The 57671-nt window shown below is 53.2% G+C and carries 52 protein-coding genes, 2 pseudogenes and 1 riboswitch (1 of these 55 cut by a window edge); of the genes and pseudogenes, 19 read left to right on the forward strand and 35 right to left on the reverse strand.

From position 1 onward, the window contains the following. Positions 1-280 precede the first annotated feature (280 nt). Positions 281-425, reverse strand: a riboswitch (SAM riboswitch). An 81-nt stretch (positions 426-506) separates the two neighbouring features. The 11 genes from PUR_RS21275 to PUR_RS21325 form a co-directional block, all read right to left on the reverse strand. Then, positions 507-1226: a Cthe_2314 family HEPN domain-containing protein gene (locus tag PUR_RS21275; protein WP_179036971.1), complete on the reverse strand. Its 720-nt coding sequence runs from the start codon at positions 1224-1226 to the stop codon at positions 507-509. Positions 1227-1309: 83 nt separating this feature from the next. Continuing rightward, on the reverse strand, positions 1310-3082 hold the full coding sequence (locus tag PUR_RS21280; protein ID WP_179036972.1) for a UbiD family decarboxylase: 1773 nt from the start codon (positions 3080-3082) through the stop codon (positions 1310-1312). 25 nt (positions 3083-3107) lie between these two features. After that, positions 3108-4061 carry a COX15/CtaA family protein gene (locus PUR_RS21285; RefSeq protein WP_179036973.1) on the reverse strand — a complete coding sequence of 318 codons (954 nt, stop codon included), beginning with the start codon at positions 4059-4061 and terminating at the stop codon, positions 3108-3110. A gap of 395 nt (positions 4062-4456) precedes the next feature. Beyond that, on the reverse strand, positions 4457-4801 hold the full coding sequence (locus PUR_RS21290; RefSeq protein WP_179036974.1) for a thioredoxin family protein: 345 nt from the start codon (positions 4799-4801) through the stop codon (positions 4457-4459). 77 nt (positions 4802-4878) lie between these two features. Next, positions 4879-6504, reverse strand: coding sequence for a putative polysaccharide biosynthesis protein (locus PUR_RS21295; RefSeq protein ID WP_179036975.1), 1626 nt, complete (start codon positions 6502-6504; stop codon positions 4879-4881). A gap of 26 nt (positions 6505-6530) precedes the next feature. Further along, complete coding sequence (locus PUR_RS21300) at positions 6531-7016, reverse strand: DUF456 domain-containing protein (RefSeq protein ID WP_179036976.1); 486 nt, start codon at positions 7014-7016, stop codon at positions 6531-6533. 60 nt (positions 7017-7076) lie between these two features. Next, complete coding sequence (locus PUR_RS21305; protein WP_179036977.1) at positions 7077-7847, reverse strand: Cof-type HAD-IIB family hydrolase; 771 nt, start codon at positions 7845-7847, stop codon at positions 7077-7079. A 22-nt stretch (positions 7848-7869) separates the two neighbouring features. Next, a complete protein-coding gene (locus PUR_RS21310; protein WP_179036978.1) occupies positions 7870-9960 on the reverse strand; it encodes a peptidoglycan D,D-transpeptidase FtsI family protein in 2091 nt (696 codons plus the stop codon). Between the two features lie 243 nt (positions 9961-10203). Beyond that, entirely contained in the window at positions 10204-12300 is a 2097-nt protein-coding gene (locus PUR_RS21315; RefSeq protein ID WP_179036979.1) for a peptidoglycan D,D-transpeptidase FtsI family protein, read from the reverse strand. 37 nt (positions 12301-12337) lie between these two features. Then, positions 12338-13480, reverse strand: coding sequence for a transglutaminase domain-containing protein (locus tag PUR_RS21320; protein WP_179036980.1), 1143 nt, complete (start codon positions 13478-13480; stop codon positions 12338-12340). A 58-nt stretch (positions 13481-13538) separates the two neighbouring features. Continuing rightward, positions 13539-13976, reverse strand: a complete 438-nt coding sequence (locus PUR_RS21325) for a hypothetical protein (RefSeq protein WP_179036981.1) — start codon at positions 13974-13976, stop codon at positions 13539-13541. A 308-nt stretch (positions 13977-14284) separates the two neighbouring features. On the opposite strand from PUR_RS21325, the gene PUR_RS21330 reads away from it, so the two are divergent. From PUR_RS21330 to PUR_RS21335, 3 genes and pseudogenes are all read left to right on the forward strand, one after another. Continuing rightward, the gene (locus PUR_RS21330; protein WP_179036982.1) at positions 14285-15481 is read left to right on the forward strand and encodes an MFS transporter; all 1197 of its coding nucleotides are present in this window, start codon (positions 14285-14287) and stop codon (positions 15479-15481) included. Positions 15482-15677: 196 nt separating this feature from the next. Continuing rightward, positions 15678-15753 (forward strand): annotated as a pseudogene (locus PUR_RS26675) (YjcZ family sporulation protein). Positions 15754-16024: 271 nt separating this feature from the next. Next, positions 16025-16372, forward strand: coding sequence for a toprim domain-containing protein (locus PUR_RS21335; RefSeq protein WP_179036983.1), 348 nt, complete (start codon positions 16025-16027; stop codon positions 16370-16372). Between the two features lie 118 nt (positions 16373-16490). Here PUR_RS21335 and PUR_RS21340 read toward each other — a convergent pair whose 3' ends face one another. Together PUR_RS21340 and cyoE are read right to left on the reverse strand one after the other, a co-directional pair. Beyond that, complete coding sequence (locus tag PUR_RS21340; protein WP_179036984.1) at positions 16491-17108, reverse strand: SCO family protein; 618 nt, start codon at positions 17106-17108, stop codon at positions 16491-16493. A 15-nt stretch (positions 17109-17123) separates the two neighbouring features. Next, a complete protein-coding gene (gene cyoE / locus PUR_RS21345; RefSeq protein WP_179036985.1) occupies positions 17124-18062 on the reverse strand; it encodes a heme o synthase in 939 nt (312 codons plus the stop codon). A gap of 260 nt (positions 18063-18322) precedes the next feature. Here cyoE and PUR_RS21350 point away from each other — a divergent pair, with 260 nt between their 5' ends. Further along, positions 18323-19327, forward strand: coding sequence for a metal-dependent hydrolase (locus PUR_RS21350; protein WP_179036986.1), 1005 nt, complete (start codon positions 18323-18325; stop codon positions 19325-19327). Between the two features lie 236 nt (positions 19328-19563). Here PUR_RS21350 and PUR_RS21355 read toward each other — a convergent pair whose 3' ends face one another. Then, complete coding sequence (locus PUR_RS21355) at positions 19564-20784, reverse strand: IS110 family RNA-guided transposase (RefSeq protein WP_179036987.1); 1221 nt, start codon at positions 20782-20784, stop codon at positions 19564-19566. 392 nt (positions 20785-21176) lie between these two features. Here PUR_RS21355 and PUR_RS21360 point away from each other — a divergent pair, with 392 nt between their 5' ends. Next, a complete protein-coding gene (locus tag PUR_RS21360) occupies positions 21177-21344 on the forward strand; it encodes a hypothetical protein (protein WP_179036988.1) in 168 nt (55 codons plus the stop codon). A gap of 10 nt (positions 21345-21354) precedes the next feature. Here PUR_RS21360 and trpS read toward each other — a convergent pair whose 3' ends face one another. After that, entirely contained in the window at positions 21355-22341 is a 987-nt protein-coding gene (trpS, locus tag PUR_RS21365; RefSeq protein ID WP_179036989.1) for a tryptophan--tRNA ligase, read from the reverse strand. Positions 22342-22837: 496 nt separating this feature from the next. On the opposite strand from trpS, the gene PUR_RS21370 reads away from it, so the two are divergent. Then, positions 22838-23815, forward strand: a complete 978-nt coding sequence (locus PUR_RS21370) for an aldose 1-epimerase (RefSeq protein ID WP_179036990.1) — start codon at positions 22838-22840, stop codon at positions 23813-23815. 261 nt (positions 23816-24076) lie between these two features. Then, entirely contained in the window at positions 24077-24313 is a 237-nt protein-coding gene (locus PUR_RS21375; RefSeq protein WP_179036991.1) for an alpha/beta-type small acid-soluble spore protein, read from the forward strand. Positions 24314-24430: 117 nt separating this feature from the next. On the opposite strand, the gene PUR_RS21380 is transcribed toward PUR_RS21375, so the two are convergent. Both PUR_RS21380 and PUR_RS21385 read right to left on the reverse strand, forming a co-directional pair. Further along, entirely contained in the window at positions 24431-24838 is a 408-nt protein-coding gene (locus PUR_RS21380) for an O-methyltransferase (protein WP_179036992.1), read from the reverse strand. A gap of 300 nt (positions 24839-25138) precedes the next feature. Then, positions 25139-26938 carry a M3 family oligoendopeptidase gene (locus PUR_RS21385; protein ID WP_179036993.1) on the reverse strand — a complete coding sequence of 600 codons (1800 nt, stop codon included), beginning with the start codon at positions 26936-26938 and terminating at the stop codon, positions 25139-25141. Positions 26939-27201: 263 nt separating this feature from the next. Here PUR_RS21385 and PUR_RS21390 point away from each other — a divergent pair, with 263 nt between their 5' ends. Then, the gene (locus tag PUR_RS21390) at positions 27202-27384 is read left to right on the forward strand and encodes a YycC family protein (RefSeq protein ID WP_179036994.1); all 183 of its coding nucleotides are present in this window, start codon (positions 27202-27204) and stop codon (positions 27382-27384) included. Next, a complete protein-coding gene (locus tag PUR_RS21395) occupies positions 27381-27611 on the forward strand; it encodes a hypothetical protein (protein WP_179036995.1) in 231 nt (76 codons plus the stop codon). Before PUR_RS21390 ends, PUR_RS21395 begins: the two co-directional genes overlap by 4 nt. 41 nt (positions 27612-27652) lie before the next feature. Here PUR_RS21395 and PUR_RS21400 read toward each other — a convergent pair whose 3' ends face one another. Both PUR_RS21400 and PUR_RS21405 read right to left on the reverse strand, forming a co-directional pair. Beyond that, the gene (locus PUR_RS21400) at positions 27653-28363 is read right to left on the reverse strand and encodes a DUF2225 domain-containing protein (RefSeq protein ID WP_179036996.1); all 711 of its coding nucleotides are present in this window, start codon (positions 28361-28363) and stop codon (positions 27653-27655) included. 33 nt (positions 28364-28396) lie between these two features. After that, positions 28397-28786 (reverse strand): globin domain-containing protein, encoded by a 390-nt coding sequence (locus PUR_RS21405; protein WP_179036997.1) that lies wholly within the window; start codon positions 28784-28786, stop codon positions 28397-28399. A gap of 495 nt (positions 28787-29281) precedes the next feature. Here PUR_RS21405 and ylbJ point away from each other — a divergent pair, with 495 nt between their 5' ends. The 4 genes from ylbJ to PUR_RS21425 all read left to right on the forward strand — a co-directional run bounded on the left by ylbJ (position 29282) and on the right by PUR_RS21425 (position 34295). Beyond that, the gene (gene ylbJ, locus PUR_RS21410; protein ID WP_179036998.1) at positions 29282-30532 is read left to right on the forward strand and encodes a sporulation integral membrane protein YlbJ; all 1251 of its coding nucleotides are present in this window, start codon (positions 29282-29284) and stop codon (positions 30530-30532) included. Positions 30533-30640: 108 nt separating this feature from the next. After that, the gene (locus PUR_RS21415; protein WP_179036999.1) at positions 30641-31444 is read left to right on the forward strand and encodes an NAD kinase; all 804 of its coding nucleotides are present in this window, start codon (positions 30641-30643) and stop codon (positions 31442-31444) included. Between the two features lie 195 nt (positions 31445-31639). After that, the gene (locus PUR_RS21420) at positions 31640-32830 is read left to right on the forward strand and encodes a copper amine oxidase N-terminal domain-containing protein (RefSeq protein ID WP_179037000.1); all 1191 of its coding nucleotides are present in this window, start codon (positions 31640-31642) and stop codon (positions 32828-32830) included. A gap of 13 nt (positions 32831-32843) precedes the next feature. Further along, positions 32844-34295, forward strand: coding sequence for a S41 family peptidase (locus PUR_RS21425; protein WP_179037001.1), 1452 nt, complete (start codon positions 32844-32846; stop codon positions 34293-34295). A gap of 134 nt (positions 34296-34429) precedes the next feature. Here the strand turns inward: PUR_RS21425 and PUR_RS21430 are convergent, their stop codons facing one another. Then, complete coding sequence (locus tag PUR_RS21430; protein ID WP_179037002.1) at positions 34430-35101, reverse strand: YutD family protein; 672 nt, start codon at positions 35099-35101, stop codon at positions 34430-34432. A 43-nt stretch (positions 35102-35144) separates the two neighbouring features. Beyond that, positions 35145-36047 (reverse strand): lipoyl synthase, encoded by a 903-nt coding sequence (gene lipA, locus PUR_RS21435; RefSeq protein WP_179037003.1) that lies wholly within the window; start codon positions 36045-36047, stop codon positions 35145-35147. A 239-nt stretch (positions 36048-36286) separates the two neighbouring features. On the opposite strand from lipA, the gene PUR_RS21440 reads away from it, so the two are divergent. Next, positions 36287-37387, forward strand: coding sequence for a M23 family metallopeptidase (locus PUR_RS21440; RefSeq protein ID WP_232101595.1), 1101 nt, complete (start codon positions 36287-36289; stop codon positions 37385-37387). Positions 37388-37415: 28 nt separating this feature from the next. Here the strand turns inward: PUR_RS21440 and PUR_RS21445 are convergent, their stop codons facing one another. The 7 genes from PUR_RS21445 to PUR_RS21475 all read right to left on the reverse strand — a co-directional run bounded on the left by PUR_RS21445 (position 37416) and on the right by PUR_RS21475 (position 46189). Beyond that, positions 37416-39380 carry a sigma-54-dependent Fis family transcriptional regulator gene (locus PUR_RS21445; RefSeq protein WP_179037005.1) on the reverse strand — a complete coding sequence of 655 codons (1965 nt, stop codon included), beginning with the start codon at positions 39378-39380 and terminating at the stop codon, positions 37416-37418. Between the two features lie 228 nt (positions 39381-39608). Next, a complete protein-coding gene (gene lpdA / locus PUR_RS21450) occupies positions 39609-40997 on the reverse strand; it encodes a dihydrolipoyl dehydrogenase (RefSeq protein ID WP_179037006.1) in 1389 nt (462 codons plus the stop codon). A gap of 14 nt (positions 40998-41011) precedes the next feature. After that, a complete protein-coding gene (locus PUR_RS21455; protein WP_179037007.1) occupies positions 41012-42424 on the reverse strand; it encodes a dihydrolipoamide acetyltransferase family protein in 1413 nt (470 codons plus the stop codon). Between the two features lie 81 nt (positions 42425-42505). After that, positions 42506-43477: an alpha-ketoacid dehydrogenase subunit beta gene (locus PUR_RS21460; protein WP_179037008.1), complete on the reverse strand. Its 972-nt coding sequence runs from the start codon at positions 43475-43477 to the stop codon at positions 42506-42508. Continuing rightward, positions 43474-44430: a thiamine pyrophosphate-dependent dehydrogenase E1 component subunit alpha gene (locus tag PUR_RS21465; protein WP_442953851.1), complete on the reverse strand. Its 957-nt coding sequence runs from the start codon at positions 44428-44430 to the stop codon at positions 43474-43476. Before PUR_RS21465 ends, PUR_RS21460 begins: the two co-directional genes overlap by 4 nt. A 283-nt stretch (positions 44431-44713) precedes the next feature. After that, positions 44714-45370: a hypothetical protein gene (locus tag PUR_RS21470; protein ID WP_232101596.1), complete on the reverse strand. Its 657-nt coding sequence runs from the start codon at positions 45368-45370 to the stop codon at positions 44714-44716. Between the two features lie 150 nt (positions 45371-45520). Next, positions 45521-46189 (reverse strand): alpha/beta hydrolase, encoded by a 669-nt coding sequence (locus tag PUR_RS21475; RefSeq protein ID WP_179037011.1) that lies wholly within the window; start codon positions 46187-46189, stop codon positions 45521-45523. Between the two features lie 250 nt (positions 46190-46439). Here PUR_RS21475 and PUR_RS21480 point away from each other — a divergent pair, with 250 nt between their 5' ends. Then, positions 46440-46691, forward strand: a complete 252-nt coding sequence (locus PUR_RS21480) for a hypothetical protein (RefSeq protein ID WP_179037012.1) — start codon at positions 46440-46442, stop codon at positions 46689-46691. 116 nt (positions 46692-46807) lie between these two features. Continuing rightward, a complete protein-coding gene (locus tag PUR_RS21485; protein ID WP_179037013.1) occupies positions 46808-47479 on the forward strand; it encodes a DUF559 domain-containing protein in 672 nt (223 codons plus the stop codon). 249 nt (positions 47480-47728) lie between these two features. On the opposite strand, the gene yunB is transcribed toward PUR_RS21485, so the two are convergent. Both yunB and PUR_RS21495 read right to left on the reverse strand, forming a co-directional pair. Further along, complete coding sequence (gene yunB / locus PUR_RS26415; protein ID WP_332107915.1) at positions 47729-48994, reverse strand: sporulation protein YunB; 1266 nt, start codon at positions 48992-48994, stop codon at positions 47729-47731. 154 nt (positions 48995-49148) lie between these two features. After that, positions 49149-49760, reverse strand: a complete 612-nt coding sequence (locus PUR_RS21495; protein WP_179037014.1) for a TVP38/TMEM64 family protein — start codon at positions 49758-49760, stop codon at positions 49149-49151. 324 nt (positions 49761-50084) lie between these two features. Here PUR_RS21495 and PUR_RS21500 point away from each other — a divergent pair, with 324 nt between their 5' ends. Next, on the forward strand, positions 50085-50417 hold the full coding sequence (locus tag PUR_RS21500) for an RNA polymerase sigma factor (RefSeq protein WP_179037015.1): 333 nt from the start codon (positions 50085-50087) through the stop codon (positions 50415-50417). 21 nt (positions 50418-50438) lie between these two features. Then, complete coding sequence (locus PUR_RS21505) at positions 50439-51923, forward strand: DUF4179 domain-containing protein (protein ID WP_179037016.1); 1485 nt, start codon at positions 50439-50441, stop codon at positions 51921-51923. Between the two features lie 297 nt (positions 51924-52220). On the opposite strand, the pseudogene PUR_RS21510 reads toward PUR_RS21505, so the two are convergent. Further along, positions 52221-53122: pseudogene (locus PUR_RS21510) on the reverse strand (AraC family transcriptional regulator N-terminal domain-containing protein). Between the two features lie 219 nt (positions 53123-53341). On the opposite strand from PUR_RS21510, the gene PUR_RS21515 reads away from it, so the two are divergent. Continuing rightward, the gene (locus tag PUR_RS21515; RefSeq protein WP_179037017.1) at positions 53342-54139 is read left to right on the forward strand and encodes an SDR family NAD(P)-dependent oxidoreductase; all 798 of its coding nucleotides are present in this window, start codon (positions 53342-53344) and stop codon (positions 54137-54139) included. Positions 54140-54208: 69 nt separating this feature from the next. Here the strand turns inward: PUR_RS21515 and PUR_RS21520 are convergent, their stop codons facing one another. The 4 genes from PUR_RS21520 to PUR_RS21540 form a co-directional block, all read right to left on the reverse strand. Then, positions 54209-54925: an MFS transporter gene (locus PUR_RS21520; protein WP_269474681.1), complete on the reverse strand. Its 717-nt coding sequence runs from the start codon at positions 54923-54925 to the stop codon at positions 54209-54211. Between the two features lie 685 nt (positions 54926-55610). Beyond that, a complete protein-coding gene (locus PUR_RS21530; protein WP_179037020.1) occupies positions 55611-56099 on the reverse strand; it encodes a DoxX family protein in 489 nt (162 codons plus the stop codon). Positions 56100-56169: 70 nt separating this feature from the next. Next, on the reverse strand, positions 56170-56703 hold the full coding sequence (locus PUR_RS21535) for a MarR family winged helix-turn-helix transcriptional regulator (protein WP_232101597.1): 534 nt from the start codon (positions 56701-56703) through the stop codon (positions 56170-56172). A gap of 168 nt (positions 56704-56871) precedes the next feature. Further along, positions 56872-57671 carry the 3' portion of an RNA-guided endonuclease TnpB family protein gene (locus PUR_RS21540; RefSeq protein ID WP_179037022.1) on the reverse strand. It continues 547 nt past the right edge of the window, so only the last 800 of its 1347 coding nucleotides appear in the window; its start codon lies beyond the right edge, outside the window; the stop codon is at positions 56872-56874.

Genomic DNA, 57671 nt, shown 5'->3' on the forward strand with positions numbered 1-57671 from the left:
AATAAAAAACACCATCTAAGAAGAAACGGCTTCGCCGTCCTCTGGAAGAGGAAGGCATCTGTTTCTCGTAAAAATATCAGGTTAAGGATAAACGCGAAGTTTATACTTTCTGATATTTCTAGAAGAAACGCCTGACGGCGTCCTGAAGGACGCAGGGTGCGTTTCTCGTAGTAATATAAGGCTATTTATAAGCGTGAAAATTATAAATTCTTATATTCCAAAAAGCCCCCCGAATCTGTGCAGACCGCGGGAGGCTCTCTTAAGTGTAAAAGACAATGCCTTCTCATCTGCGCAAAGCCGTGAACCTGCCACAGCAATGTAGGAATTAGCACCATGACACTGATGTATTGGGCATATACCTTCGCCGCGCATCAATCGGTTGCCGGGCTTCATCGGGCCTGTCCCTCCGCCACTCTCGATAAGATTGGATATAAAATTTTCATGCCTTAGTATAAAATCTTTTACATGCTTTGTCAAAGATATTTTAAATGAAATCGTTTATTTTCTTATGATTTTCCCAGGCTCTTGCCAAGCTGTTCGTTGCTGTACGTGAACACTTCGACCAAGGTTTTGCATACCATTTCCAGTCCCTGGCGCAAATCCTCCAGATGTTCGTCGAGATCTTCAAGCCTGATTTTATCATGCAGTCCCTGATGCCGCTGCCACAGATCGTCCTGCATCTCGGAATTCATATAATGAATCTCGGCGTTGCGGCGCCCCCGCAGCTTCTGCATCGGATCGCGGTACGAATCCTTGATCTCCTCAAGCCTACCGGACAGTTCTCTATGCTTCTTGGTCGAGCGGAACCGCCGCAGCACGGTATAGTAGGAATAATGGGCTTTAACCCTAACGGTATTCAGATCGTACAGGCTGTTCAGCACCGTCCCAAGCTTGTCGAGCAGCGAGAATACGCGGATGAAGCCGTTTTTGTAAAAATAGACATAGCGCGCATAATCGCCCTGTTCGCTGACGGACATATCATCCATATAGCCCGCCTTAACCAATTTGCGGAAAAAGGAAGCGGCGAACAAGCTCTGCTCCAGTTCATCAAGCGAGGAAATCAGCCCGCGAATCCAGATTTCCAGCTTCCGGTACTCATGGTCCCGGTCCTCATGGGCATTCATTTCCGTGCGCAGCATGGACGCCATTTGAGCCATATTGTCTATGGCAGCCGCCAGCACGCCGGTATTTTCACGGGGAGGCTCCCCCAGTATAATCCGCAGCATATCCGTCCTCCTCTACACAGCACTAAATGTATCGTTAATAACGTTTATTAATTTCCTGGGGAATTGGCTTGTCCCTCTTTCGTTTACACTGTAGGGAAATAGTTCTTCCAGTTGCGGTCAACCAGCTCCACAATATCCTCGCGCGGGAACAGCTCATCCGGGTATCCGGGCTTCATACGGGCGTCGATGACGATCGGAAGCTCGTAGCCGATATGATGATTCTTAACCATAGCCTCGGCAAAAATATCGGTAGCCGGGTTGAAGCGGGTAAATACCGTCCACAGGAACGAGGTTTGCGTCTTCACCGTTTCAGCGGCATTGTCGACCAGAATGACCAGCGGCCACGCGGTGTTCTTCTCCCGAAGGGCGCCCACCAGTCGCTGCGGCAGCTCCGGATCCTCCGTATAGGACGGACCGGAAACGACCAGGCAGCCGCCGCAGTAAGGCAGCGCCGCGCGGATGCCGGGAAGATTGCCTTCCTCGTAGCTTCGCGGAAGCTCGCGCACCTTGCTGCCGATACCCATCAGGACGCCTTTGCTGCCGTGATTCATTCGCTGGCCGGTGTAATCGAGCGTATCATGCGATGTTTTGTTGAAAATAAACAAATCGACCGCCGGATTGAACCGCTCCAGCACCGTTTCCAGCAGCTTCGGGAAATCCGACAGGTCCACCGGCTCGTTCGTAAGGACCAGGAACTTGGTCAAAGACAGCTGCCCTTCGCCCAAGATGCGGAAGGCCGAAACCAGCGCTTCGCGCGAATAGCTTTCGCGCACGACGGCGGACGCCAGCGTATGGGAGCCCGATTCGGAGTACGCCCACAGGGAACGGACAGAAGGCATGACGAGCGGATAAGCCGGAGACAGCAGCCGCTGAAGGAAATCGCCGAGGTAATAATCCTCCTGGCGGGGCTTGCCGACAATAGTCGCCGGATAGATGGCATCCTTGCGGTGCCACATCCGCTGCACATTCATGACCGGGAAGTCATGCTTCAGCGAGTAGTAGCCGTAGTGGTCCCCGAACGGGCCTTCCGGCCTGCGCTCATGCGGCGGAACCAATCCGCGGATCACAAATTCCGCCTCCGCCGGCATACGGTGGCCGCCCATCGGGTCCTTGACCATCGGCAGACGGCCGCCCAGCACCATGGACGCCAGCAGCAGCTCGGGCATACGCTCCGGCACAGGAGCGATAGCCGTGGCGATCAGAGCCGGCGGACCGCCGATAAAGACGGATACCGGCAGCGCTTCGTTCCGCTGCTCGGCCTCATGATGGTGGAAGCCACCGCCCTTGTGAATCTGCCAGTGAACGCCTGTCGTTTGATCGTCGTATATTTGAATCCGGTACATCCCGAGATTATGGTCTTTCGAATTGGAAGGACTTTCCGTATAAACGAGCGGCAGCGTGACGAACGGGCCGCCGTCCTCCTGCCAGCTTGTGACTCGCGGCAATCCCTTCAGCGGATCGGTACTCTGACAAACGTTTAAGATAGGAGCCTCTCCCTGGGAAACATTCTTGATGCCGACCTTCAGCAGGTCAAGCAGCAGCCCTTTTTCCTTCCAGACGCCGGTTACCGTAGGCGGAAGAAGCGTTTCCACCGCGCCCATAAGCGATTTCATCAGCGCTTCGGGACGGGGGCCAAAAGCTTGATCCACCCGGCGCACCGTGCCGAACAGGTTGGTAACAACCGGAAAAGGAGTTCCTTTTACATTCGTAAACAACAGAGCCGGCCCCTCTTCCTGAATGACGCGGCGGTGTATCTCCGCCAGCTCCAGATAAGGATCGACTGGCGCTTCAATCACGGCAAGATCTTTGTCCTTCCGCAGTTGCTCTATCCATTGACGTAAATTACTGTATCCCAATATATTGTTCCTCCTCAAACCGACTCTATCCAAAATGGCTGGTTTCATCCGAAACAGCCTCTTTCTTTATCCTGCCAAGCTGCCAGACGCGCATGCTCATGTAGCACAGTACGCCGAACAGACCGGATATCAGCACAATATGGGCTAATGCGGCAAACAGGTACCACTGCTCATTATCCAACGTAAACACGACGCCCGCTCCGCTAAGAATCTGCAGCGCGCACAGAATGACGGCCGTAACTCCGAGCTTCTTAAGCTCGGGGTAAGCGCCGTAACGCCAGAACGACAAATGCCCAAGCGCCGCCACGAGTAGAAACAGCAGCATAGCCGCGACCCGGTGAAAGAACATAATGCCGACTCCTCCGGAAAGCTCCGGAATTACTTCTCCGTTGCACAAGGGCCAGCCCGAGCACCCGCCTTGCGAATCCGTATGGCTGACAAATGCGCCGATATACACGACGATATAAGCATAAATGGCGGTGATCCAGGTCAGCATGCGAAAGCTTCCCGCAAGCGGCGGAAGAGCGCCGGGCTGTTCGGCGGAGGGGCGCCTTCCCGCGCCAAGAGCCAGCATCAGCGAGCTGGCGAAGGCAATCAGCGAGAAGCCCATATGCAGCGCCATAACGGCGGCGGATTGCGGCCGGACGACCGCCAGCGCGCCCATGGCCGCTTGAATGACGACGAAGAGCAGCGTCATGAAGGCATACGCCTGCAAATCGCGGCGGTCCCGGGCATAGCGCCGGAAGGCAATCGCCGAGGCAAGCGAGAACAGGCCGGCAAGACCGCTGATCAGCCGGTGGCTCCATTCGATCATCTGTCCGAGCGTATAGGCCGGAACCAGCTTGCCATTACACAGGGGCCATTCATTTCCGCATTCGAGTCCGGACCCCGTTTTGGTGACCAGCGCTCCGCCAAGCAGGGCGAGAAACATAATGAGACAGGTTATGTACCCAAGCCATTTCAACTGTTTCGCCGTCAATTCCGATCACCCGCCGTTTCATGGGTTTTATGGAGCAAGAAGAAACGCCTGACGGCGTCCTGAAGGACGCGGGGTGCATTTCTCGTAGAAATATAAGGCCATTTATAAGCGTGAAACTTATAAATTCTTATATTTTGAAGAAGCTTTCCGGGCTTGCGTTACAGAAAGTTATGCGTTTCCATTATAACCGATAAGGGGAGATACGGCACACCTGCAAGTATATAATTTGAATTTCTCTTGCCGATATTCAAGAAGAAACGCTTGACGGCGTCTTTTTAAGACGCAGGTACGTTTTTCGTAGAAATATAAGACCAAATGATAAGCGCCCAGCTTATAAATTCTTATATTTTAAAAACGCCGCCTCCGCACGTACCCTGCGAAAGCGGCGAATCGCATTACTTGTGAATGGTCTGGTACACCTCGGACGCGCGGTTCAGAAAATCTTCAATTTCCTGTCTCGACTTGCGCAGCTTGTTGACGAACCGGACCAGTTCCCTTCCATCCGAATAGGCGACAAAGCTGGGGATGCCGAGTATATTCTGTTCCTGGCTGACTTCGCCAACCGCATCCACATCAACCTCTACCAGGGTCAGCTTATCTGCGTAATTCCGCTCAACCTCGGGCATAAACGGATCGATAAACTTGCAATCTCCGCACCAGTCTGCCTTGAATACGGCCACGGTCAGTCTTGGAGATTGGATGGCCACCTGAAATTCGGCCGCAGAGCTGATTTTGTCCATAACTTGCACCGTCCCTTCTGATATGACAATGGTTTCCCTTTAAGTGAAGCAAAATGCGCTGCGGAAGTCAAATACTCCTAATCTCTTTCCCGCGCGCGCGACGGCTGCAGCTTCATGAGCGGGCTTAGCAGCTTCCGCACCGGACGAGGATAGCTCGCCAGTTCCTGAGCGCTTAATACGCCAAGAACAATCAGCATAACAAGATAAAGGATGACAACCGCCGCTCCTGCGGCCAGACAGGCAATGAGATAGGCCAGGCGCGCGTGCATCATTCCGGAAAGGGCGATCCCGGCCTCGTTCAGGCCGTAACCGGCCGCGCCCGATACAATCACAGCCAGCAGATATCCTCTCCAGCGCTTGCCCATAATCTCGAACGGCACGATGCTCCGAAGCAGCCGCAAATTGAGGGTGGTGATGACAATAAAGCACAGCGCCGTAGCGATAATAATGCCGTAGATGCCCATGAACCGGCTGAGCAGAACGCTTGCCGCCAGCTTTACGATAATCCCCGCCAGCACATAGAACATGGATATACGCGATTTGCCCATACCGAGCAGAATGGAGTTCGAAGTGGTCATCGTAATCTGAAAAATAGTTCCCAGCGTCAGCAGGGCAATCATGCCGCTGCCAGAGGGGCTCGTGAAGAGCAGCCCATTCACCGAGTAGGCCGCCACGACAAGCGACAACACGATCGGCGTTCCGGTCAGGATGGCGATGCGCATCGCGAGCGTGATCTGCCGCTTCAGGTGAACCTCGTCCCGTCTTGCGTAAGCCGCGGAAATAACCGGAATCAGCGAGGTACTGAGGGCGATCGCCAACACGGGCGGGATGCCCGCGATGCTCTGCGCCTTCTGGCCGAGAATGGCGAGCTGCCTAGTCGCCTCGCCGACGCCCACCTGCCCGCTGAGCAGCGGAACGATCAGGGAAGAGTCGATGAAATAGACCGCTTGAATCGTCATGGACGACAAAATGATCGGTATGGATAAGCTGAAAATATCTTTATAAATCCCGAACAGCGGCAGTTTGGCTTCCGTGGAGGCCTGGATTCCGCTGTGCTTGTCGCTCCGTCTCATCTTAATGGCGGCATACAGCATGATGGCGAAAGCCCCGATGCTGCCGAACACGCTGCCGAACGAGGCCCCCGCCGCCATAACCGGATTGCCGTACCCCTGATGAAGCAAGAGAAAAGCCAGCAGGATGGCCGTAAACACGCGGGCGATCTGCTCCACGATTTGCGAAATCCCGTTGGCCATCATATTGTTGCGGCCTTGCGAGTACCCACGCATCATCGCGATGGTGGGGAACAGCAGCAGCGCTGGGGCGATGGCCCGGATCGCCAGCGTGCTCTCCGGCACGCCCGCATGCTTCGCGAACAGCGGTGCGGTTATGTACAGCGCCGCGCTGATGATCACGCCGGCGACGGCGCCAAAAATAAGCGCGGCCTGGTAAACCTGGCGCGCTTCATCCGGACGGTTCAGGGCGTAGCGCTCTGAGACCATTTTGCTGAGCGTGCTGGGAATGCCCGCCGTGGCGAGCGTCAGCAGCATCAGATACACATTGTTGGCCTGCGAGAAGGCCGCATCCCCGACATCGTTGAACAAATGCTCAAGCGGAACCCGCTGAAAAATGCCAAGCACGCGCGCCACCAGCGCGGCGGCGGCGAGAATAATCGTGCCTTTGATAAAAGAATCCTTCTTCGACAATCTGTTTCCCCTACTTTGCAGTGAATTTAATACCGGCCGATCCAAATAAAGAAGAGGATGACCATAACGATTTGCAGCACGATTTTCACCACGGTGCTGCTGAACAGCCCGAGCATGGAGCCGGCGCTGACCTTGAGCGCTTTGCCCGGATTCGATCCGGCGATCATCTCGCCGATAAACGCTCCAAGAAGCGGCCCAATAATGAGGCCGAACGCGGGGATCACGAACGGTCCCGCGATCAGGCCGATTGTACTTCCGATAATGGAAGCGCGCGAACCGCCGAATTTTTTGACGCCCCATGCCCCCACGATATAGTCCGCAATGAACAGCGCGGCGACGATCAGCGTCTGGATAATCCAGAACAACGGCCCGAACGGCGCGAAGCCGAAGAACCAGCCGTAGACGAAGAAGGCAAAGTAAATCGCCAAAGCTCCCGGCAAAATCGGATAGACGGCTCCGGCCAAGCCGACGGCAAACAGTGCAATAATCAGAATCCAACCGAGAATAGTCAAGCTTGGTCCCTCCTGTATTTTATTGTCGGCGTGCCCTCATCCGCAGGCCCTTGCGTTAGATCACGGTCTGTGCTGGGAAGCCTCTACTTCATCAAGCAATAGGAAACGGCGGATGACTTCGGCGATTCCATCTTCGTTGTTCGTCGAGGTTACTGCGTCGGCTTCCTGCTTGATGGTATCCTGTGCATTGCCCATCGCAACGCCAAGGCCTGCCTGCTGAATCGCCGCCAGATCGTTCAGGCTGTCGCCGACCGCGACGACTTCCTCCATCTTGATGCCCAGCAAGCCGCACACTTCCTTGATTCCGGCCGCTTTATTCACGCCGAGCGGATTGATCTCGAGATTGTAAGGCGAGGAGTTGGTGATCTCCAGACCGCCCATGTCCTGCAGCTTCAGCAGCACCTGATGGCGGATATCGTTATCTTCCGTATGATAGCCGAACTTCAGCCACTCCCGCCCATCGATATCGCCGTCCCAGCTTTCCTTGTTATACACGCCATCGACGGCGTACGCCCAAAACCAGATGCCGGACTCAACCGCGATCTCGTGCATTTGTTTGACGAGCTCCGGGTCCATCATTGAACGGCGGTACAGCTCATGCGGCGCCCGCCACACTTCGCTGCCGTTCACCGTCACCATCGGCGTCTTGAGTCCAAGCTGCTCGGCGTAAGGATACGCGGAGTCGAAAGAACGTCCGGTGGACAAGCAGACATGGATGCCCGCGTCCACCGCCCGGTGAATCCATTTTACCGTGTCCGGTGTAATCACTTGTTCATCATTCAGCAGGGTCCCATCCATATCCAAAGCAAGCAGGCGGTATTTGGCAGTCATTGCCATCCCTCCATTTTCTATTTTATTTGTTTGTATCAGTCGTTTGATTCTGCTGCAAGCCCTTTTTCGGCACGCCGTTCAGCCCGTACTCCCAGTCGTAAGCGTCAAAAATCTTCCGCGCGACCGGCGCTGCGCTGTTCGAGCCAAAGCCCCCTTCGGGGATGACGACGGCAACGGCCAGCTTCGGATTCTCGCGCGGCGCATAAGCGATAAAGACGCCGTTGTCGAGGTTGGTTGCGATTTTTGTCTTTTTGTCAACATACGTCTGTTGCGAAGTTCCTGTCTTGCGAGCAAAATCGTAAGGGAAATTGTCAAATGCATTTATGTCACTGTTCATTCCGCGCTTAATTTCATTCCAATATGAGTCATCCATCTTGACGGTATTCAGCACCTCGCGTCCGAACGTCTTGACCACTTGCCCCGAGGAATTCGTGATTTTGCTGACAAGATGTGGTTTGATTCGCTCGCCTTTATTGGCCAACGTGGAAGCATACTGAGCAAGCTGAAGAGTTGTATAAGCACCCTGCTGACCGAACGAGGCATAGACCAAGGCAGACTGCACGCTTCCAGACTTCGCCTCTTTTGTATAGTTGATCTGACCCAAAAACTCTCGTGGCAGGTCAACGCCAGTCGATACGCCAAGACCAAACTCCTTCATATATTTATCCCATACATCGATGCCCTTGGAAGCATATTTTTCATACAGTCTCTTACCAACCATATCAACCATAAAGACGTTGGAGGAATGTTCAATAGCCAAAGCGGGGTCCATTCTGCCATAGACGTGGCCAGAGGCATTCCGAACCTTGGTTTCATGGCCGGCCTTACCGAAGGAAGTTATCCCCCTATCCGTGTACCAATCTGATGTTTTAAAGAGTCCCTCATTGAGACCAAGCAATACACTAAGCGGCTTGACGGTGGAGCCCATAAAAACGGTCGAGGAGAAGCCATGACCCGATCTGCCCGAAGAGTTCGGCGTTATTGCGCCGTTTTGATAATTGAACTCGATCTCATCCCAAATTTCCATAATTCTGCCGTCAGCCCACGCATTCGTATCGTAATCCGGAATGCTGGCCATGGCCACGATATTTCCGGTATCGACCTCCATCGCGACCGCGTAGCCCGTTATGGCATTGGGATGCGTCTTGCCCTGAACCGGGTGGGTATGCAGCCATTTGATCTGGTCCGTTATCGCCTGCTGGGTCTTGAGCTGCACATTTTTGTTGATCGTCATCCAGATGTCATTTCCCTTTACAGGAGGGACAACCTTCTCAATTTTTTCCGCCATGTTCTGCGGATTGATGGAAATCTCCTGGTATCCATTCTGCCCGCGAAGCTCACGCTGGTACTGAAGCTCAAGGCCGTCGAAACCGACGAACTCGTCGTCTTTGTAAGTCAGGCCCGCTGTCGGATTCTTCTTCATCGTGTTCAGAATGTTCTGGTAGATGGGAAGACTGTTGGAATTCTTGAACAGCTTGATATACCCGACGGTCTGGACAGCCACTGTATCCTTGTCGTAATGCCGCACGTTCTCTTCCACGACTTCCAGGCCCGGGTATTCATTCTTGTGCTCCATAAAATAAGCGACTTCCTTGGCGGAGAGTCCCACCTTGATCCGACGGGGAGTATAGCCGTTGTACTTCCTGTACTTTAGGTCAAGCGAATCTTTTACCTGTTCCTCTGTCAGCTCCTCCCCGCTCTTGTCGCCCATTTCATTGAATTTATTCACCAGATCCGCCGCCAGCTTGTCGACAGCGGCCTTCGCTTCCGGAGTAAAGTCCGTAATGCCGGTATCTTTGTCCGTCTTTTTGGCGGTGTATTCCTTGGTGAGCGTAATGTACAGTGACTGGACAGGGGAGGAGTAAGCGATCTTCTCGCCTCCGGCGGCGAGGATCGAACCCCGCATGGCGGCCAGCGGCACATCTTTCGTATCCCGGTTCGTCTCCACTTCGGACAGCGTCGGTCCTTCTACAAATTGCAGCACGGCAAGACGGATAATAATGACGCAAAAGATGACAAATGTGCTGAAAAAGAAAATATTGATCCGCAGCGCCAGGGTGCTTTTGCCGTTGGTCTCGTCCGAGGGCAAGACCTGTTTGGGAAAAAGGTTCACTTTGTTCTCTCCTTAATTATAGCATTAAAGAATACCCTATGAATCCCCGGGAAGCTGGTTAATGTCCAAGGAATTCATTTCCAAAGTAACCCATTTATTGTAACACAAGCACCGCTGCGTCTCTAATAATTTCAGCACATTTTCTGGTTAGTCATTAAAGAAAAAGACATCTTCCTTGTGTGGAGAAATACAAAGAAGATGTCCCCTCTCTTATCTACGATTTAAAGGCTGATGTCAGCTTCTTTAGTTCGTTCCCGTTGCGCTGCTCTCGCCAGGACTGCCGCTTTGACCTGCAGATTGCTGCTGGAGACTCTTCTTCGGCACACCGTCCAGCCCGTACTCCCAGTCGTATGCGTCAAAAATCTTCCGCGCGATCGGCGCTGCGCTGTTCGAGCCAAAGCCCCCTTCGGGGATGACAACGGCAACGGCCAGCTTCGGATTCTCGCGCGGCGCGTAGGCGATGAAGACGCCGTTGTCTTTTAATACACCTCTCGCCGCCTGCTGCGAGGTTCCCGTCTTGCGGGCAAAGTCGTAAGGGAATCCGTCAAACGCGCTGACGTCACTGTTCATGCCGCGCTTGACCTCATTCCAATAAGCATCATCCATTTTGACGGTATTCAGCACCTCGCGTCCAAACGTCTTGACCACTTTCCCCGAGGGATCCGTAATTTTGCTGACAAGATGCGGCTGGATCCGCTCACCCTTATTGGCCAGCGTAGAAGCATACTGGGCAAGTTGAAGTGTAGTATAAGCCCCCTGTTGACCGAAAGAGGCATAAACCAACGCTGCCTGGGCACTGCCTGCCGCCTTTAGATTCGTATAGTTGATTCTCCCCAGAAACTCATTGGGCAGATCAACTCCAGTCGATACACCTAGTCCAAACTCCTTCATATATTTGTCCCATACGTCGATGCCCTTGGAAGCATATTTCTCATACAGTCTCTTACCAACCATATCAACCATAAAGACGTTGGATGAATGTTCAATAGCCAAAGCGGGGTCCATTCTGCCATAGACGTGGCCAGAGGCATTCCGAACCTTCGTCTCATGGCCGGCCTTACCGAAGGAAGTAATCCCCCTATCCGTATACCATGTCGAGGTTGTAAACAGTCCCTCATTAAGCCCGATCAATACGCTTAGCGGCTTGACGGTGGAACCCATCAGAACGGTCGATTCAAAATTATTGCCCGATCTCCCGGACGAAAAGGGAGTAATCGTGCCATTCTGATAGTTGGTGATGTCCAGGATTTTCGAAATGCTGCCGTCCGTCCACGCATTCGTATCATAATCCGGCATGCTTGCCATAGCCACAATATTACCGGTGTCGACCTCCATAGCGACCGCGTAGCCCGTTATAGCGTCAGGATGCGTCCTTCCCTGAACGGCATGGGTATGCAGCCATTTGATCTGGTCCGTTATCGCCTGCTGGGTCTTGAGCTGCACATTTTTGTTGATCGTCATCCAGATGTCATTTCCCTTTACAGGAGGGGCAACCTTCTCAATTCTTTCCGCCATGTTCTGCGGATTGATGGAAATCTCCTGGTATCCATTCTGCCCGCGAAGCTCACGCTGGTACTGAAGCTCAAGGCCGTCGAAGCCGACGAATTCGTCGTCTTTGTAAGTCAGGCCCGCGGTCGGATCCTTTTTCATCGCGTTCAGAACGTTCTGGTAGATGTCAAGACTGTTGGAATTCTTGAACAGCTTGATATACCCGACCGTTTGCACAGCCACCGTATCCTTGTCATAATGCCGCACATTCTCTTCCACGACTTCCAAGCCAGGGTATTCATCCTTGTGCTCCATAAAAAATGCGACTTCCTTCGTGGAAAGTCCCACCTTGATCCGGCGGGGCGTATAGCCATTGTACTTTTTGAACTCCAAGTCGAACGAGTCCTTGACCTCTTGCACCGTTAGCTTTTGCTCGGTCGTGTCGCCCAGCCGATTGAACTTGTCCACCAGGTCAGCCGCCAATTTGTCGGCCTTCGCCTTGGCTTCCGGAGTAAAGTCCGTTTTGCCGGTATCCTTGTCCGTCTTTTTCGCGGTGTATTCCTTGGTCAGCGTAATGTACAGCGACTGCACGGGGGTGGAGTACGCGATTTTCTCGCCTCCGGCGGCGAGGATCGAACCCCGCATAGCGGCAAGCGGCACATCTTTCGTATCCCGGTTCGTCTCCACTTCGGTCAGCGTCGGGCCTTCCACGAATTGCAGTACCGCAAGACGGATAATAATTACGCAGAATATGACAAATGTGCTGAAAAAGAATACATTGATCCGCAGCGCCAGGGTGCTCTTGCTATTGGTCTCGTCCGAGGGCGAGACCTGTTTGCGAAAAAGGCTCACTTTGTTCTCTCCTTTATCATTAAAATCATATAAAAACTCAAAGCACACTTTCCTTGATATGCGTGGAGTCAAAATCCGGCGGATTGAACCAGTTTCCGCTCTTCGCCCAAGTGGAGTCCAAAGGAATCCACGCTTTCCGCTCGGCGATATAAACCTCGTTCCAGGCATGCGGCCCGTATCCTCCCTGCCCGTCATAGCCGCGGCCGGTCACCACCCGCACATCAAGGCCCTGCGAACGGGCCATTACGGCATACAGACGGGCATAGTCGATGCATACACCTAGCCGGGTATCGAAGGTATCCTGCGGGGTCTGCTCTTTCCATATTCTTTTCTGCTCATAATTCTCGGCTTTGGCATAATCGTAGGAAATCCTGCTGCCGACCCAATCGTAGAGCAGCCGTGCCTTCTTCTCGTCGTTCTCCGCCTTCCCGGCTATGTCCGACGCCGCCCCGGTGATATCGCTCGACACGTCCCGGTCGATAATTTCGTATTTGCGGCGGAGAATATCGTTCATCTCTGCGGCGACCGCCTTGGTCAGTACCGGCAGATGGTCCTGCACCGTGGTACCGGCCACAGGCTTGATCACGGATTCGACGCCCTGCCGGTACACCGGCGACTCTTCAACGTAGCGGGCCAACCCGCTGCTTGGACTCAGACCGGTTCCGACATAAAGCGCGATAATGATCAAGAGGCAGCGAGCGGCGCCTATGAAAAGTCCGATGCCCGCACCGCCCAAGCGGCTTGCTGCCGAGATTTTACGGCCCAGCAGCCCTGGCCGCCGGCTCCGGGGAAACGGCAGCAGTGGGGCCAGAAGCCCCAGGATGATCCGGATCAGGCTGTAGCCTATGATCAGCAGGAGCAGGAACCGCAGCAGCGGGAGTCCCGCAAGCGCCGACACGGCAGTGTAATAAATCTGCTGCCACTGTTTCAGTTCTCCTTCGGGGGCCGCCGTTCCCGCCGCCCACGTTTGAACATAGGGCGAGAAATACGCCGCTGCCAGCGCGGAGAGAATCAGCGCCGAAATCGTGGCAATGCCCGAACCGAGCAGTCCGAACAATCTGCCCGCGGATAAGGAAAATCCCCTGAACCAGCCTTGAACCAGCGAAAAGGCGGCAACAAGCAGCAAAATTAACGTGATAATATTGGCATCGCGCAGGCTCTGCAGCCATTCGTTCAACATGTCTTCCCTCCTGCTCTAACACCTTTCATGTCTTTAGCGGCATTCATTATTAATCAAGTTACTGAGCTTTACGCGCTTCATTGATGAAGCTCCCCAGCGTATCGTTCACGCTCCACTGCCCGAGGCTGACGCCGCGGAAGGTAACGTTCACTTTGTCCTCTCCGGCTTTGCCCTTCACCTCGATATTGGGCGTCGTAATGGTAAAGGTTCCGTCTCCATGCGAAGTGTAGACGGCGTCCTTAGCTTCTTTCAGCATCACTTCCTGGGCTTCGGTTTTCAGTGTGTCGACCGTTCCCTCTTTCACTTTGCTTACGGCATCTCCGATCTGATCTATCGTAACTCCGCTGTAAATGAACAATCCTGCGACAATAACAATGGCAATCGCCCATTTCAGCACTGTTTTGACCAAATTAACAACAGCGAACAGCAGCACAAGCCCGATAACGATAACGAGCCAATTTTCTCTGATAAATTGCGACCATACTTGAGTATCCATCAATCCTGCAACACACTCCTGTTACTCATTTGCCCCGGACTCCCGCTTGATAGGCGTTGTGCCACGGATATTCATTATTATACATGATCATTCGGCATATTACATAAATCCGCCGAGGGGTAACAACATTGTAAGCTTTGCTACGGGGAGTTCTACAGCGTTGTGAAAAAATCGGTATATGCCCATACGTCCTCACGTAAAGTACAAGTAGCGATTGTCCATGGCGCCTGTGATGGCGTTTCTTTCGTCCACATTCTCTCCGCCCTGACCTGGCAGGCCGGGGTCGGCTCTTGGAGGTGCAAAGCTGCTTGAAAACCGCACTCTGGCTTTACCTGTTCTTGTTCTTTGCCTACTTTGATCTGCATGCGCAGTATCCCATTCTGACCCCCTTCGCCATTTCGCTGGGCGCCGGGCCGGCCTTTATCGGCTGGATGATGGGAATGTATTCGCTCACCCATCTTCCCGGCAATCTGCTTGCCGGCGTACTGATCGACCGAAAGGGCAGCCGCCGCTACATCGTCTACAGCCTGGTCGCCGCCGGATTGATTTTGCTGCTCCAGGCCTATGCCCAGCTGCCATGGCATCTGCTGCTTCTCAGGGCGGCGAGCGGTTTTGCGCTCGCCTTCCTCTCTCCCGCCTGCATGTCGCTGCTTGCCTCGCTGTCAAGCGATTCGGTGAAGCAGGGGAAGTACATGTCCGGCCAGGGAATCGTGCATACGCTCGCTTCCGTCCTTTCGCCGGCGGCCGGCGCATTCATCGTGGCCAAAGCCGGTTTCTCCGGAACCTTTCAGAGCCTGGGCTGGCTGCTGATCGCCACTGGTGTTATGGCATTTTTCAGCGTACCCAAGGCCGCAAGGAAGCAGACGGCGCAGACGGTAAGCGCAGCGGCGGGGGACGGACGCACCGAAGCGTTGATTTCACCGGAAGCCGTCACAGCGAAGCCGATTCCCTTCCGGTATCTCCTGCTTCCATTCTTCATTGCCTCCGCTCAGGGCGTACTCTTCTTCGAGCTCCCCCTGTCGCAGGCCGGAAACGGAAACAAAGGCATTCTTTCGACGGGAATATTGCTTTCGCTGCTCAGCCTCGGCGCGCTTGTCACCCTGAGTATGCTGTTTCTGAACCGCCTCCCCGCCCTCTGGCGAATCAGCGCGGCGCTGCTCGGCATGGCGCTCTGCTTCTTCGGCCTTGCCGCCGTTCCCTTGATCCCTCCGGCGGTTGTATTGTTTCTAATGGGCACCGCAAAGGGCGTGCTGTTCCCCGCGATGGCTGCGCTGTTTATCAGCATCAGCGGTCCCGGGCGCCTGGGGCGGACCTTCTCGCTGCAGTCCATTGCGACTTCCCTCGGTGCCTTCGCCGGTCCTGTCGCCGCCGGACAGCTGCGGGGGCTCGTCTCGCCTTACTTCATCGCTTTCCTTCTGATAATGCTCGCGCTGCTGCTCATTCCTCGTCCCGGCTCAGGCAAGCTTTCCGCCTACCGCCCGGACTTGCAAGGCCCGGCAATCTGACCCGATGCAATCTGGCAGGCGCCCGAAAATTGAGTAACGTCCGTCTGCGGGATTATGGGCGGGGACACAAACCCGGTAGATAAATCGACATATAATACAAAGTAGTTAAGAATCCACTGTGAAAGAGAGTTGAATTACAAATGTCGAATCCCTGCTGCCCTAAGCCTATGGTTGCTCCGGTTCATACGGCTCCGGTGTGCCCGACTTCTACCGGTGTTATTCTGGTCCTCTACGTTCTGCTTGTCATCATCCTTAAAACTTGCTGGGTATAGGATACGAACTTTACTCTTCATAGCGTACACTCCAAGGAATCATCCGGTCTGCCTTCAGCATCCGGGTGATTTTTGCTGTATCAATGTACATATTTTAAGGTGCGAAACAAATTCCGCACATTGTCCGGAGGTTATGCGACATTTCCCGGGGAATGATTACAATCGCGCCGCCATTCTGTTAAAAATGACAAACGTTAGGTAATATATATTTAAGGCCCGGCTGCCTTTCATGCCGCGCTTTCATTATTCGGTCGGAGGTGACGCCGCTATCATGTCCATCACCATTATTGTCGAAGGAAAGAATGACCGCAGCCGCTTACGGCGTCTGCTGAAGCCCGAGATCGACATTCTATGCACCAATGGCACGCTCAATACGCTCAAGCTGGAGACCCTGCGCAAACAAGTCGGAGACAGCGAAGTCTACCTTTACATGGACAACGACAGCTCCGGCAAAAAAATACGCGGCGTCCTGCGCGACGCTTTTCCCGATGCGGAGCATATATACACCCGCCGCGGTTACGCCGGAGTCGAAGGCACTCCCGATGAATACAATATTGCGCAGCTGGAAAAGGCGGGATTGGAAGAGTTCATTATCTATCCCGATCCGCTTCCTTATTAAATTAAAGCAGCCTGTGCCTATATTCTCGAAAAAAACGCCTTTTTCGGCTCCTCCCTTCCTTGCGTAAAAGGGGAACGCGAAAAAAGCGCTTTTCGACGCCGCTTGCAGGTCCTGCTCGCTACTCGCGGGCCAGCTTTTTCACGGCATCGGCCAAAAATTCCGGGGTAACCCGGTCCGTATCGCCGGCATTGTACAGTGCGCGCAGCCGGTTCTCCCGGTCCACCAGCCCGATCAGGTTCGCGTGGGCGAAATTGTCCTTGTTGTTGCCCGCGATCAGAATTTTGAAGGAACCCGCCGCCAGATTGCGCACCTTCTCCTGATCCCCGCGCAGAAAGTACCAGCCGGCATAATCGGCGTGGAAACGATCGGCAAACGTCTTGATCCCCCCGCGCGTGTCGTTCTGCGGGTCGAATGAGATCGAGAGGAAGGCCGCGTCTTTGCCAAAGCTGCCGTCCTTGATCAGCAGGTCCTGCGTCTGCGACAGGGCAAAGGTTGTAATGGGACACACATCCGGACACTGGGTAAAAAAGAAATATACGAGCCGCACCTTGCCCTGAGTATCCGAAAGCGTAACCGTGTCACCGTTTACATTTTCAAGGGAGAAGTCCTGCACTTCCCCGATAACCGGAAGCTTCCCCGTCCGGGAAGCCCAAGAGCTTGCGACCAGATAGGCCGCCATGGCCAGCGCGAGCAGAAGCAGCAGCCAAGTCCATTTGTACCGTGAGAGGATGTGCATGATCTTCTCCCTCCATCATCCGTGAATCGTATTGAGCACCAAAGCGATCAGGCTGAGAGTTAAATAATTAATGGAGAAAAAGAAGTTCTGCTTCGCCCAGGCGTCATCATCCTTCGCTCTCAGACCATTCAGCGTCAGATAAAGCCAGGTAACGGAGAGCCCGGCGGAAATAATTAAATAAAAAATACCGGCGTAGTTGTACATATACATGAACACCGAAACCGGAACGAGCAGCGCAACATAGGGAATCATCTGAATCTTGGTGCGTCGCGTGCCTTTCACGACCGGAAGCAGCGGAAATCCCGCGGCACGGTATTCTTCCTTGCGGCGGATGCCGAGGGCCCAGAAATGGGGGGGCTGCCACAGGAACAGCATGGCGAACAGCAGCCAAGCGCCAAGATCGACCTTGCCCGTTACGGCGGCATAACCGATCACCGGCGGCATCGCGCCGGAAACGGCGCCGACCGAGGTGCTCCAGGTGGAGGTCCGCTTCAGCCAAAGGGTATAAACCACCACATAGACGAACATGCCGACGATGCCGAACAGACCCGCCAATACTCCGGAGAAGATAAACAGCGAGATCAGTCCGGCGATGCCGAGTCCTATAGCGTAGAGCAGAATCGTATTCGGCTTCAAACGGCCGGTCGGCAGACCGCGTTTCTTGGTCCGGTCCATTTTCATATCCAGATCGCGGTCGAAATAGTTATTGAACACACAGGCCGAAGCCATAACAAGCATCGTGCCGATCAGGGTCAGGATCAGTTTGCCGTAATCAACGTCCCAACCGGAAGCCAGCCAGTAGCCGGCGAACGCGGCGATGAGATTCGACCGGATAATGCCCGGTTTGGTAACCGTAATGAAATCGCGCCATGTGGCGTGTTCTGCTTCAGGGGGGAGCTTGGCGGACATGGCCGCGGAATCGGAAGAGGCTTGATATCTCCATTGATTATCCACGTATTCGAGTTCCTCCTTCAGGTTCCGCCTTCAAGACGGAACGTAATTGCAAGCCTGTTTCGCAGTCTTTTTTGGCGAATTATAGCTTTCCGCTGTTAACTTTATCATAACAAACCGCAAAATACTTTGACAATCATTGACCAAGATGTTCATCAATTTGACAATTGCGTGACGGGAAATATTTAAGTTGAACATAAATATTAAGGTGATAAAATGGGTAGTTATTAATAGAGAACTTCCGTACAAAGGAGAACTGCGCTATGGATACCGCTACACACTTTGTCATGGGTTTTGGACTTGCGGGGCTCTCCTTCGTCGATCCCGCCGTCGCCTCTCAGCCGATGCTGGCGGGAGCCGTCATGCTGGCGACTGTTATCGGTTCGCAGGCCCCCGATGCCGATACGGCCCTTCGCTTGAAGAGCAATGCGGTTTATATTCGAAATCACAGGGGGATTACGCACTCCCTTCCTTTCCTATTGCTCTGGCCCGGGTTGATCACACTTGTGCTTAGTCCGATTTTCGGACTAAGCGATATGCGCTCCATCAGCCATCTTGCCCTCTGGAGCTTTATTGCCGTAGCCGTTCACGTCTTTAGCGATGTGTTTAACACGTACGGCACTCAAGCGGCCCGGCCGATCACCGAACGCTGGATCGCCTGGAACATTATCCATATTTTCGATCCTTTTATTTTCGGCAGCCATTTTGCGGCCATCGCGCTGTGGGTTACGGGCCTTATCCCTCCGGCCCCTTTGTTCGTGACGCTGTACATCATCATCGTCCTGTATTACATTTGGAGAACCGTCGCGCATTTCCGGATCACCCGCAGCATTATGCTCAAGGACATCAAGCATGACCCGACCGACAAATATATCGTCATCCCCACGATAACGCCAAGACGTTGGAATGTCGTTAAGGCTAAAAAGGAAGGCGACTACTATGTCGGCCAGCTTAACTACGGACGTTTGGAGTGGTTCAAGCACGCGGTCAGTTCCCGGCATCCGGCTGTGGAACGCTCCAAGTCCCATCCGGATATTGAGGCTTTTCTCTACTTTACTTCCTATGCCGTCGCCGAGGTGGAAGAACTGCCTTCGGGTTATATTGTACGCTGGGGAGACGTCCGTTATTTGCACCGTAAGCAATTTCCCTTTGTCGCGGTGCTTGTCATGGATCACCAGTACCATCCGCTTCAGACTTATGTGGGCTGGCTCAGCAGCGAGAAGCTTGACGAGCGTTTCGCCATCGAGCCGGGTTCCATGAAAGTTTAGCCGTTTTCGCAGCATGTACGGAATCGCCGTTAAATGAGAGGACTTCCTATATGATCGTAAGAAGAAACGGCTTCGCCGTCCTCTGGAAGAGGAAGGCATCCGTTTCTCGTAAAAATATCAGATTAAGGATAAACGCGAAGCTTATACTTTCTGCCCTGAAAATTAAGTTGCTCCAGAACACTAAAAGTGTGCATACGAAAACAAACCCCAGATTGTATATTTTTTTGAATCAGCTGTCAGGCCGTTTGTTCCGTCAGATTCACTTGGTATCCTAAGGATTCTAATCGTTTGATGGAACGGTTCATCACCATGTCGCGGTTTCGTTGATCGAAATAATCAAATCCTAGTTCTTTATATTCTTGTTTTCGCGTTAACAAGATATAAACGATCGTCAGGATGCTATGTCCGACAGCCACTGCTGCCCTGTTTTTTCCTCGCCTGCCTGCGATCCGGTGATATTGGGCCGACAGGTAGGTATTCTTTTTTCGTCCCGCGGCTCGTGCCGCTTCCACCAGCGCACTTCGCAGTTTTTTGTTCCCTTTTCGGGTCTTCGCTGACCGCTTTTTCCCGGCACTTTCATCGTGACCTGGAGTCATTCCTGCCCAGGAACATAAATGTCCCGGACTTGGAAACCGTGTCATGTCGGTCCCGATTTCCGCCAGAATTTGTTCGGCGGTTCGCTTACCGACGCCGGGAATGGTATCCAATAACTTCAGGTCCTCTGCGAAAGGGGTCATTCGGCGTTCCACTTCTTCATCCAGTTCGGTGATTAACTCGTTCAATTGGTCGATATGCGACAGCTGTTTTTCCAGCATGAGCAGCTGATGCGGCCCCAAGCTACCTTCAAGCGCCAGTTTTAATTGCTCTTTCTTGGCCTTCAGCTTCTTTTGCGCGAAGTCAGCCAGGATCGATGGATCACTTTCTCCCTGAATCATCGCTTCCAGCATGTTCCGTCCAGATACGCCCAGCACATTGGAGGCCACCGACGAGAGTTTGATATTTCCACCTTCCAGCACCTTTTGCAGTCGGTTTACTTCCCGGGCTCGTTCTTCGATGATGCTTCGCCGGTAGCGAATAATTTCCCGTAGCTCACGCTGCTCCCGACCCGGAATATAGCTCCCTTGCACCAGTCCATGCCGGAGTAGCTTGGCAATCCATTCCGCATCCTTTACATCCGTTTTTCGCCCAGGCACCGCTTTGATATGCTGAGCGTTCACGACGATCGGCTTGACATCTTCCAGTTCAAGCAGGTTATAAATCGGTTTCCAGTAATCCCCGGTACTCTCCATCGCGACATGGCTGCACCGCTCGCTTTTGATCCAATCCACCAGATCGACCAGTCGTCTGGTCAGGGTTTCAAAACTTCGAATCTCCTTTCCTTTCGGGGTGATGATACATGCGGTGATGCTTTTCTTGTGCACATCCAATCCACAGCAACGTTCAATCAGGATTTCCATGCTTTGCTTCTCCTGCCTGCTGGCGTTAATTAAGGCTGGTGCAAAGACCAATGCTAAGGTTATTCTGCCCTGCGTGCTTCCCGAATGGGAGCAACAATCTGTGATGCACCGGGTCGATGGGGTCCGTCTGATATCCGGGTTCGTGACACCAAGAAAGTACGACCTACCTTCGCCAGCCCAGTAACCAGTATCGCCCATATTTTCATTATTCAGTGGTGCCGCGCAGCGGCATGGGAGTCTGATATTTCAAAAAAATCCCGGAGCAACGAGCGCTCCGGGATTTTTTCAGTATCAACCTGCCCTATTTCATTATAGAATAGTCTATTATTAGGCAGCCGCCTTGATCCCGATTGGGCAGCGTCAGGCCTGCCGCGAAACGGAGGCTCACTGCAATGAGTAAAGGACTTTCGTTATGGTTCGCGCTTTCTTCGATTCTGCTCCTCACCGCAGCTTCCATCGCCATCAGCTACCAGCTCTGGATCGCGCTTCTGCTGGGAGCGTTATGCGTGCTGAATATCGGCTGGGGATTCATCATCAAAGCCCGCAGACAAAGAGAATGATAACACAATGTTACCGTGCGGGCAGGAATCCCATCCGCTCCTTGACTCCGGCGAGCGTCACCGACGCCACGGCCCGGGCGCGCTCGGCGCCAGCGGCGAGGATGTCGGTAATGGCTCCGGAGCTTCGGATGTCGCGGTACCGCTCCTGAATCGGCTCAAGCGTCGCCACGATGACTTCGGCCAGATCTTTTTTGAACCCGCCGTACATCTGTCCTTCATACCGCTCGGTGATTTCCGCAAGGGACAGCCCGGAGCATTCCGAATAAATGCTCATTAAATTGCTGACTTCCGGCTTGTTGGCCGGGTCGTATATGACTTCCCGTCCGGAATCCGTGGTTGCCCGGCTGATTTTTTTGCGGATAACATCCGGAGAATCAAGCAGGGCGATATAACTGCCGGCGTTCGGGCTGCTCTTGCTCATCTTCTTCCGTCCGTCATCCAGCGACATGATCCGGGCCCCGACTTTCGGAATATACGGCTCCGGAATGGTGAAGAACTCGCCGTATCGGTGGTTGAAACGTCCCGCCAGATCGCGTGTCAGTTCCAGGTGCTGCTTCTGGTCTTCGCCCACCGGAACGAGATCCGCGTTGTACACGAGGATGTCGGCGGCCATTAGCGCAGGGTAGACGAACAATCCCGCGCCGACGTTGTCTTTCCCCGATGACTTGTCTTTAAACTGAGTCATCCGCTCCAATTCGCCCATCGCGGTGAGCGTTGTCATCAGCCAGCCCAGTTCGGCGTGCTGGGGCACATGCGACTGCAGATACACATTGGACCGGACGGGATCGATGCCCGAAGCGATGAACAGCGCGGCAACCGCCTCGGACTGCTCGCGCAAGCTGGCCGGTTCCTGCGGTACGGTAACGGCATGCAGGTCAACCACCATAAAATAACATTCATGCTCTTCCTGAAGCTTGACGAAATTTTTCATCGCGCCGATATAATTGCCGAGCGTCAGCGTGCCGCTGGGTTGAATGCCGGAAAGGACTTTTTTCATAGTATAACTCCTCCGATCAAATATCATGACTGTTCACAAAAGAACGCAAAAAAGCCTCACTCCGAAGGGACGTGAGACCGTGGTGCCACCCTTATTTGCCGCTTCAGCCTTTCCCGCGCTTACTTCCAAAGAAACATCGCGGAATGCTGCAAACAGCCTTAAGACTTCCTGTAACGGGGAAGATCCGGCCGGTCTACCAGGGAAGATTTCCCGTTCGATCGCGGCGCTCAGGGGTCCATTCATCCGGGAGGCATTCTCCGGTTCGCATCACCCACCGGCTTTCTGATGGCCTGTCACTCCCGCCTACTTATCCCCGTCATCGCATTGACAACATCGTTAACTGAGTTCATCATAGAGCCCGAAGATAAGTTTGTCAAATGGGCATTTCGCAATATACTGAAATCTTCAACCGCTTGAACATAATTCTGTTATGATAAGGATATCGTGTTTACATTTACATTTTCGAATTAAGCGTATGAAAAAAGGAGCATGGATCATGAAACAGGTGACCAAAGGGCAATGGTGCGGTTATGACACTTACATTTTGCATAGCCGCGATTTGGAAGTCACGCTGCTGCCGCGTCTCGGCAACAACGTAATCTCCCTGTGGGACCGAAAGGAAGGGCGGGAAGTTCTGCGCCGGCCGGATGAGGCCGACCTGGATTTTTATATGCAGAAGCCCTATCACTTCGGTATTCCGCTCTTGATTCCACCGGGGCGCATCGCCAAGGGACAGTTTGAATTTGATGGCGCGCATTACCAGTTTGACCGCAACACCGCCGGCGACAATCATATTCATGGCCTGCACCGGACACAGTCCTGGTGCGTCAGCGATATCGAGGAAGACGATGAAGGCTGTGCGGTAACCACCGAATTCAAGACGACAGACGATCCCCACTGGATGGAACAGCTGCCGGCCCCGCTCCAATTCGAAATGACATTCCGGCTGCAGGATGCGGTATTGAATCAGACTCTGAAGGTGACCCATCTGGGCGGCGAACGAAGCATCCCCTTCGGTATCGGCTATCACACCTGGTTCATGATCGACGGCCAGCCGAGGCGGTGGAGCCTTAAGCTGCCGGTGGAGAGCATTTACGAGCTGAACGACCAGCTCCTGCCCAGCGGAAAGGTTAATCCCCTCGGTTCGCTCGAAGCCTTGAATGAAGGAATGAACCTTCAGGGCACCAATTTCGACACCGCTCTGCGGATCGGCGATAAGACTCCCGTCCAAGCTCTTCTGCTCCGTGATGACGGCTACGGGCTCCGCTACAGCGCGGACGAGAACTATTTCCGTCATTGGGTGGTCTATACAAAGGGGCCTGCCGATCTTTATCTCTGCGCCGAGCCGTATACGTGGCTGCCGGATGCGCCCAACGTTTCCCAAGATCCAAACTTCACCGGGCTGCTGACGCTTGCTCCCGGTCAGAGTCTTGAACTGAAAACCTCAATTGAAATGATATATCCTGAAGACTGACATTTCCGCAGCCGTATCAGATGCTGCAACCTAACGCTAAAAGGGCAACCCGGCGAAATACTCGGGTTGCCCTTTTGCTTACTTTCAAGGATCACATTAGCCATTCCGCGCACCTGCATTCCGGGGAAAATCCGCAGGAAACCCGCAATTCCCGGGTCTTTTTATACACTTATTCCCAGCCTTAAAACCTTTCTTTATCATGCATGAATTCCCGCCTCCACGCTCATACTATCTCTACCAAGGACGAAGGAGGTGACACACATGGGTCAAGTAGGTCAAAGCCAAGGTCGCAGCAGCCGTTCCAACAACCTGGTCGTTCCTCAAGCAACCGCTGCGCTGCAACAACTGAAACTTGAAGCGGCGCAAGAGCTTGGAGTAACTATTCCTCAAGACGGGTACTATGGTAACTACACTTCCCGCGAAACCGGTTCTCTGGGAGGGTATATCACCAAACGTCTTGTACAACTGGCAGAGCAACAACTCTCCGGTCGTGTGTAATGCATAGTCCATCGTTTTTATTCAGCCGGTCCGAATGGGCCAGCCGAACAGCTAGTCGGCCTCCCGCTTCGCTGAAGCGGGGGCTTTTTCAAATACAATTATGATTAAACAGCGAAGTTATCCGCAATAATGATCAGTCTCGGCCTGCGTGTTCCGGGGATAGCGGATCATCAGATTAGCCATGTTGTAATTGGATTCCATTACGGCGTCGACCATTACAATTCCCTGCCTTACGGCAAATTCATAGCTGATTTCGCCATGCGTCCACCGCCGCTTGAAGTTCAGACTTTCCAGAGCCATCAGGCGAAACGAGGACAACTGCCCGGCGGTAAGCCCCTCCCCCTTGTCGGTGAATGTGCCGCTGCGTCCGGATAGAGGATTATGGCGGATACCGAATTTGCCAATGACATTATTTCGTATTTGTACAAATACGGTCCCGGAAGACAATCCCGACAATTCCTCCTGAAGCTCTTTAAACACCAGATCCATCTGCCTCGCCAAAGACAATTGTTCCGTCTTAAGCATATCTTTCCTCCTCTTTATACATACAGCCTTACTGCCTAAGGCTTAGGACTCATTATAGGATATCCGACCAAGCCACACAACAATAATCAACATAATTGGGTTATAATCCCTATATATGCGCATTTTTCATCATTTTCTTCCAAATACCTGCTGTTTAATCGATTGTTTTCGACAAATATCCATGAAAAACGACCCCCGTAATGCAATACATCGCGAGGGTCGTTCATATTCACACAATAAAAACGCAATTAGATGGGCTTTATTGCATCAATAAATGCATACATTTGCGTAGATGCGAAGTCAAGCTAAATGCTTCGTCATGTCCAGAAAGGTGGAGATGTCTTCAAGAATCAAGTCGGCGGCTCCCTGCCAGAAGTCCGGCTGCGTCAAATCCACGCCCAAATGCTTGCGGGCCAGATCCTCAAGCGTCATAACGCCGGTGTCGCGCAGCAGCGCATCGTATTTGTCCGCAAAGGACGGACCCTCCTGCAGAGCAAGACGGTAAAGGCCGGTGCTGAACATGTAACCGACGGTGTACGGGAAATTATAGAACGGCACGCCCGTAATATAAAAATGCAGCTTGGACGCCCAGAAATGCGGATGGTAGCCGGACAAAATCCCGCCGAACGCTTCCTTCTGCGCCTCCGCCATAAGCGTTGAAATCTCCTCCGCACTGACCAATCCCGCCTTGCGCTTCTCGTAAAATCGGGTCTCGAACAGGAACCGGGCATGTATGTTCATGAAAAAAGCGACGCTGTTCTGAATCTTCTCCTCGAGCAGAGCCAGCTTCTCTTCATCGCTGTCCGCCGCCTTGACCTGCGCGTCGGATACGATAACTTCGGCGAACGTCGAGGCCGTTTCGGCCACGTTCATGGCGTAGTTCTGATTGAGCACGGGCTGGTCATCCAGCAGGAAGGAATGGTAGGCGTGGCCGAGCTCATGGGCCAGTGTGGCGACATTGGAAGGCGTGCCGCTGTACGTCATAAAGATCCGCGATTCCTTGATCAGCGGGAACGAGACGCAGAAGCCGCCAGGACGCTTGCCCGGCCGATCCTCCACTTCAATCCAGCTGCTGTCGAATGCGCGCTCTGCAAATTCCGCAAGCTTCGGACTGAATTTTCCGAACTGAGTGACGATTTCTTCAGCCGCCCGGTCATAGGATATCTTGCCTGAAGAACTCGCCAGCGGGGCTTCCACGTCTTCCCAGCCGAGCTTCTCCAGTCCCAGCAGCTTCGCCTTGCGCTCCAAGTATGAGATGAGGGCCGGCTTGCTCTTGACGATAACGTCCCACATGACGTCCAGCGACTCGCGAGACATGCGGTTGATGCTGAGCGGCTCCTTCAGCACATCGTCCCATCCCCGGCGTTCATAGAGCTTCAGGCGGAAGCCAGCCAGATGATTCAGCGTATCCGCGGCATAATCGGCGACGCCTTCCCACGCCTTTTCCCATTTGGCGAACATTTCCTTGCGGGCTTTATTGTCATTAACGTGCAGCTTGTTGAAAGCTTGGCCCGCCGACAGCAGCTTCTCTCCGTCCTCATCTGAGTATGGAATGGAGATGGAACTGACGATCGTCTCATAGTGCTCGCTCCAGCCGTGGTAGCCGTCCACCGCCAATTCAAGCGCCAGGCTCTCCAGTTCCGGGCTCATTTTCTCGCGGGCCTGGTCCCGGCTTTCACTCAGCACGAACGATAGCGGCGCGATTTCGGGCCGCTCGATCCACTCCGCCCACACCTCGTCTCCGGTTTGGCGCAGCACATTCTCGAATTCCGACGATACGCCCTGAAACCGGGCGCTGAGTCCGGCTACTGTTCCAGACAAGCGGATGGCCCCTTTATCCTGCTGGTTCTGCGCGCCAAGGCATCCGGCGAACTCCGATGCCTGAACCAGCCGCGCGGTACAGCTTTGCAGGAGGTCGATCACGCCGTCCAGATTTTTCGTCGACTCCAAATCCTCCGGAGCCTGGGCTGCTCTTACCTTCTCCGCAAGCATGCCGATATCGTTCTCCAGTTCGCTTAAGAAGCGTTCAAACTCGGGAGATGAAGATCCCCCCGGAAAGAGAGAATCGAGTTCCCAGGTCAGAGACAACGGCTGTTTCATCTTCTATCACCATTCCTTTACGTATGATCCATTCTAGAATCCGTTAATGCAACATTCGCTTTGTAATACGCCGCATCCCATGGTAAAGTGAATAACACGTCTTACCTTATTAAGCATTGTGCGGACATCCAGGGTTCCGGCTTATTTATCGTAATCCAAAGACGTGAATGCTTCAACTCGTCTACAGCTTGTACCCGTAAGCGTTTGGCTTGGATTCTGCAAAATGACTTTATATTTTACAAGAGGACAGGAGGACATTGACAATGCGGCCACTGCAAATTTCGCCGGAAACGGCCTTGGCGCTCTCCAAGCAGCTGGGTGTGCCCCTTGAACACTTGATGCATATGCCCCAGCATATTTTAATGCAAAAAATAGCCGAGCTATCCAAAAAAAATACGGATGCCGACAGCGGGAAAGCCGGCGGTGAAGGCAAGGACGAAGCATGATTCCATTCAGCCATTCTTGGCCGTATGAACTTATTCTGGGCGATTTATACGTCCAGTCCTGCCCTTTTTGCGATGCGGAGAACGTGCTTCTCCCGATGAAGCCCAAAGAGCTGCAAAGCGTTCGGGAAGGCAAGAAAAAGCTGCTTGTCTTCCCGTGCTGCAGCGAAAGGCCCGTTGTCGTGGACAGCGACGGCGATTATCTATTGTTTGACCGGGCGGTGCGTTAAGCGCCGCCTCTTTGTTATGGGTATAACCGGCAGGTTCTTCGTTACGCCCCTGTCAGAGTCGTTCCCGCAGCCGGACCGCTTTGTTCCCCGAGCATCTGCTCTCGGATAACCGCCCACTGCTCGCGCGCCGCTCGAATCATCGAGGCATCCATAATCCGCCGATCGTTGATCAGGCGCGAGAACCATTTAACCGCTTCGGAGAACCGGCCAGACCGGCGGTTAAGCTCACCGATCAGAAACATTAGCCGCGCGTCGTTCCCCGCGACTCCGTCCTGCTCAAACACTTGAATATAGGACTCCAGCGAATATTGTATAAAGCGCTGTTCCTGCCCGTTATCGCCTTGGTAACGGTACATCCAGGCGATATGGTGCAGAAGGCTTGCGATGATGCGCTCTTTGTCGTGAATGCACTGCGCGCAGAGTAGCGCCAGCTTGTAGGTTACCAGTGCTTCCGCCCAGCTCCGCTTGCCTCCGAAATCCCGGTGCAGCCAACGGCCGCCGATCCACTCGTTAAACGCCTTCCGCTGCCAATCGGCCAGCATACCCACGGAGTTCTCCGTAGAGGCAAAGCCGCAGGAAGGACATACCCTAACGACGTAGTAATCCGGGTTCTCATCCTTGTAGTAAGCGCAAAAATCCGCATCCCGGCGAAAAGCCTTCTTAAGGCTTGGACGCACTCTTGAGGTTTCGAACTCTTTTTCACAGTTGCAGCATGTTACTTTGATGGAGTACAGGGGCTCCAAGTGGGTCATCTGCCCTCATTCCTTTCACGCGTCAGTCACGCATTAATCTGATTCAGCGGGCATGTTGACAAAGTGGCGGGCCGGACCTGCCAGCCGCTGCAGTACGAAAGTCCGGAGCGGCTCTTCAACGCCGGTTTCCTCCAGCGCTTCTCCCATGCAGTTCAGCCATTCTTCCGACCGTTCCTCCGTAATCGGCACATGCATATGGCGGGCTCTCATCATGGGATGTCCGTATACCTCGGAATACAGCGGCGGGCCGCCGAAGAATTGAGTGAGGAAGCGGTACTGCTTATCCATAACGGGAGAAATATCTGCCGGAAAAAGAGGACCAAGCCGCGGGTGGGCCTGCACTTTGCCATAAAACACTTCCACGAGCTTGCGCAGCCTTTCGGCTCCCCCCAGGTTTTCATATATGCTTTCATTCGGATTCATCGAAGCAACCAACTTTCCGCCTTTTTTAATTATATCGGCCTATTGATTATATAAAATTAAGGGTAGTTCGACATCTTTCGCTAAAAAATTATAAACGACAAAAAAACCATTCCCCAGTGAAATAAGGCCCGCTCATGAAGCCCTCTTTCTAAGAAAAGGTGCCTAGGTATATATTACCCCAAAAAGCCAAAAAAGACGCTAAACAAATGTTTAGCGTCTGCAGCATATTAATAGGTCCGCCAATCCTCATCGCCGGGAGAGACGAGGGAGGCCCGGATGACATAAACAAAAGCGCAAACGAGAACGCCGGCAACTACGCTCATCATCATCACTCCATCCCTGAATATTAAAGTTTTCGGAAAGGTGCTTTAATTAATTTTTATAATATCATAAATACAGCAAAAATGCACTCCTAATTGTAATCGCTTTCTTTATTTTTTTGTGATGTTTGTCCCTTTAATCGCATATCTTACCATAGACCGGGAGGCGTAAATTATGACCTTAAACAAGCTAAGAGGCCCGCTTCTGGCGCTGGGACTCGCCGGCTGCATGCTGCTCCTGCTGCTTCATCCCGAGGCGGCTCTCGGCGCCGCGCTGCGCGGACTCGCCATCTGGTGGGATGTGCTGTTTCCGTCGCTTTTTCCTTTCTTTGTCATCTCCGAGCTCATGCTCGGCTTCGGGGTCGTCCACCTGTTCGGTGCTTTGTTTGATCCGCTGATGCGCCCGCTCTTTCGTATTCCCGGAAGCGGCGGCTTTGTGATGGCGATGGGCTATGTGTCCGGCTATCCGGTAGGAGCCCGGCTGACGGCCAAGCTCCGGGAGCAGAATCTGCTTACCCGGGTGGAAGGTGAAAGGCTCGTGGCCTTTACGACTTCCTCCGACCCGATCTTTCTGCTCGGCGCGGTATCGGTCGGCTTCTTTCAGAATGCTGCTCTGGGGCCTTGCCTGGCGATCGCCCATTACGGCAGCGGTCTTCTCGTCGGGCTGCTGATGTCCTTTCACGGGCGCAAGGAAGAGGCTGGAGCCGCGCTCGGGTCTATCCAGGCACAGGAGACACCCCGATCCGGCAAGCCGAAGCATCAGAATGCGGGCGGTCTCGGCGCCGCCTTCGCCTCCATGGCTGAGGCCCGCCGCCGCGACGGACGGACGCTTGGAGAGCTTCTAAAGGGGGCGGTGCAATCCTCTCTGCATCTTATTATTGTCGTAGGGGGCCTGGTTGTATTCTTCACTGTACTGATGGAACTGCTGAACCGTGCGGGAGTGATGGCCTTCCTCTTCTCGGTTATCGGACGGTTTCTCTCGCTGTTCGGTTTCCCCGGCGGGCTGGCCGAGGCGATAACCAGCGGTTTTTTCGAGGTGACGCTGGGCGCCAAGGGGGCCGGAAACGCGGCGGCCTCGCTTCCCTTCAAAGCAGCAGCAGCCGCTTTTATTCTCTCCTGGGGAGGCCTGTCCGTTCACGCCCAGGTCGCCAGCATTTGGAACGGTACCGGACTTCGCTATGTGCCGTTCATGGCCGCCCGCTTTCTGCATGCCTTTCTGGCTGCCGGATTTACACTGCTCCTCTGGCGGCCGATGATGGAAGCATCGCCCGCGCTGGCCCGCCTTTGGACGCCGGTTCCCGCTCTGTACTCACCCGCCTCGGGATTCGAGCTGCTCTGCCTCCTGTTGGCCTGCACTCTGCTGCTGTCGCTCGCAGCGGCGGCGGCAGGCAGGCTCCTGCGGCTTCTGCGCCGGCCCCGAAGCTGACTCTGGTACTTTAGCGGGGACCCTGAAAAAGATGTCAAACATTGTTTTCCTGACTAAGATTGATTATGATCGGTGTATGACAGAACCTAACAAAGGAGTCTATTCACCTTGAGATATTATGTCCTGGACCGCGGCGATCAACTGTCCATTGATCTCAGTCAACAGTTTCACAAGCTTGCGAAGGAGCGGGGACTGCAGCTAGACGCAGAATCTCCCGAAATTGTCGTTTCCATCGGCGGAGACGGTACGATGCTTCACGCCTTCCATACCTTTATTGACCGGATACCCGAGCTTGCTTTCGTCGGTGTCCATACGGGCCACCTCGGCTTCTATGCGGACTGGAAAGCTGAAGAACTGTCCACTCTGGTAGATTATATGTGCGGTAAGGCAGATCATCTTCCGCATAAGCCGCGGATCGTCAAGTATCCGCTTCTGGAGCTGGAAATTCACAAGAAATCAGGCACTTCTTCTCATATTGCCCTTAACGAGTTCACTCTGAAAGGGGTTGACGGTACGGTCGTTCTTCAGATCGATATCAACGACGAGACGTTCGAGATGTTCCGCGGGGACGGCATCTGCATCTCCACGCCTTCCGGAAGTACAGCCTACAACAAAAGCCTCGGAGGCGCGATGGTCCATCCCTCCATTGAAGCTCTCCAGATCTCGGAGATTGCGTCGATTAACAATCGGGTGTTCCGCACGATGGGTTCCCCGCTGCTTCTGCCCAAGCATCACCATTGCGACATTTTCTCCTGCAGGGAACAGAAACTGATGCTTACCCTGGATCATATCAACTATCCTATCGACGATCTGATTTCCGTCCGGTGCCAGGTATCGGAGAAAAAGGTCAGCTTCGCCCGTTACCGGCCGTTTCCATTCTGGAGCCGTGTACGCTCGGCATTCCTTATTTAGCAGCTCCCGAAGACGCTTCCAATTATTCACCCCGCACCGAGCCCGTGCAGCAGCCGTCCCCGGCTGTTGGCGCAGGGCGTCTTTTTGCCTGCAATCTAGCAGAGCAGGCGTTTTACGCCGATAGACATAGGAAGAAACGAAATGGTACAATGAGGATATTTTACAAAGAGTTACATAAAAAAGGGGAGAAAATTGTTGAACAAGTGGTTTACAATGCTGGGGGCTCTCTTGTTGTCCCTGGCTCTCGCCGTTCCCGCCTTCGCGGCGCAAGCACCGATTACGGTCTATGTTGACGGCGTCCGGCTTTCCTTTTCGGCAGGCTCTCCTTATTTGCAGAACGGCTCGGTGATGGTTCCGTTCAGGGCCGTGTTCGAGAAGCTTGGCCTGAAAGTGGGCTGGGATCCCGTGGCGCGTTCGGTCACCGGAACAAGCACAAACCTGAACCTGCGCCTGACCATCGGCAGCAACCGCGCCTCGGTCAACAGCACGGTCCGCAAGCTCCCGGCCGCCCCCGTACAAACCGGAGGAACCGCCTATGTGCCGCTGCGCTTTATCGGCGAAGCCACCGGCGGGAAAGTCGTGTGGAACCCGGCCTCAAGAAGCGTCCAAATTACTACGCCTGTATCCAAAAACCGGGATGAGGAAGACATTGCCTCTCTGATGAACACCCTGACAAGCTATTTCAACTCGGAGAATGCCGCTGGAATCGCCTCTTTGGCCCAGACCGGCTCCGACTTTGCCCAAAGCGTCACCGGCCTTGAGCGCATGTTCCAGGCTTACGATTTGAAGAGCGAGGTGAAGAGCATGGATATCCTCGGCCTGAAAGACAATGAAGCGACGGTAGCCACAGTGGAGACCTCTACACGTACCGGAGGGACCTATATTCCGGACTCCCAAGACGAGTACATATACACACTGGTGCGAAGCGGATCATGGAAAATTTCCGATGTGCAGAATCAAAAGTCGACCGTTCTCTTCACGCGGGAACAAGGGATGCAGCGGGCGGAGATGCCGCAGGGCACCGATAACGCTATCCAGGATACGCTCAAACGCCATTATGAAAGCTTGAACGATAAAAATGTGACTGTAATGCTGTCCACTATGACTTCTTACGGCGAGGATTACGATAACACACAAAAATCATCCCTGGAAGAATTCTTCAAAATGTATGATTTAGCCTATACCTTATCGGCTTCGAACGTCTTTTACTTCAATGGAGCCGAAGCAGCCGTTTATGTGGAGCAGCAGGTTACGGATAAGAATGAATCGGTATCGTACAATCAAGCCCTTATTCTTCTTCTCGATAAGTCGGCTGACGGCGCTTGGACCATTAGTGACAGCTATACCGTCTCCAATTCAGTGGAAGGCGAACCAAATAATCCGTAAAGGACGTTATAACATGACATTTAAAAAGCTTACGGCATCTGCGGCCGGCGCCTGTTTGGCCTTGTCGCTGATTCTGTCTCCCGCAGCAATGGCGGCCGACAGCGCTCAGGCTACCAGCCAAGCATCCTCGGATACCGATTTAATCAATGAGGTAATGCAGTATGTGGAGAAATACAACCTGACCGGAGCCGACAAAGACGCCTTGATCCGCGCCGCGATCGACGGCATGGTGGATTCGCTTGACGATCCTTACAGCCAGTATTTCAGCAGCGACGAGAGCAAGGAGCTTCAAAGTCAGCTGGCTTTGGATTATGTCGGCATCGGAGTTCAGCTGGCCTACGCGGGCAACGAGCTGTACATCGAGCAGGTCATGGCCGGATCGCCTGCGGAGAGTGCCGGACTGAAACGCGGAGATACCATTCTGAAGATCAACGGCGTGAAGATCAGCGATATCGAAGGCGATACCCTGAGCGGAAAGGAAGGCACCAAGGTGACTCTGCTCATCCAGCGGAACGGCGCATCCAAGACGTACACTGTGAAGCGCAGCGAAATCGCGTATCCGTCCGTTACCGGCAAAATTGTCGGGCCCAAAATCGCCTATATTTCGCTCAACGGCTTCACGGAAGATTCCGATGAAGAATTCGCGGCCGTGCTCAAAAATATGCGCGCTTCAGGAATGAGGTCCATAATTCTCGATCTTCGCAACAATGGCGGCGGCTATATGGATTCGGCTTATAATATCGCTTCCCAGTTCATCGACAAAGGCATTATGATGTATACTGCGGACAACACGGATGTACTTACCCCGGTAACGATTACGAATGGCTCCAAAATGGATGTGCCTGTGATCATTCTGACGAATGAATATACGGCCAGCGCCTCCGAAGCGCTGACCGGAGCGCTGCACGACAATGAGCTGGCTACGGTCGTCGGCACCAAAACCTATGGAAAAGCCCGGATTCAAAGCCTGCTTGACCTGTCGGACGGCGGCCTGCTCAAGCTGACCACGGAACGGTATCTGACTCCGGATAAAGTCGATTTCAACCATATCGGTCTGACCCCGGATATCGAGATCAAGGACGATGCGGCGCAGATCATTACCGCGCTTCAGCTTGCGGGCATGAAATCGATCGAAGCCGCGGGCGACAACCATATTCTCGACGTGAACGGTTTCGCTTTTTCCGGCAATGTCGGTCTGGTGAAGCAGGGCGGCAGCGTGTACGCTTCCTCCCGCGTTCTAACCGCTTTGGTTGAAGGCGATCTGACCTGGGATGCCAAGAATAAGAAAGTGATTATCGCTGCCGGGTCCGGCAAGACTTTCGGCTTCAGCGTTTCCTCCAAAGAGGCGCTCTATCAGAACGGGGAAACGTATATCGCGCTGAATGCCTTCAAGAAAAAGTTCCCTGCGCTGGCCTGGAGCTATAACAAAACGCAGAACCGCATTACTGTTTCTGTGAAATCTTAGGGAGTGATCGATAACTCCGCCGAACTTATATTTTAACAAAAAGGTGCCGCAAGGCGTTCATCGGAACGTCTTGCGGCACCTTTTATTCATATGCCGACTGCGCAAGCCGGCGCTGTTAAGTCATTTCAAGAGCGTTACGATTGTCCCGCGGGACCTTGGGGCGGTTTCTGCCGAGAATCCCTGCCTTGAGCTTCGCGGCTCTGATACTCCCGGGACGGGTTCGGCTTCGGCTGGTTGTCCCGGCTTTGATTATCCCTCGCCTGATTATCGCGGGCTCCTTTTCTGCCCTGATAATCCTTGTTTCGGTTGTCTCTGCCGCGATCCTTGCCCGGTCTATCTTTGGAAGTATACTCTCTGGACGGCACCTCTCTGGAAACCGCCGATTCCGCCTGAAACTTACGGGAGGAAACTTGCGGAATGCCCTCCTCTTTGGGAGCGCCCTCCTGGGAGACCGTCACCTTGCCCGGCACCTCCTTTGGAGCCTCGCCAGGCTCCTTAACCAGAATGTCTTTGGCATTCGGGTCTTTTTGAGCATCCTTCATCTTGCGGAGGACAAAATAGGCACAGCCGAAGTTGCAGTATTCATTGATGTAATCGATCAGACCGGAAATGGCCGTATCCCGGTTCACTTTCGGATGGTTATCCCGGTAAAAACCTTTCAGGCGCAGCTGGCTGTAGCCCCAATCCCCGACAATATAATCGTAGCGCTCGAGCACCTCACTGTATCTTCCGCGGAAGCCTTCCGGATTCCAGCCCTCCTTATGGTTCACCATAAGCTCGTAACATTTACCGCCTATAACGATCAAGCAAGACTCGCCTGCCTTTCACAAAAAATATGTTACCATGCGGTCAGTTCGTTACCGTACGCCCCTCGCGGGTCTTCTCGGCTGACTGAACCTGCTCATGCGCATGGTAGGAGCTGCGCACGAGCGGTCCCGACTCAACGTGACTGAAGCCGCGCTTCAGTCCTTCTTCCTTCAGCCGTGCGAAATCTTCCGGCGGATAATATTTAACGACATTCAGATGCTGCGGGGAAGGCTGCAAATATTGACCCAGCGTAAGGATGTCGCAGTCCACCGCGCGCAAATCGTCCATCGCCTGCAAAATTTCGTCCCATTCTTCCCCTACTCCGAGCATGATGCTGGACTTTGTCGGAATGTCCGGTTTCATTTCCTTGGCCTGGCGCAGCAGTTCGAGGGAACGGCGGTATTTAGCCTTGGCGCGCACGCGGTCGGACATACGCTCGACCGTCTCGATATTATGGTTCAGAATGTCGGGCCTACTGTCCATCACAATCTGCAGACTGCCCTGGTCGCCGAGGAAATCGGGAATGAGCACCTCCACGCTGCACAGCGGCAGGCGCCGGCGGATCGCAGCTACCGTCTCGGCAAAAATCTTTGCTCCGCCATCCTTCAGATCATCCCGCGCTACGCTTGTTACAACGCAGTGGCGCAGGTTCATACCTTCAGCGGCTTCGGCCACCCGTTCCGGCTCCTGAAGATCCAGTTCGGTAGGCATCCCGGTGTTGACCGCGCAGAAGCGGCAGGCGCGGGTACAAATATCGCCCAGAATCATAAATGTAGCCGTCCGGTTCGCCCAACATTCATAAATATTCGGGCAGCGCGCCTCTTCGCAGACGGTATGTAAAGTTTTTGAACGCATCATACCTTTAATATCTTGATAATTATCGCCGGTTGTCAGCTTAATACGAATCCAATCCGGCTTGGGTTGTTTAACGTCTTTTTTCGTCATGGTAGCAAACCCCTCTCCGCCTGAATGTGAAAAGATGTTAAGTTACTGCCTTACATTATAACATGCGCCGTAGGGAATTGCCTGCTTTTGTGAAAGAAGGATGACAAAAGCAGTGCCGGACCGGAGAGGAACTCCGGCTTCTTTTCTTTCCAATGGATAAAAAATGCGGATTTGTTCAATCTAAAAGAAAAGCTGCTGCTGTAATCGCCCTTATATCCGTAAAAAGGAGGCTTTACACCTTGCCGTTCCTAAGAATAAAAACGCGGCGGGCGCTGCTCACCGTGTCCGCGGCGGCCGTATTATGGGGAAGCTTCGGCGGGGCGGCTTTCGGAACCGCGGTTAATCCGGGAACCGGGGACAAAGGATTGTCCGCCCGGGGAAACCGCGTTGGCGCCCGAGCCGAAGCCGCTGCCGGCGGCATTATTGCCGCCCGCCAGGAGCTTTACGACCAAATGAGCGCAACCACAAATATTCCCTGGTACCGCCTGGCCGCCATTGATCAGTATGAACGAACCATTGCGAAAAAAGGAAAACCTCTGACCGGTGCGCCAGTCCGCCTCATCGGAATTGCGGTTCCCGAACCGGTATGGTGCGGCCCGCTGAATCCGGATCAGGAGGATACCTCTCCCTCGTCCATTTCCTTCTTCAGCGGTTTCGGGCGCGACGGTTCGGGAGACGGCAAAGCCGATCCGGGAAACGACATTGACGTTCTTTATAGTATGGCAGCCTATCTGGCGAAATACGGGAACTCAGCCAGCGACTTTGGCATTGCCGTCTGGGAGTATTACCATAACGGACGAGCTTCCCAGCGCATCGACCAATTCGCCAATCTGTACCGGCACTTTGGCCGGCTTGACCTTTCGGGCAGCGCCTTTCCTCTGCCGCTGGGCAACACGTACTCTTACCGGAGCACCTGGGGCAGCGGACGAAGCTGGGGCGGAGCACGCATCCATGAAGGCACCGACCTGTTCACGCCCCACGGCGTTACCGTACGGAGCACCTGCTACGGCGTTGTGGAGACCAAAGGCTGGAACCGCTACGGCGGCTGGCGGATCGGCATCCGCGACATCGAGAACCGCTACCATTATTACGCCCATCTGTCCGGCTTTGATAAATCGCTCTCCGCTGGCGATATCGTCAAGCCCGGACAGCAGATCGGCTGGGCCGGAAGCTCCGGATACGGCAAACCGGGTACGCAGGGGAAATTCCCGCCTCATCTGCATTACGGCATCTATAAGGACCGCGGTCTTACGGAGTGGGCCTTCGACCCTTACCCGCTGCTGAAGCAGTGGGAGAATGCCGAACGAAAGGCGCTGATAAAGAATAGAAAGAGCCGCTGAGAAAGACGTGCGGCTCCTTTTTTTGTTGTCAGGCTTCATCCCGGCCGATTCCGTATTCCGCCAGTCTGCGGTACAAGGTCGATTTGCCGATATGCAGCAGCCGGGCCGCCTCCACCACATTGCCGCCGCTTGCAGCCAGAGCGCGGCGGATGTTCTCCAGCTCGGTCTGCCGCATGCTCTTGACAGCCGGCAGGCCCGCAGGAGCGGACGCTTGAAAGCGCGTCAAGTGCGCGTCAGAGGGGCCGCTCTCCGTCTGGCGGACCGGAATGGCTTCCTTCTCGGCAATACAGTCCCCGGCGCTTAAATAATAGGCCCGCTGTACGGTATTTTGCAGTTCGCGCGCATTCCCTCTCCACTGACGGTCCTGCAATTTTTCCAGAAAGGCGCTGTCGAACCGTTTGGCCGGGCCGGGATTTTCCCGGTTGCATTTGCGCAGGAAGAGCCGGGCAAGCGGCGGTATATCCTCCGGCCGCTCCCGCAGCGGCAGCAGCTTGAGATTGATGACATTCAGCCGGTAATACAGGTCGCCCCGGTAAGCCTTTTGCCCCACTTCCTCCAGCAGATCCCGGTTGGTAGCCGCTATAACCCTGACATCCAGCATCCGTTCATGCTTGCCGCCGATCCTCCGAACCTTGTGGTTGTCCAGCACCCGGAGGAGCTTCGCCTGAATCTCAAGAGACAGCTCCCCGATTTCGTCCAGAAATAGCGTCCCCCCGTTCGCCAGTTCGAACTTTCCCGGGTTGCCTTCGCGCAATGCTCCCGTGAACGAGCCTTTCTCATAGCCGAACAGTTCACTTTCCACCAGTTCCTTGGGCAGCGCCGCGCAGTTAATGGCGATAAACGGTCCGTCCGCACGCGTGCTGGCGTTATGAATGGATTGGGCGAACAGTTCCTTGCCGGTGCCGCTTTCTCCTTCGATCAGAACCGTGCAGTTCGTTCTGGCGATTTTTCGGGCAAAATCGATCTGCTCCTTCATATAAGAATGATGAGTCACGATATCCTCAAACCGGTAGTTGGCCTTGAAGCCTGCCAGCTGGTTGACCTCCTTGCGGACCTGTACCGCTTCCCTTATCGTGAGCGATGCCCCGACCACCCGTTCGTCCAACGTATACGGAAAGATATTGACCATGCACTCAATCTTCTTCCCCTTCACCGTAAGCGTGCAATCCGCATAACCGATGCGGCTCTTGTTCCTGAACACGCCCTCCAGATCGACATCCTGCAGCAATTCCTTTATGTCCAGCTCCCGAACCTCTTCCATCCCCAGCATAAAAATGGAAGCCAACCGTTCATTGAACTGCCGGATTTGGTATTCCGTATCGATCACCAGCAGCCCGTCCTGCATGGATTGAAACACGGCGTTCATCAACTGGTTCGTCTCCAGCACATTAAGCTGTTCTTCAATGCTGCTCACGGCGGAAACGACAATGCCAAAGGTATGGGGGTGCACGTCCTCCGCTTTGCCGGACAGATCGAGGCAGCCGATGACCCGACCGGAGCTGTCGTGAATAGGTGCCGCCGAGCAGGTCCAGGCGTGATGCGATTCGCAGTAATGTTCGTCCCCGAGCACCTGTATCGGCATGTCGTCCGTCAGCGCGGTTCCGACGGCGTTGGTGCCGACGCTGGCCTCATCCCACCTTGCCCCCTCGAAAAAATTCACCTTCGCACACTCGGGCTCAATCTCCTTGTTAAGCATCGTGCGGAGCAGAACACCGTCCTGATCCGTCAGCACAATGGCGTAAACCGTATCCTTGATCACCTGGTAGATGCTGTTCATAATCGGTTTGGCTACGGAGACAAGCAGCCGCTTCTCTTCAAGCCGGAGCCGAAGCTCTTCCGCGGATACCTGTACCCCTTTTCCCTGCAGCGGGTTGACTCCGGCCGCCCGGCATCTTAGCCAGGAAGCCGCGATTTCCGGACGTGTTCCTTCGGGAATTCTCCCGCATTCGGTAAAAGCTTCCCATCTGCTCATCGTATTCGGATAACTGATCATTTCCGGTTCCCCCTCTATCGTACCCTTTCAGCCGGACATGCATATTTATATAGCCGCTTGTGTTGTATACGCTTACATCATTATCTATTCTTATTATAATTGTCCGCTCAAAGGTTGATAACGGCAAAATAACGGATAAGATGAACTTCTGATGACATATTCCCAAAATGGGAACCGGCCATCTTTCAGATCATCTTATCCGTATGGCTGCACAGGGGAACGCCCAGTTTAATGTGAGTGGATTGCGCGGTGATGCACGGCAAGGGCGGCTTCCAGCAGAGCTTCGGAAACGGTTGGATGAGCATGCACCGTCGTTTCGATCTCATCCAGCGTCGCTTCCAGCCGAAGCGCCAGCGCGCCCTGCGCGATCATATCCGTGGCCCTGGGACCGGCGATATGCAGCCCGAGAATCTCGCCGCTCCGCGCATCGGTTACATATTTGACCAGCCCGTTCGTTTCACCCATGATCATGGACTTGCCGTTGGCCTGAAGCGGGAAACTCCCCGTCTTTACTTCCAATCCTTGCTCCCGGGCGTCTTCTTCGGTCAATCCGACCGAGGCCAGTTCCGGTCTCGTATACACGCAGGACGGGACGGTGCGGAAATCCACCGGAGACGGCTCGCCCATGATATGCTCGGCTGCAACGATGCCTTCCGCCGAGGCGACATGTGCCAGCATGATCCCGCCGACGCAGTCGCCGATGGCGTAAATGGACGGCACCGCCGTCCGCATGCTGCGGTCCACCTCGATGGCGCCCTTCTTCATGGAGACGCCGAGTTTCTCCAGGCCGAGTCCCGACGTCTTCGGATGGCGGCCGATGGACAGCAGCACCTTCTCCGCTTTGACAGTTATCGGGCCCGAAGGGGATACCGCCTTGATGGACAGCCCTCCTGTTGGCGTTTGTTCGATGCGCTCAACCCGGGTTTCCGTATGAACATCTACGCCGGCGGCGGCGAATTCCTTCCGCAGGCAGCTGACGATGTCGCGATCCATCGCTGCGATCAGCTCCGGCAGCATCTCGATAATCGTAACCCTGCAGCCCAGGCTGCTGTATATACTGGCGAACTCGCAGCCGATTACCCCGCCACCGATAATGCAGAGGCTTTCCGGCACCTCCGGAAGCGACAGAGCCTCGTCGCTCGTGATAACAGCGGAGAGCTCCGTGCCGGGAATCGGCACCCGCGACGGCTCCGATCCGGTGGCGACGATTGCACGGTCGAAACCAATGATCTGTATGCTTCCGTCCGCACCGCTTACTTCCAGCTCATGGATACCGGTAAACCTGCCGGTGCCGATGATTTTGGTCACTTTGTTCTTCTTAAGCAAAGAGTCGATTCCGCCTGCGTTCATCCGGACAATCTTGTCCTTGCGCTTTTGCAGCTTCTTCCAGTCCACCGCAATCTGCGGAACTTCCAGGCCGATTTCGGCCGATTCACGCTTTAGCGCCGTATAGAACTCTGTTGTATGCAGCAGCACTTTGGTCGGAATGCAGCCGACATTGAGGCAGGTTCCACCCAAAGCTTTTTTCTCAATCAGCGTCACTTCCGCTCCCAATTGGGCGGCCCTTATGGCGGCGACATAGCCGCCGGGACCTCCTCCAAGCACGACAACTTTCATCCCTTGTTCTCCTTTCACAGCAGCAGCAGCGCCGGATTCTCGGCGTACGCCTTGATTCTCTGCATAAACTGCGCCGCGACCGCGCCGTCCACCGCCCGGTGATCCGCTGTCAGACTCAGATTCATCAGCGGTTTGACGACGACTTCGCCGTTCACGGCAACCGGCGTATCCACAATCGCGCTTACGCCGAGAATCGCCACCTCGGGCTGATTAATAATCGGGGAAAAAGACTCCATACCGTACATTCCGAGATTGGTTATCGTGAAGGTGCCTCCGGTCATATCCCCCGGAGTCAGCGTATTGTTCCTCGCGCCTGCGGCAAGCAAGCGCACCTCATCGGAAATTTCGCCCAGACCTTTCAGATGGGCGTTGCGGACAACGGGCACGACCAAACCGCCCTCCAGCCCGACGGCCACGCCGATATGAACCGCTTTATGGATCACCAAATCGTTTCCTTCAATGGAGCAGTTAAGCAGCGGGTGCTCCAGCAGCGCTTTGGCGGCGATGGCGACCAGCAGATCGGTGTAAGTGATCTTTCGCGAATCCTGCAACTGCCGTCTGAGTGCGGCCAATGCGGATGTGTCCACCCGCATGTTGTAAGTAACTGACGGGGAGATATCCACGCTTTCGCGCATCCGCTTGGCGATCACCCTGCGCATGGCGCTCATCGGAACACGCGACACGGCTTGTTCTTCCGTGTCCGCATTCCGAATGGCCGCCGCCGACCGGGCGCCGAATGCTGAAGCGGAAGACTGGCCCTCGTTTTGGGAAAGAGCCTCTCCACCGGCGGCCCAAGACCGGACATCCTCCTTCATGATTCTGCCGTCCTTGTGGATGTCGGCGGGATTTATACCGAGCGCCGCTGCTTCCTTCGCCGCAGCCGGGGAAATCCGGACTTTAGGCGAGCCGTCCTTCCCGCTCTCGGCATACCGCCGCACATCGCTGTCCGTTATCCGGCCCTTCGGCCCCGTGCCTTTTACCGCTGACAGCTCCACGCCCCGTTCCTTCGCCGTTCGCCGGGCCAGCGGGGAAGCCTTGATCCGGCCGCCATGCGCGGCGGGTCCGTCCTGGGCAGTTTCTTCCTCCTCCCCGGAAGCGTCCAGGACGGATGCTCCGGCGGCGGATGACGGCAATTCTCCCCCCGCCGGCTGCCCTGCGGCGCCCGCCGGAAGCAGCGCGGATATATCCTCGCCAGCGTCCGCAATAATCGCGAGCGGATGAAATACCTCCACCGTCCCTTCCTCGACCAGAATCTCCCTCAGCACTCCGCTTGTCTTGGCTTCGATTTCATTGGATATTTTATCGGTCTCCACATCGAACAGAATGTCTCCCTGCTCCACGCGGTCTCCCTTGGCCTTCCGCCAATTGGAGACGGTTCCTTCCGTCATTGTAAGGCCCAGCTTGGGCAATACGACCAGTTCAGCCATGACGCACCTCCATGATTTTGCAAGTATCTCCCGGACAATTCCAGGACAGCCGGATGCCGTTCCCGGAAATGGCCGCAGGGTTCAGAACATCTCCTTGACGCCCTTGACGATATCCTCCACACTCGGAAGCACCAGGGATTCCAGTATTTGCGAATAAGGAACCGGAGAATCCAGGGCACCGATCCGGACGACCGGGGCGTCAAGTTCGTCGAAGCACTGCTCCGATATAAGCGCCGACAGTTCTCCGCCGTAGCCGCCGCGCTTCACTTCCTCCGTAACGACAAGCGCCCGGTGCGTCTTGGCGACCGATTTGAAGATCGTCTCCTTATCCAGCGGATACAGCGACCGAAGGTCAATGACTTCGACCTCGATGCCATCTTTGGCGAGCGCGGCCGCCGCCTTCAGCGAGTCATGGACCTGCTTGCCGTAGGTGATGACCGAGACATCGGCGCCTTCCCGCGCAACCGCGGCCGAGCCGAAAGGAATAGGGGCAACCTTGTCCGGCACCTCGATTTTTTGCGAATACAGCACCTTGCTCTCGATATAAACCACCGGATTGTCATCGTCAATCGCGGTCAGCATCAGGCCCCACGCATCCCGGGCATTGGACGGGTACACGACTTTAAGTCCGGGCACATGCGTTACCCACGCCTCCAGCGAACCGGAATGCTGCGCCCCGGCGCTGATGCCGCCGCCCGCAGGAAGCCGCAGCACGAGCGGAACGGAGATTTTGCCGCCGAACATGTATCTCATCTTGGCTGCCTGGTTGACCAGCCCATCCATGCCGAAGGTGAGAAAATCGATGAACATCAGCTCCGCCACCGGTCTCAGGCCCGTCGCCGCCGCTCCCACCGAAGCGCCGACAATAACCCCTTCCGAAATCGGCGTGTCGCGCACCCGCTCTTCGCCGAACTGCTCCCACAGCCCTTTCGTGACGCCGAAGGTGCCGCCGTAAGGGCCGACATCCTCGCCCAACAGAACGACGTTTTTGTTCTCCAGCATTTTCTCCCGCAAAGCTTCGCGGATACCCTCGCCGTAAGTGATTTTTCTCATCTGATTCGCGCCTCCTCAATCAAATCGGAGTAAATGTCCTGCACGGAAGACTCCGGAGCCGGATACGGGCTTGCGTCGGCGAACTCCAGCGCTTCCCGGATCTCTTCCTCGACCTCCTGCCGGATAGCCTCAAGTTCCTCCTCTGTCAGGATGCCGTTCTCCAGCAGATGGCTTTCGAGTCTTGGAAGCGGGTCTTTTTGCAGCCAAGCCTCCACTTCCTCCTTGGGCCGGTAAGCGCCCGAATCTCCTTCAAAATGGCCGTGCTGTCTATACGTCTTAAACTCCAGCAGAGTCGGCCCTTCGCCCGCACGCGCCCGGCTCACCGCTTCGCCCACCTTCTCGTAGACCGTGAGCACATCGTTGCCGTCCGCGGTAAGCGCAGGCATGCCGTAGCCGATGGCCCGCTGCGAAATATCCTGAATATTCTGGTGTCTCGCCTGGCTGACGGAGATGCCGTACAAATTGTTTTCGCACACGAAAATCACCGGAAGCTTCCACAGACTGGCCAGATTCATCGCCTCATGGAAGGTGCTTTGGTTAGTGGAAGCGTCTCCAAAAAAGCACACGCTCACTTGGTCGGTTCCTCTGTATTTTGCGCTCCAGGCCGCTCCCGTCGCGATCAAGTGTCCGGCCCCGACAATGCCGTTGGCGCCAAGGATGCCCAGTTCCGCGTCGGCAATGTGCATGGACCCTCCTTTTCCTTTACAATAGCCTGTTTCTTTGCCGAACAGTTCCGCCATCATGTACTTCAGATTTCCGCCTTTGGCAACGATATGCCCATGCCCCCGGTGGGTGCTGGTAATATAGTCGTCGTCCCTTAAGTTGGCGCAGGCGCCGACGGCGATCGCTTCTTCCCCGATATATAAATGCACAAAGCCCGGAATCTTGCCTTCCGCGAAGAAGACCGAAGCCGTCTTTTCAAACTTGCGAATGCTCAGCATTTTCCGGTACATCTCACTCAACAATTCTTTTGAAATGCTCAAGTGAATCCCTCCCGTTTCATTTATAGGCCCTGCTGCTGGTTCTTTCATGGATGCCCCGTTCCCCTAAAGCGCCTCCCCTGGATTAAATTGGCCTTCATTTATATAAAGATGCAATTTCCGTGCCAAAAATTAAATCTGATAAGAAGCCGTGAAATGGCCGAATACGAAACGCAGCACCAAAAAGCCCTTCCCATAATGGGAAAGGCTCGGCGGAATGGTTCCCATATCGGGAAAAGGCGGGAAAATTGGGAATTCAGACGATAAGTTTCTCCAATGCGGGAGCATCAAATCTGTCGCCCTGTACAAGCCATTGCCCTTTTACGTTAAAAAGTGTAAGTATCCCCTCCAAAGGGATTCGCTTCATTTCCTTGCCCTGCTGCTCCAACAACAAAAGATCCAAAGTATATTTTAACTCAACCGTATCTTTTTTGTGCTCTTCAAGATTTAATTGGAGATTTGCCGGTATTAAGGAAAGATTCTGTTTATAGGCAACTTGCAGCGGTAAAAGTGTGTAACGGCTATCGACCGCCTTTTGATAAAAATATTCTGTTAAAAACGGCTTCATCTCTTCATTTCGCTTCCGGACCGATTCTTCGGACAGTATATCTTCGGACGCCTTAATTTGGTACTCCGCATGTATGTACCTCTCTGCGGCTTGGACAGCCTCGTTAACTTCGGCGGCGTCTGTATTTTCATTTGGGCTGGCCGTACTGTCCGATGCATCAGCTGTGCTCTCAGGTGCGATCGCTGTATTTTCAGGTGCAGGGGTTGTGCTTTCGGGCGCGGCAGCTGTATCTTCGGATACCGGGGCTGTGCTTTCGGGCGGAGTATTGGACGCGGATGAAGTGCATCCCGCAATGATCACCAGTGAAAGAAACGTTGCGCTTAACAAGGATGGGATTATTCGCATAGCAGCCACCTTTTCAAATGAATTGGAAATATTTAAGTTAATTTTACCATATTTATGCTTTTAGTGGAGCAGCAAAAAAGCCCCTCCCATATTGGGAAAGGCTTAACGCAGTTGGATCGCTTATCGGGAAGATGCGAGGAAACCCGGGAATCAGTTTGAAGCGGCGCTGCGGATGAACTGGAGAACCTCGCCCAAGACCTTGTCCTTCTCCTCGCAGTAGCACAGCAGATGCCCGCTGCGCTCGATCAGCAGAATCTCCTTGTCGGAAGAACCGATATGCCGCTTCAGATAGGCTGCGCTCTTGTTTTTGACCAGGTGGTCTCTTGTTCCCTGCACAATTAGCGTCGGCGCCTCGATCTGCGGGAACAGATTAAAGCTCTCGCGGACGATCCGGCTAAATTCGCGGTTGGCATGAATCGGCGTCGAACCAAACTTGCTCACATAGTTCTTCAGCATAGATAGGCTGCCCAGCGTCTTCACAATCTCTCCCGGATTCAGCGGAAATACCGGAGCGGCGAGCAGGGTCAGCGATTTGACCAGACTTTTGTAGCGGACGGCCAGACGGGAAGCGATCAGCGCCCCCATAGAAAAGCCGATGATATGCACGCCCTGCCCGCTTCCGGCAATCTCCTCCAGCTCTTTCCCGGCCTGCCGGTACCAGTCCTCCCGGGTGGCAAGCCGCATATCGTTTCTTCGTCCGGTGTGCCCTTTTAGCGTGAACGTACGGGTTAGATAATGATGCTGCTTCAAATATTCCGACAGAGGCTCGATTTCAAAAATACCCCCGGTAAACCCGTGGATAAACAGACAGCGTTCCATGATCATTCCTCTTTTCGCGGCGGTTCGGTGTGAATGAGTTTATTATACGCCTGCGGCGGACGGGATACCAAATGGGGTGATGTGAAGGTTAAAACCTGTGATGGGCTATAGCTGTTCATGACCTAGGAGTGGAGGATTTGATTAAACAGTGAAAAAGATCTTGATTCGGATGCTTAGATCGGTTGCCGGCGGGAAATCCTGCAGCCATGAAATAGCCAAACGGCATAATTGCTAGAGGAAAAACGGCAACATGGACAGCGGCCAAAACGGCATGATAGTCGAGCTGAAACAGCAATATGGTATGCAGATAAATGGCACAATGACCGAGGCCAAACAACAACATTCTACGCGGATAAATGGCACGATGACCGAAGCAAAACAACAACACGGTACGCGGATAAATGGCACGATGGTCCGAGGCCAAACAACAACATGCTACGCGGATAAATGGCACGATGGTCCGACGCTAAATGCAGAGGTTACACACGATGAAGGAGTTTAATGGTTTTTTCCCTTTCCGCTGATTCAAAACTGCATTATAATGGGGCTATGACGAAGAACGTCCCGTTTCACTCAACCGAGTGAGCCGGGGCGTTTTTTTATTTTGAGGAGGAAAAAATGGACTTTAACGAAGCCTATCAGCAGTTTATTCATTATCATCTTGCACACCGTACAGGAGAACGCCAATCCAGGCTAACAAGGGGGCATCTGCACGCCGAATCATTGTTTCTGGAAAAGGTCTGGTGGCCTTTGATCGGCCATATGAATGATCTACATCCGGAGTATGAAGTGCTGGATTGGCGGGGCAGGTCTTATTTTGCCGACTTTGCCTGGCTCCCGGGTTACGCCAAGCTGATTATAGAAATCAAGGGATTTGGCCCGCATGTGCGCGATATGGACCGGATGAAGTATTGCAATGAATTGAACCGGGAAACCTTTCTGCACGCGATGGGATACCATGTGATTTCCTTTGCCTATGACGATATTGAACAGCGTCCACAGTTATGCGTCACCTTGCTGCGTATGGTGCTGAGCCGCTATCAGCCATCGGCTGCGCCCGTCTCCAGAGCGGTGCTGGCCGAAAAAGAGGTGCTCCGGCTCGCCATTAACGCCGCCAAACCTTTGCGGCCGGTGGATGTCGCCCGGCATTTTGAAGTCGACGCCAAGACGGCAGTTCTTATGCTGAAAAAAATATGCTCCAAGGGCTGGCTGATTCCTGTGCGGCGCGGCAAAAGCGAACGGGCGGTCGGCTATGAACTAACTAATGGCGTTCTCGACTACTACCTGTAACGGAAATTCTCCGGCTTAATTCTCATATTTCATCCAAAATGTACATTAAGGCGGAAAAGCTCCAGCTTATTCCTCCCCCTTCACCGTAAAGTAGACAAAGTGGGGAAATAAACAGGAGTTTTTCCAGTTTATTCGGAAATCCGGAAGATTTCCGGCTTATAAACGGGAGAAATTCCCGTTCATTCAGGAAATCTTCGGCCGTGCCTCCCGCGCGCCCTGGCTTCGCCCCCAGGATCAGCGCTCGCCCCCTTACGGCTCTGCCGTAGACGGCGCGCCACTGCCGCCGCTCGCACCGCTCTGCTGGCCCCGGCTTCGCACCCGGGCCAGCGGCCGCGCCCGCCCGGTTACGGCTCCGCCGCGGACGGCGCGCCACCGCTTCCGGCAGCGCCGCCGCCAGCTCCCGCGGGAGCTTCCGCCGGTGCCGGAGCCGTCCGCCTGGCCGCCCCGCGCGCCCGGGCTTGGCGCACCGCTCGCGCCCGGGGCGGCAGCGCCGCCGCTTGAGCCCGGCGTACTTACCCCGCCGGAGGACGGGGCGGGCAGCGCGATATTCGGCGCGCCGGCGCTCCCCGAGCCGACCGGTTTGCCCTGGTTGTCGTAGTAATACATCGGGACGTCCCCGACAACCATCAGATAAGAGACGGGAATTTCCGTATCAACCACCTGAGGCTCCATGTCAAACGGAACGACCACCGCCACCTCGGTAACGATGTGAATATACACTTCGACCAGGATCATGTTGATTCCCGCATTTTGCTGGCGGGTATTCAGTTCGACCTTGACCGCGCCCTGCGGCTCGATCTTGATCGGAACATCCGGCCCGAAGGATGCGATCAGCGGACTGTCCAGCGCCTGGCCGAGCGGGATATGCTCGGTTTGATTGTGCAGGCCGTCCAAGGTGGACTGAATCACTTCCGCCGCCTGGGAAGTAATACGCATATGCTCCGAATAGTTGAGCATAAAGCCGGAGACTTTCCCCGCACTGTCCGTCTTCCAGTCGATCAGCTTCTCGGCGCTGCTGCCGCTTGCCACCTGGGAAGCGATGGCCTTGTTGATCGCCTCGGTCGCGACCTGCTTCACCCGGATTTGCGCCAGATGGATGATCGGCGGCGTCAGGTGCCGTTCCACATAGCCGAGGCCAAACATAACTGCCGCCAGGGTCAACAGAACCGCGGCTAGCCAGAACCGGCGGCGTCTCCCTGGTCTGCGCTGCCGCCCCCCGGCCGTTTGCCCCGGCCGTCCGCCGCTTTTCGGCCGCTCGCTCCAGTGACCCGTCTGACGAGAAGTCCTGGCGGGCCTGGACTTGAAGCGTGTTCCCCCCGGCCGCAGCTTCATCCATCCCCCATCCCCGAATCCGCCGCGCTCGCCCCTCCGCTGTACCGGCCGAAAAATGCCGGAGCCGCCGGACTTGAACGAGCTTTTTCGCTCGGGCGGCGTGAAGCTGATCCGCGGCAGGCGCAGTCGTCCGAAAGATGGCAGCTGCAGCCGCCGGTTTCCCCATTTTTTGATTCTGCCCATAAGGTGTCCCTCCCGCCGCTTTCGGCGGTCAAGCCGCCTTCTCTATGTATCGTATTCACCTCCCGCCCAAAAAAGAAGAACGCTTATCCGGCACGGTATGCCTGACAAGCGTTCCATTTCGCTGCGCAAACGTATCTATTTTTTGTAAGACGAATCAAACCATCCGTTCCCGCTTATCCTCCTGCAGGTGGCCCCAATGCTTCCAGAAAAATACGGCAAGCAGCACGACAACGAACAGACCATAACCGGTCAGATAGAAACTCCACTCCTCTCGCGGAACGATAAGAGAAGAACTGATTGTGCCGAAGAACCAGATGTAAGACAGGTTTCCAAGCGACGTTCCCCAGACAAAAGCCGGGAGGGGCAGCGGCGACACCGCCGACATAATATTAATGACATTATTAGGGATGATCGGTATTGTGCGAAGCAGCACCAGGGTCCAGATGCCGTAACGGTTCAAATAACGCTGCCATTTGTCATAACGCTTCAGCTTCCTGCCCCATTTCCGGTCAAACCAGTGAAACAAATACCGACGGGACAGATAAAATACGAACAGCCCTCCCAGGTTACAGATCAGCCAGCTGATCAGCATCCCGCCGATCACATCAAATACCGAGACATGCAGCACGATCAATATAACGAACGGAAAAAATCCAAACAGGCTCTGAAGGAGCGCGAGCGGGATCGTAACCAGGAGAATTGCGGGCCCGCTAAGGCCCAGCGCCTGCAGCAGCCAATCAATCCAGGCGTTTATCGTGTCCGTCATGCGTCGCACTCCTCTCTCTTGCTCTTTCCCTTGCATCCCTTGCTTCTGATCATATTCAGATATTTCAAAGAAAACACCCCGGACGGGGTGTTTGTAAACGAAAATTTCACTATATCTATCATTTAAGAACAAAAGAATATAAAGTATGACAAATTTTCAGCCGAGCTCACTCCATCATAGCATACTTGTTAATCTACTGTAAAATAATAGGGCTACATAAAAAAATCAATCGTTTTTCCGGTCAACTGCGTCTTACTTTAAGAACCTAATAATAGATGACTTCTTCCCATTACCAACACTAATTAAGAAAGATGCCGGGCGTGGATGAAGCGCAAAAAGCTTAAAGACGAGCAGGCCTTTACGCCCTGGCTAATCCGGATTACCATCAACTGCTGCATGGATGAACTCCGGCGCAAAAAGCGCATGTTTCCAGCGGAGAAGCTGGTGGAGGAAGCAGTACAGGAAATGAAAAGCAACGAACGGATCGACCTGGAACGGGCGATGAATCGGATGAAGCCGAGATACCGGCATGCCGTGATCCTAAAATACTACCAGGACATGACAACGGCCCAAATTGCAAAGGTGCTAAAAAAACCCGAAGGCACGATCAAAACCTGGCTGCGGGAAGGACTGAGGCAGCTTCGGAATTATCTGTAGACATACGGGAGGCGAATGGAAATGGTAGAAAAAGAAGAACGCATTCTGCGTCAGAATGCCCATGAAATTAACCAGCATGCCGAAACGTTCCAAGAAATGAAACTCTACAACGCCATGCGAAAAGGAATCATGCAGGGGAAAAAGCGCGAGAAGCGGCGCATATATTCATATGGAGTGGGCATGGTCGTAGCCGCAGCGGCCGCAGTCCTGCTTACGTTCTCCTTCTTACATGGAGCGCCGGTAACAGAAATTTCTGAACATTCCGTGCAAACGGCCAGCACTAAAAATTGGGACAATTTCAAAGAGTACCGCTTGAGCTCCAGGTTATTAGATCCCGCACTTGCAAGCGCCCTGCAACAGAATCTCGTAAAGCCGGTTCGCCAGAGCGCGGAAAGCAAAGGTTACCGTGTCGATGTAGCCGGTGCTGTTACGGATGGCCGAAAGGTGTTTGTCCTATACAGTGTCCAGAACAATACGGACAAAGAAATCAATCACGCGGATTTCTCGCTTCAATTTGGAGCCTTTAAGGACCCGTATCCTGGTAAAGGCACAGTATTAATGATGCTGGGTCCCGAGAGCCGAATCCCGCCGGGCCAATCCGTAGATTTTATATACTCCACCAACCTTCCCCCATCGGTTCATTCGAAGGAGGCGAACTACCATGTTGCTCTTACCGAGACCTCAGAGGAGGCGCTCGCTTCCAGCGGTTCCCGCAAAAGCAAGTACCGGACTGATCTGGATATTGCGTTCGAGCTTGACCCCGACATGTTAAAAGACCAGCAGCATACGTTAACGGCTGATCGCACCTTGACCGTGGACGGACAAAAAATTAAAGTGCGTCAAGTGCTGTATACCCCGCTGAGCACCTATGTGGATTTGGAGTATGACAAGAACAACGAGAAACGAATTTTCCAATTGATTAATCCAGTTCTGATCAGTAAAAAGGGGGACACTACCGAAAAATTATATTACCCCGGCATCATTACATCTGACAATTCCGTAGCCTACTCGGACGATTCCAAGGCCACGCTCGTTTTCAAGAACAGCAAGTACAGCCAGCCAGACTCCGTCTCATTGAAAACATTCGGCATTTCAGCTGTCGATAAGGATCAGATGAAAATAGTCGTCGATTTAAACAAGAAACAGATTATTGAAGAGCCGGGGAGTGATCTTGAACTTGTCGAACCCACCCCAGAGAACAATGCGGATACGGGAGAAATTCTGTTACGGCAAAAGATTGACAATGCCCAATATTTTAACACTATTACCTGGCTGGCCGACAGCTTCACCGATGCGCAGGGTAAAGTGCACAAAAAAGCGATTAATCCCACCTCATCAAGCAGCTACGGCGTCTCTAAGTCAATGGATGGTACAGCGGTGCACGAGATTCCTTATAACTTTGGAGAGGAAGCCAAGAATTATCCGCAGCCTCTGACCATACCGATTGAGAAGTTTATAAATCCAATTTGGGACACACAGGCCGTTGAGCTGTACTCGAAGAATTAGGGGCTAAATCATATGCCCATCAAGCTAAGGATATATTGCACCCCCAAAAGGAAAGTCAGGTTTCCTGCTCGAAGGAACCGACTACCAATTATGCAGAAGACCCCTGAACATTTGCAGGTTCAAGGGTCTTCTGCTTGGATTCGAGACGAGGTGGAGCAGTAGTAGTCCTAGCGTCCACAATGCTTGGCCTTTGCCTTCTCCCGTCGAGCTCGCGCTTACGCTCTTGAATGTCGGGTGACAAGAACATTATCCCATTAGTAACCGCGTAAGCATTTGAACCTCCGCCCAGCAGGGGATTCATACGTTTATTGCCCTCAGGCGCTTTATATCTTGTATAGGTGAAAAACCAAACATTCGGGAATATTCACGGCTGAATTGCGACGGACTTTCATAGCCTACCCGGAATGCAACATCCGCGGCATCTGTTGACTCGGATAATAACAGACGCCGTGCTTCCTGCAGCCTCAGTTGTTTTTGAAACTGAATCGGGCTCATAGCGGTTACCTCTTTAAAGTGTCTATGAAGCGAAGAAACACTTATATTCGCTATTTCCGAAAGCTCCTCAATCCGAAAAGTCCTATCATAGTTATTCATGATATGTTCGATAACGTCTCTGATTCGTTTGGTACTGCTTCCTTCTATAGCATTTGTTCCAGCGTGGCCCCATGCTGCCCTTGTAGAACCTTATAGAGAATTTCCTTCGTGAAGAGAGGAGCAAGTACCGGGATATCCTTAGGATTGTCTAGCAAACGAGCTAACCTGATTACCGCATCCAACAAAGATAATTCCATCCGGCTGACAAACATACCTCGCTTAGCGTTTTCTTTCGGGTCAACTCGAATTTCAGAATCGCTTAAAATTTCTAAGATTTGACCCGGGGTAAACTCAAGTTTGAGAGACAAATACGGAACTTGGGAGGAGGCTTCCATGACTTGTCCGGTAACCGGTAAATCAACGGATGCAACAAGGTAATTGGTAGGACCGTATCTAAAGCGTTCTTGTCCCAACAATACATCCTTCACACCCTGAACGACAATGCAAAAGGAAGGATTGTAAACTGCAAAATTTGATCCAGTAACATTAGATCGACGAGTGAAAAATAAAGACGGAATAGCAGTCGCGTGAACACCGTCCCGGCCTGAATAACGCTCAATGATTTTGGCAAGCTCATCCTGCTGGTTATATATTCGTTCAGACATAAGATCCTCCTCGTTTCTCCATCCTTGATAGTTCCATCATAATTCATATTCGTATGTAACGTAAATGATTGTGAGAGGATCAGGCAATCATTTGAGCAGAATGAGATAACGGTCGCCTTTACATTTGTTGCATAATAAGGATGCCGAAGCTGATCCATAACTGTATTATGATCAATAGAGGTTAGGGGTCAGTATGCCAAGTGAAAGGGGAAGATTAATATGGGTACACAAGGAAAATATACAGTTATTACCGGAGCAAGCGCTGGAATTGGTTACGCGACAGCTAAGGCTTTCGCAAATCGTAAGAAAAATATCATACTTGTTGCTCGCCGTGAACACAATCTGAACGAGCTGAAAAGAGAAATTTTGCAGGAAGTTCCTGAGCTGGATATTGTGATAAAAGCAGTCGATGTATCCGTCAGTCAAAACGTCCATCAACTCTATCGAGAGTTAAATTCGTACGAAATCGAAACATGGATTAATAATGCAGGTTTCGGTAACTATGAGAGTGTGTCCGGTCAAGACTTGGACAAGATTGAAACCATGCTGCGCCTAAACGTGGAAGCCCTAACTATCTTTTCGTCCTTGTATGTACGTGATTATAAAGATGTGGATGGTGCACAATTAATCAATATATCTTCAGCTGGCGGATACACAATCGTGCCAACGGCCGTTACCTACTGTGCTACTAAGTTTTATGTCAGTGCATTTACCGAGGGATTGGCCCATGAACTGAAAGCCGCCAATGCAAAATTACAAGCTAAAGTATTGGCACCAGCGGCTACCAAAACCGAATTTGGACAAGTGGCCAACAATACGAGCGAGTATGACTATGACAATGTGTTTAGTAAATACCATACAAGCGATGAAATGGCCAATTTCCTTTTGCAGCTTTATGATAGCAACATGACTGTTGGTAGAGTTGACAGAGAAGACTTTAAATTCAAACTTAGCGAACCACTTTTTGATTATGCAGGAAATTCCAAGAATAACCAAAAAGTCCAACTGAAAGATTAACACAGAACACCTGGCCGACGATAATATCCAGCAGCTCGCGTCGCAGGCGGAAAGCATTCTGTCTCGGGCTCATCGGGTATGCTTCTCCAAGAAAAGATCACGGCTTCTTTCCGGTCTAAATGCATATATTGCCGTCAAAAGGCTGAGCATCATGATGGCGGCCCCGACGAAATTACCGGCAGCCCAGGTCAATGCGAACAGAGCAAATACATGCAGGATAAGCGAGAGGAATAGGGTTTTAGGTACTCCCCATTTATCCGTAGCATACCCGCCTATATAAGATCCGAAAACGCCGGAGATGCCAAATACGGTCAGCATGAAACTGACGCTGCTGACGGATAGCCCTGTATTTTCTTGCAGAAACGGTGAAATGTACGTATAAACCGCCGAGTAACCGGTGATCCATAACAACGAAATGAGCAGTCCGATGACAGGCTTTCTTTTTTTCAAGATCGACAGCTGATTTGAGAGAGGAACCGGCTGTTCCCCTTTCGACGAAGGGATGAATTTATAAATAGCCAGTGCCGTAATCAAACTGAAGACTGCAATCATGGCAAACACATAACGCCATCCGAAATATTCGCCGATGAGCACGCCAAATGGAATTCCCAGCACCATAGCCCCGCTTCCACCCATTAATATGATTCCGATGGCGCTTCCGCGTTTCTCCGGTGGAACAAGGCTGGCTCCCACGTTCAGCGAAACAACGGTATACATGCCGGTGCTGATCGCGAGTACAATACGAGAGGCTATCAGCAACCCGAAGCTCGGGCTTAGAAATGCCACCGCAGAATAAGGGTGGGGAAGAACATGCGGGGAACGGTGAATTCGATCAAAAAATCAAAATTGGCATTTCCTAACCGTTGGGCTTGTCTTTTTTCAGCACGATTGCGGAAGAACTGAATTGCCGTTTCCCAAACCTAAAATATGACGTGCTGTCCGAGCGGGAGGAATTCATTATTGATGCAATCGCGCTTAATGAGGTGCACTTAGGGATTGTTCCTTATACCAGGGGCCGAACCGATCTGGTGTCTATCCCCATGTATAAAGAGGAGCTGGTGATGCTGCTTCCCAAAAAAGAGGATGTAATGTTTACGGATTCGTATACCGATTGGCCCAGACTGTTAGACATAACTTGCTTCTTGTTCTACATGTGCTCTCCGATCCGGAAGCTTACAGATCCTGTACTTATTCAGTTGCTGGGAGAAATGCGGATATGGTAACCTGCCCTCCATCTTGTCCCACGAATCCGTTCCTTTTCAAATTCGGCGATTGGGACAGACGGTTCCGGGAAGGATGATTCATGTGGTTTACTCTGCTTCCTCTCCGCTGGCGCAACAGCTCCACACGTTATCGGAGCAATTGGTCCAGCCTTTTTCTGGTAGTGCGGTTCCAGTGAATTAAGGAATTGCAGAAGCTCAGGGCTGGTAGTTATAATTTCAGATGCGAAAAAAGGACTCAATGAACGCGGTCATTTGGACAGTCCGAAATCATTACCGTGTTTCCTAACAGATCGATGACGGCGGTAAAACAACCATATTGCAAGGCTTACGGAAAGGAAGAGGATTTGCATTAGGGTGCGGGGAATCAATTGATCCTCCGGACTTGTCGCAAGGCCATTTATAGCAATGTAAAGATTGGCAGGGAACATGGTAATCAGTAGAAGTGAGAGCCCGCCGGCTGCCCATGTAACAGTGGGACGCCATAGTAAACCTATTGCCCCGGCCAATTCCAGTACACCGGTGATCGTTACAATCAGGTCGGGATATGGCAAGATAGGAGGAACCATTCTAATAATCTCTGTCCGCAAATAAACGAAATGAACGGAGCCGGTTAAAATGAACATCGCTGCAAGACCGCCTCGAAGCGCAACGGGCCATGGGCGAAAACGGCTTACCCCAGCAATTCCTGCAACGAGAATGACAAGCGTGACGACAACGAGCACAATTAGCGGTTCCATAAAATACCTCCATAAAATTAATTGTTTGTGTGTATAGATACTAAACACATTCACCAAAAAAAAGATGCTATCATTTGCCAAGTTGTTTCTCTAGCTTCATTAAAAAATCTTTTATAAATTGAACCTTATCGACGGGAGCATCTCCTAATACTTCCACAACCATTTTTTTGAATTGGTTCTGATAATCCAAATGGTGACCGTATGCAATTTCACCTTTCGGGGTTACTTGAAGAATTAACCTTGATTGGTTGCGGACATCCTTTTCTTTTGTGATTAACCCTTTCTGTTCAAGTTTTTTCAGTACTTGGGATATTGCGCCTTTCGTAACTCCACAACGTTCAGCCAACGCTGTAATATGGATGCCACTATGCTCTCTTATTTCATTTAGCGTATAGATCTCGGAATGAAATAAAGGCTCGCCTACACCATAATCTCTATTTTTCCTATCCAGTTTAGCGAAGGTTTTGAACACATCCAAGAGGGTGTTGCTAATTTTCTCTTTTGAAAGTTCATCATTATTCATCATAGAATAAAGTGTATAGTGCCTAAACACTATTGTCAAATGATTTTTGAGTCGGGTGCTTTGAAGCAAAGTGATCTGCATTGTAAAAGAATATTTTCTTTCACTTCACAATGCCATAATAAAGCAAGTAGAGGATGTCGGACAGGTTCTTATCGGGGATCTGTGAACTCTCCCCCACTTAGCTTACGCATGAGGTGGGGGCTTCTGTTGGCATCGATACAGGGTTGCACACGCTTGCGAGCTTCATGATTAAAGGCTCAACGCCTGTTGCACCCGAATGAGGGAAGCCAACGTCCAATACGTTCGTTTTGCCAATGAAGGGTCTTTGGCCTCCAAGGACAACCACATCTTTTCAGATGTGGCTTTGTGTATGCTACGTAACACGTACCGTGCGCCGATGTTATACGAGGCATTAAGGTCCGCGTGATACGCTTTGCCTGTTGCGAATACAGCAACATCACGTTTCGTGTTTCGTTGAACCCATCCACTGCCATCAAAAGCAAGCGCGCTTGTATTCGCAGGATTGACCATGGAAACCCGTATTCCCAAGAAATGCGCCATTTCGGTCACTTTTGTTTGGATGCGCCGTTTCGCCCAAAACTGGAGTTTGGCACGAAGTCGCTTGGCTCCCCACGTTCCTTTAGGCAGACGCATCTTGCCTAAATACTCCATGACAATGACATCTGCGCTGTGCTTTTGGGCAAAGGCGATGATTCGATGCGCGGTATCGTGGACGATATGCGTCTGTAAGCCGTTCATCCGCCGCCAGAAATTCGGTTTTGCCCCTATACCGGATTGTCGCTGGGCTTGTTTCAGTTTGCCTGTGATTTGGCGCAATCGATCTTTTTCTTTGGCTTGGTTGATAAATGTCCTCGCCAAGACAGTGCCGTTAGCGTCCATCACGGAACAGACTGCGGAATTCGTTAAGCCTAAATCAACGGCACATACCCGCTGCTTGGAAATTTCCGCCTGAGTCAACTTCACATCCCCTTCATAGGCGATATGAAGGGCATAGCGTTTTCCTTTTCGAACCAATGTGGGGCTGCATT

It is taken from the genome of Paenibacillus sp. URB8-2 (assembly GCF_013393385.1).
In the GTDB taxonomy this organism is placed as follows: domain Bacteria; phylum Bacillota; class Bacilli; order Paenibacillales; family Paenibacillaceae; genus Paenibacillus_AQ.

Excerpts from the sequence above, each read along its gene's own strand:
- PUR_RS21530 (WP_179037020.1), bottom strand. The coding sequence starts at position 56,099 with ATGGAACCGCTAATTGTGCTCGTTGTCGTCACGCTTGTCATTCTCGTT.
- PUR_RS21505 (WP_179037016.1), top strand. The coding sequence starts at position 50,439 with ATGGTAGAAAAAGAAGAACGCATTCTGCGTCAGAATGCCCATGAAATT.
- PUR_RS21470 (WP_232101596.1), bottom strand. The coding sequence starts at position 45,370 with ATGCGAATAATCCCATCCTTGTTAAGCGCAACGTTTCTTTCACTGGTG.
- PUR_RS21475 (WP_179037011.1), bottom strand. The coding sequence starts at position 46,189 with ATGGAACGCTGTCTGTTTATCCACGGGTTTACCGGGGGTATTTTTGAA.
- lpdA (WP_179037006.1), bottom strand. The coding sequence starts at position 40,997 with ATGAAAGTTGTCGTGCTTGGAGGAGGTCCCGGCGGCTATGTCGCCGCC.
- trpS (WP_179036989.1), bottom strand. The coding sequence starts at position 22,341 with ATGAAAAAAGTCCTTTCCGGCATTCAACCCAGCGGCACGCTGACGCTC.
- PUR_RS21535 (WP_232101597.1), bottom strand. The coding sequence starts at position 56,703 with ATGCAGATCACTTTGCTTCAAAGCACCCGACTCAAAAATCATTTGACA.
- lipA (WP_179037003.1), bottom strand. The coding sequence starts at position 36,047 with ATGACGAAAAAAGACGTTAAACAACCCAAGCCGGATTGGATTCGTATT.
- PUR_RS21380 (WP_179036992.1), bottom strand. The coding sequence starts at position 24,838 with ATGCTTAAGACGGAACAATTGTCTTTGGCGAGGCAGATGGATCTGGTG.
- PUR_RS21455 (WP_179037007.1), bottom strand. The coding sequence starts at position 42,424 with ATGGCTGAACTGGTCGTATTGCCCAAGCTGGGCCTTACAATGACGGAA.
- PUR_RS21485 (WP_179037013.1), top strand. The coding sequence starts at position 46,808 with ATGGACTTTAACGAAGCCTATCAGCAGTTTATTCATTATCATCTTGCA.
- PUR_RS21350 (WP_179036986.1), top strand. The coding sequence starts at position 18,323 with ATGGATACCGCTACACACTTTGTCATGGGTTTTGGACTTGCGGGGCTC.
- PUR_RS21320 (WP_179036980.1), bottom strand. The coding sequence starts at position 13,480 with ATGTTGAACGAATGGCTGCAGAGCCTGCGCGATGCCAATATTATCACG.
- PUR_RS21405 (WP_179036997.1), bottom strand. The coding sequence starts at position 28,786 with ATGAATCCGAATGAAAGCATATATGAAAACCTGGGGGGAGCCGAAAGG.
- yunB (WP_332107915.1), bottom strand. The coding sequence starts at position 48,994 with ATGGGCAGAATCAAAAAATGGGGAAACCGGCGGCTGCAGCTGCCATCT.
- PUR_RS21360 (WP_179036988.1), top strand. The coding sequence starts at position 21,177 with ATGAGTAAAGGACTTTCGTTATGGTTCGCGCTTTCTTCGATTCTGCTC.
- PUR_RS21370 (WP_179036990.1), top strand. The coding sequence starts at position 22,838 with ATGAAACAGGTGACCAAAGGGCAATGGTGCGGTTATGACACTTACATT.
- ylbJ (WP_179036998.1), top strand. The coding sequence starts at position 29,282 with ATGACCTTAAACAAGCTAAGAGGCCCGCTTCTGGCGCTGGGACTCGCC.
- PUR_RS21385 (WP_179036993.1), bottom strand. The coding sequence starts at position 26,938 with ATGAAACAGCCGTTGTCTCTGACCTGGGAACTCGATTCTCTCTTTCCG.
- PUR_RS21305 (WP_179036977.1), bottom strand. The coding sequence starts at position 7,847 with ATGACTGCCAAATACCGCCTGCTTGCTTTGGATATGGATGGGACCCTG.
- PUR_RS21425 (WP_179037001.1), top strand. The coding sequence starts at position 32,844 with ATGACATTTAAAAAGCTTACGGCATCTGCGGCCGGCGCCTGTTTGGCC.
- PUR_RS21515 (WP_179037017.1), top strand. The coding sequence starts at position 53,342 with ATGGGTACACAAGGAAAATATACAGTTATTACCGGAGCAAGCGCTGGA.
- PUR_RS21290 (WP_179036974.1), bottom strand. The coding sequence starts at position 4,801 with ATGGACAAAATCAGCTCTGCGGCCGAATTTCAGGTGGCCATCCAATCT.
- PUR_RS21495 (WP_179037014.1), bottom strand. The coding sequence starts at position 49,760 with ATGACGGACACGATAAACGCCTGGATTGATTGGCTGCTGCAGGCGCTG.
- PUR_RS21355 (WP_179036987.1), bottom strand. The coding sequence starts at position 20,784 with ATGGAAATCCTGATTGAACGTTGCTGTGGATTGGATGTGCACAAGAAA.
- PUR_RS21500 (WP_179037015.1), top strand. The coding sequence starts at position 50,085 with ATGAAGCGCAAAAAGCTTAAAGACGAGCAGGCCTTTACGCCCTGGCTA.
- PUR_RS21335 (WP_179036983.1), top strand. The coding sequence starts at position 16,025 with ATGTCCATCACCATTATTGTCGAAGGAAAGAATGACCGCAGCCGCTTA.
- PUR_RS21445 (WP_179037005.1), bottom strand. The coding sequence starts at position 39,380 with ATGATCAGTTATCCGAATACGATGAGCAGATGGGAAGCTTTTACCGAA.
- PUR_RS21395 (WP_179036995.1), top strand. The coding sequence starts at position 27,381 with ATGATTCCATTCAGCCATTCTTGGCCGTATGAACTTATTCTGGGCGAT.
- PUR_RS21400 (WP_179036996.1), bottom strand. The coding sequence starts at position 28,363 with ATGACCCACTTGGAGCCCCTGTACTCCATCAAAGTAACATGCTGCAAC.
- PUR_RS21375 (WP_179036991.1), top strand. The coding sequence starts at position 24,077 with ATGGGTCAAGTAGGTCAAAGCCAAGGTCGCAGCAGCCGTTCCAACAAC.
- PUR_RS21390 (WP_179036994.1), top strand. The coding sequence starts at position 27,202 with ATGCGGCCACTGCAAATTTCGCCGGAAACGGCCTTGGCGCTCTCCAAG.
- PUR_RS21325 (WP_179036981.1), bottom strand. The coding sequence starts at position 13,976 with ATGGATACTCAAGTATGGTCGCAATTTATCAGAGAAAATTGGCTCGTT.
- PUR_RS21275 (WP_179036971.1), bottom strand. The coding sequence starts at position 1,226 with ATGCTGCGGATTATACTGGGGGAGCCTCCCCGTGAAAATACCGGCGTG.
- PUR_RS21340 (WP_179036984.1), bottom strand. The coding sequence starts at position 17,108 with ATGCACATCCTCTCACGGTACAAATGGACTTGGCTGCTGCTTCTGCTC.
- PUR_RS21465 (WP_442953851.1), bottom strand. The coding sequence starts at position 44,430 with ATGTACCGGAAAATGCTGAGCATTCGCAAGTTTGAAAAGACGGCTTCG.
- PUR_RS21460 (WP_179037008.1), bottom strand. The coding sequence starts at position 43,477 with ATGAGAAAAATCACTTACGGCGAGGGTATCCGCGAAGCTTTGCGGGAG.
- PUR_RS21480 (WP_179037012.1), top strand. The coding sequence starts at position 46,440 with ATGGACAGCGGCCAAAACGGCATGATAGTCGAGCTGAAACAGCAATAT.